Below are 56379 nucleotides of genomic sequence, written 5' to 3'. Positions count from 1 at the left end.
CGGATTGGCGCGGCGGGTATTTTCTTGCCCAGGCTTTGCTGCAGCAGGGCGACCAGGTCGATCACATTGCTGGCATGCTCTTCTTCCCGCGCGGGCGCGGGCGGCGTGATGGTTTTGGTCTGCTTGGCCTTGATTTTCTTTTTGACCAGTGCCAGCACGTCTTCGCGGTAACTGTCGTGGTATTGCGCCGGTTCCCACGTTTCGCTCATGCCTTCTACCAGCGACATGGCCATCTTGAGTTCTTTGTCGGAAATGCCAGCCGCCTTCAGGGTGTTGCCGGGCAAGTCCAGGTCATCCGTGGGGCGGATTTCATCGGCGTAGCGCAGGGTGTTGAGCACGATGGCGTTGCCGACGCACACAAGCGCGCACAAATGCTGCTTGGTGCGCATGACCACGCTGGCGATACCCACTTTCTTGGCTTTGCGTAAGGTCTCGCGCAGCAATGCATAGACTTTCTCGCCGCCCTTGGCGGGCAGCAAATAATACGGGTGCTCGTAACAGGTCAGCGGCACCTCGGCCGCATCCACAAAGGTGAAGATGGCTATGGTTTGCGTGGCCTTCACATTCGCCTGTTTCAAGTCTTCCTCGGACAGCACCACGTACTCATCCGTTTTGTATTCATAGCCTTTGATGATGTCGTCCCACTCGACTTCCTTGCCCGTCTTCTTGTTGTAGCGCTTGTAGCCGATGGGCGCGAAGTCGCGCCGGTCCAGCATGGATAAATCCAGTTCATGGTCGAGACTGGCTGAAATCAGCTCGACGGGGATATGCACGAGGCCAAAGCTGATGGCGCCTTTCCACAATGCACGCGCCATGGCCTAGTTCCCCACGCTGCCGGTGACGGGCAGGATGGTGCCCGTGATGTAGCTGGAACAGGCGGGCGAGGCCAAAAAGACGTAGGCGGGCGACAATTCCTCGGGCTGGGCCGGGCGGCGCATGTCCGTGTCCGCACCGAATTTCTGGATGTCCTCGGGCGATTTGTCGGCCGGGTTGAGGGGCGTCCAGACGGGGCCGGGTGCGATGGCGTTGACGCGGATGCCCTTGTCGAGCAGGTTGCCGGCCAGCGCCATGGTGAAGGCATGGATGGCGCCCTTGGTGGTGGAATAGTCGAGCAAGTGCTTGGAGCCTTGCAAACCCGTCACGGATCCCGTGTTGATGATGCAGGCGCCCCGCTGCAAATGGGGCAGCACGGCCTTGGCCATGTGAAAGTAGCCGTAGACATTGGTTTTCATGGTGAAGTCGAAGCGTTCCTCGCTCAGGTCCAGCAAGGACTCCGCGTGTTCCTGGAAGGCGGCGTTATTCACCAGTATGTCGATATGCGTGAACTTGTCCATCACCTGGCTGACGGCTTGCTGGCAAAAACCCTGCTCGCGCACATCGCCGGGTATCAACAGGCAGCTTTGGCCTTCCGCTTCCACGTAGCGGCGGGTTTCGTTGGCGTCGGCGTGCTCGTTCAAGTAAATGATGGCGACATCCGCCCCTTCGCGCGCGTACAGCACGGCTACGGCGCGGCCAATGCCCGAATCGCCGCCCGTGATGATGGCCACCATGCCGGCCAGCTTGCCGCTGCCGCAGTAGTCGGGCGCCAGGAAGCGGGGTTTCAATTGCATCTGCGCTTCGATGCCGGGTTTGTCCAGGTGCTGGGCCGGCAGGGGAGGGACGGGCTGGCTGCGGTTGCCCGTCTGCACGGGGGAATTGCTGTCCCGTTTGCTTGTTGCTGTGGCATCGCGGCCATCCTGCTCTTGCTGGATACTGCGCTGCAAGTTACCGGCGGACTGGTCCTTGTTCTCGTTCATGCTGGCCTCCGTGGAAACGAAAGTCCAGTATCGGCGCGGCACCCGCATCCAACGGTGCGCTTGCTAACAGAGTGGCGCAAACAGGCGTTATTTACATGATGATTGACATAATTGCGGGAGTGCAGCACGAAAGTGAGCAGGGAACAGGCGGCGCTGAACCGCGAACGCATCGTCGACGTGGCCGCCAGGTTGTTCCGCAAATAAGGCTATGACAAGGCTATGACCGCATCGGCGTGTCTGACCTGATGAAGAATGCAAGCCTCACGCATGGCGGCTTCTATGGTCATTTCGCGTCCAAGGAAGACTTGATGATCGAGGCGTGCCAGCATGCCTTGCATCAGTGGCAGGAAGGCTGGCGGGTGAAGGTTGCCAGCGACCCGCACCCGCGCTGCCCGCCATTATCGACAATTATCTGACCACCAGGCACCGCGTCGATGCGGCGCGCAGAGGCCCTGTCGGCAGAAATCCTCGCTGCCGTGACGGCGTAATTACTGTCAGACTGAGCACTGCAGCCAAGTATCCCCTGTCAGCCGGCCTCGTCGCATGATAGGCTTCGGTTTTCAGATTTTGGGATCATCCATGCTGCTCTGGCTCAGGCAATACCGGCGTCCTCTGTTGGCCGGAGACATCACTGCCGGTATCGTTGTCGCCATGATGATGGTGCCGCAAGGCATGGCCTACGCGCTGGTGGCCGGCTTGCCGCCCGTGGTGGGCATCTATGCCAGCATCTTGCCGCCCGTGCTGTACGCCTTGTTCGGCAGCAGCATGACGCAATCGGTGGGCCCCATGGCCATCGTCTCGCTGATGACGGCCGCCGCCCTGGCGCCGCTGGCCGACCCCGGTTCTTCCTTATACATCGTCCTGGCCGCCCAGCTGGCCTTCATCAGCGGCCTGGTCCTGCTGCTGTGCGGCGTGCTGCGCCTGGGCTTCATGGCCAGTTTCCTGTCGCGCCCAGTGATTAGCGGCTTCAGCAATGGCGCCGCGATCTTGATCATCTGGGGGCAAATTACGCCCTTGCTGGGCGCCACCTGGCCCCACTGGCACGCGCCCAGCCTGGTCCTCGGCCTGTCCGGCTTGCTGTTCCTGTGGCTGGCCAAGCGCTACGCGTCGCGCCTGCTGCAGCGCTGCGGCTTGAACAAGGTGGCGGCCGACGTGGGTGCGCGCCTGGCGCCCATGGCGCTGGTGCTGGCCGGCATCGCGCTCGTCGCTTATGGTGGTCTGGAAGCGATGGGCGTGCAGATGACGGGCCATGTGCCCAGCGGCTTGCCGGGCCTGAACCTGGCCACCTCAAGCGTCCATTGGCGCACCCTGCTGTCGCCGGCGCTGCTGATCGCCTTCATCATTTTCCTGATGAGCATGTCCGCAGCCCAGACCCTGGCGCAAAAACGCGGTGAAAAACTGCAGACCAACCGCGAACTGCTGGGTCTGGGCGCGGCCAACGTGGCCAGCGCGCTGTCGGGCGGCTTTCCCGTCACCGGTTCCATCTCGCGCTCGGCTGTCAATTTCCAGGCGGGCGCCAACACGCCGCTGGCCAGCATCATCACGGCGGGCTTGCTGGCGCTGGCGCTGGTGGCGCCCACGGGCTGGCTGGCCCTGCTGCCGCTGCCCGTGCTGGCGGCCACCATCATCTTTGCCGTCAGCAGCCTGCTGGACTGGGATACCTTGAAACTGTCGTGGCGCTACGACCGCAGCGATGCGCTGGCCCTGCTGGCGACCACGGCCGGCGTGCTGGTGCTGGGCGTGGAGGCGGGCGTGGTGATCGGTGTGCTGCTGTCGATGGGCACCTTGATCTGGCGCGCTAGCCGTCCGCATATCGCCGTGCTGGGGCGTATCCCGAATAGCGAGCACTTCCGCAACGTGGAGCGCTACGAAGCGCAAACTCTGCCCGACGTCTTGCTGTTGCGCATCGATGCGGGCTTGTTCTTTGGCAATGTGGAAGCCGTCACCGAGCGCGTCGAGGACGAATTGCGCGGCCATCCGACGGCGCGCCACCTGGTGTTGGTGCTGTCGGCCGTCAACCAGATCGACAGTACGGGCTTGCTGGGCTTGATCGAACTCAATAGCGCGCTGGCCAAGCGCGGCATCAGTCTGAACCTGGCCGAAGTGAAGGGCCCCGTGATGGACCGCTTGCGCCAGAGTAGCCTGCTGCAAGACCTGAGCGGCAAGCTGTACCTGAGCACGGCGCTGGCGACTGCCGACTTAAGTGGAGTAAACACATGAGCATGGAACTGAATCTGCATGGCGAATCGCGCGTGATCGATAGCCTCCTTGCGCTGGAACAGGCGCTGCAGGAAGCGCGTGCGCTGGCGCAATGCGAATTGTGGCTGACCAATGCCTCGGAAGCGGAACAAGGGCCGGCCCTGTGCATGCTGCGCAATGGCGGCAATGCCTGGCTGATGTATCTTTCGGGGCAGGATGACTCGAGTTTTCATACACTGGGCGACGAGGAGGCAGACGGCGCCTGCAGCTACCTGTTGGCCAATGGCCAGGTGGACGAGTATCCCGAAGCATGGTGCGTGGAGGTGGAACACTGCCAGCGTGCCTTTGTCGCGTTTTTCAGGACGGGCGGCGCACAGCCGGCCGCCATCGCGTGGGAGGCGGATTGAGATGGCGAAAACCACGCAAACCATCATCGCCGATATCGACCGGAATTTGCTGGCCGCGCCGGAGGGCAGTGCAGCTTTGTTCACGCTGCATGCCATCTTGCTGCACGAACTGCGTCCGGCCACGCAGGAAGGCCCGCTGGAAGGCCCGTTGGAAGGCGTGATACTGGACGCCCTCGACATGGTGACGGGCTGGTGTACACCGCAGCTGCGGGTATGGGACGGGGTAGGGGACGACCATGCATCCTGAAAAGTTCAAGCAGGTGGCGGGGCTGCCGTCCTCCGAACGCCATGCCTACTTTGTGCGCAAGGTGGCTGATACGCAGCAAGTGTGGGGTTTGTACCATGCAGGCTGGGCCACGGCGCAAGTCGACGGCAAGGTCGCCATCCCATTCTGGCCGGAAGCGGCCTTTGCGCAGGCGTGCGCCGGTGGCGACTGGATGGATTTCCGGCCGCGCGTCATCGCGCTCGACGATTTCCTGACCAAGTGGCTGCCCGGCATGGCGGGCAATGATCAATTGGCTTCCGTGTTTGCCGTGCCGCAAGGCAGCGCCAGCGTCGTGGCGCCGGCTGACCTGCTTGCCGACCTGCGAGAGGAAGTCAGACACTATGAATAATCAGGAAGAACGCCTCGACGCCTGGTACGACGGCTCGGCCATCTGCCTGATCGCCGTCGGTGCGCACGGCGACCCGCTGGACCTGGGCGGCGACGAAGTGCGCGCCCTGATAGCGAAGCTGCAGCAATGCCTGGCCGAGTCCGAAGCTGCTGCGACGGGCGACTGATGGCTCAGGCGGCCGCCAGCGCCTTTTCCATCGCCACGCAGGCCAGGCTGATGCCGCTGGGATGCGTATACGCTTCCTCGCGCAAGGCCGTAAAACCAGCCGCAGTGTAAAACGGCACCGCGTTCAGCGATGCGGACAGGTGCAGGCGGCCGATGCCGCGCCCGCGCGCCAGTTGCTCCAGCGCCGCCAGCAGGTGCTTGCCGATGCCCAGACCCGCACGCGCGGGATCGACAAACACCGCGTCCACTTCGTGTTTAATGACATCCAGCATGGCGTAGCCGGCGATGGCCTGGTCCTGCATCGCGACAATGCCGCCGCCTGCTGCCAGCATGGTGGCATACGCAGGCGGCACGGGCGAAGCCGTCCACACGGCGATCTGTTCCGGCGCATAGTGCGTGGCACAACTGACGCGCACGGCCACCGTGCGCAGGGCCCACAGGGCGGCGACATCGGTGGGCAGGGCAGGGCGCAGGGTGATGGGCATGGAAGCTCCGGGCAAAAGGACCATGCTAGCGCAATGGCTTGCATGGCGCCAGCATGAGTGCATGCCACGTTGGTCCAGCCATCACTGCGCTGGCTTGTCCGGATCGATGTAGTACGAGCCCGGCGGCGCTCCCGGCACTTTCACCCGGAATTTCAGGCCGGATAGCAGCTTGTCCCATAAGGCGATGGCCTCCTCGTCGGTCAGCGACGCGGCCGCGGCGGCGCCGACCATGTTATGGGCGACTTTGGTGTACATGGATGCTTCCAGCACCGATGGATAGGCGATATCGCGCGGCGTACCCACCAGCGTCCATTCAAAATCATGCACGCCATCGTTACGCCGTATTAACGATTCCTCGCCATGCCAGTGCTGCACGTCACGCTTGCCCTCGCGTAGCAGAGTACGAGGAGGGTAGTTCTTGCCTTGCTGGTCTTTTGCTTCCTGGATACGAGCAAGTAATGATAATTTCTCACGTACTTTTGCATCATATTCAGCAGGAGGATAGTCACCGTATGCATTTTTATTCGCAGTGATGGAAAAAGTCACGTCTGGAAAGCTGGGGAAATACAGGCCTGCATCCGCCATTTCCTGACTATCATATTTGTTGTCGATCATGAAGCCATTCTTGATGCAATATCCAGGTTCCTTAGGAACTTCATTTTCATCACGCAGACGTAAGTTATTAGCGCGGACCATTTGATTTCGTGTGGAATCTGCTATTGTTTCACCTTTTCGTGTTGATCCGTCAAGAATAAATATGTGGTTTCCTTTTATGACGTAGGTCTTGAAGAATAGATCACCATCTTCCTTGGAAAATTTCCCATCATAATATTGAAGTTGCCAGCTATTTTCTATAGGTCCTTTTCCATTGTATGTAATTTCAGATGTTGGGTCACTTTTTTTTATTTTTTCAATTTCTTCTTCTATGCGTTCGTTTTTTTCTGTTATTCCGCCTGGTATAGTTTTAATTTCCGAAAGAATTGTTGTTCCTCCTGATATGAGTTGTGCTTCTTGCGGAACCTCTAGGGCGTAGCGCCCGAAGCATACAATTTTTGTTTTTAAAAATAGCGCATCCAAGCGTTTGCTGAGTTTAAAATTTTCAGGCATTATGATTTCCTTGGCTGAATTTTTTTTCGCGTAGGCGGATAGGAATACCATCGTAATAACTGTGATCGTGAGGAAAATTGTTTTCTCTATCTTATTATTCATGGCTTAATCCCATTTTGCCGTCTTGGCAATTTGTACGATGGAATACAGCATGGATGCCATTACATTTGTATCGGCATAGCTGTTCTGGTGTTCATAACCGTTCGCTTCCGCCATGCCATGTACGAAAAGTGTGCCTGTGATGTGCCGTGCAGAACGGTCTGACGGTACCGTCCCATCACCGCGTGCACTGGCTGACTGTAGCTTTAATTTTAAGTTTTTTCCTCCGGCCTGAACGATGAGTTGCCCCTTGCTATCATCTTCAAGTAATTTCCATTTTTCAGGTAGCGGCTCAAATTTATTCCATGGATCGTTAGAGCCGCTGTGAAGACCGTCAATTAATTTAAATACGACATCGCCATAACTTAAAAAATTCCTCGATGCGCAATAGCTTGCATAAGTGTTTGGGTGAAACGTTTTCTCTATGGATGATAAAAATTCTGTGGCTTTTCTTATGCGCTTCATTGTTTTTTCTATACCGCCACCTTTTTCACGAGGGAGGTCTGCGGGGTTTACCCATTTCGGATTGATTAGCCTCCACCACGCATTGGCTGGTTGAAGGTAAATGCTTTCCAGTGCAGTGGCATTATCGCGAGGCCAACTCCATAAAATTTTATCCTGTGCATCTACAATTTTCAGCCAATTCTGGCCATATGCCGCACCTGGCATCATTTCCAGTGGCGCCGGTGCGTTTGCCAGAATGGCGGTGGCATGTACACCGTTGATGCCTAGAATGCTTGCCTCTATTTCCGCTACAGACCCCTCTCTTTCCTGAAAGCCAAAACGCATGCGTTTATACGCCCCTGCGGCTCCAATGGTGGGCATCACATTGTGATAAATTCCCAGGATTTTTACATCCTTATCGTCAAGCATCTTTCCATAACTTGGGTGTATCAATGCACGGGCCAGCAAGCCCCCCATGCTATGCGTGACGATGATAACTTCGTCACATTTGAATCCGCGTTTCTGGTAGCCTTTGACCAGGCCGCGTAGTCGCTCTGCAATAGTGACGGCAGATACACCATTGCTCTTGATAAAGTTGTAACCCATCGCATGCACTGGATACCAACAAGGAGAAATTTTCTTTAAATCGCTGACGGTAATGGCTTTACCAGATGACGCACCAAAATTTTTTGGATCTTGCAAAAGCAATGCGCCAAGACCACTCGTTTGACGCCAGACAGGATGTGGCTTGCCGTCAGAAATCATGTTATTGAGATGCAATTCGGCAGCCCGCAACATTGTTCCGTACGCACCAGCAAATAACACTTCACTCCATCCTCGCCAACGGGCTATTTGTGCTGGGCTTTGATATGAGCAGGCTTTACCTTGATTCGGACGTATTGTTGTCGCGATCCTGTTAGTTCCCATCAAAGGAGGAATGGGTGTAAAGCTGTCTGGCACATTTTGATGCCGTGCATCTGCAGCCTTGGTTTCCGCACCATCTGGATCGAAGCGACTGTTGCTTTCGGTGTAATGGTAGTACTCGACTTCGGTTTCAGCGGGGTCAAACACCAATTGACGCTGCCGTGGCGACGCACTTGTGAACCAGCCACCCAAGCCGTTGCCTGTGAGGACAGCAGTCTTGCCTCCCGCACCCATCATATCGTCTGGCCGCCAAGCCCGATTGTCTGGACGGCGCAATTCTTCTTGGCGAATCTTGCTCATCCTTAGATTGCTACCCATCACGCCTGGCAGGAAAATGACAGGAATGACTTTGCCTGGCGGTAGGGTGACGTCATGTCGGGCGGTATCTTTTGTTTCCGTCATCGAAACAGCGAGTTCTGCCCAGCCTCCCACGCCTTGACCAAACTTCGCAGGATGATTGCCTCGGTTATTCAAGTCATCACATTTGCTCATGGCAGTTCTCCCTTGTAGCGAATGAGGTAGCTGTCCATGCCGGTGGATTTTTGTAGTTGCGTGGAACCGTCTTCCGCGCTTTTTCCGGCGATGTTGCCGTCATCGCGCAGGATTTCAAAAGCAACACCAACGGCCGGCGTATCGTCGGCATTCACCAGCAAGACTTCCTGATCAAAACTACTGTGTGGCCGTTCATTAAATTCCTGCGACACGCTCTTCGGCGGCAAGGTTTCCAGGTTGCCGTTGAAGAGTACGGGGGATGATGTGAAGAACTGCACCTTGTCGCTGATTTCCAGCATGTGGTTGGCGCCGTGCAGGCGGACGCCTTTCTTGCCCTTGATGTTGACCCAGTCCGCTTCGCTGATGAGCGACAGCACTTTCTGGGCAATGATTTCCACTTCGTCGCTGTGCGCCTGGATGGAGACCTTGCCGCTGGCGGCGATCAGCTTCATGCCGGCCTTGTGCACGAACAGGCTGAAGCTCTTGGCGATGCTGGCGAACATGCTGTCGCCGCTGGCGAGTGAAATATGCTTGCTGCTGGAGAGCGCCACATGCTCGCTCGCGGCCAGGTGGATCGACTGGGCCGTGCTCAGTTCGATGCCGGCCGGGCTGGTCAGCAGCAAATGCGGTTCGGACAGCTCCGGAAAATCGCCGGCGCTCCCCTTGATAGCGGCGTTTTGTTGCTGGATGGACTCGGCGACGGCGCCCTGTTGTGCTGCGCTGTCTTGCGCACCCGCGTCGACGGCCATGCCGGCCAAGCCTTGCTGCAGTTGACGTGCTTGCGCCAGACGGGCCTGTGTTTCGTCGAGTTGCTTGACGGAGCCGCCGCCTGCCGGCGTTTCTGTGGTGATCAGCATGCCTTTGGCAGCGCGCAGTGCACCCCAGGCGTTACTGGCCAATTCAAAGCCGACACCGCGCGCTTCCTTGCGGCCGGCATTGTCGTCGATGCGGGTGATGTTGCCCAATGAAAGCCGGCTGTCCTGGTGCTCGCTGCGCAGCTGTGCCTGGATCGCGCCCTTGGTATCGTCGAGTACAAGGTGGTTGGCGCTGCGGGCGCCCAGTTCGCGGCTGCGCAAGCCGGACAGGGCGCGCTGCTGCGGTAATTGCCACGGCGGCGGATTGGCACTGTTGTAGACCACGCCGATGACGATGGGGTGGTCGATATTGCCATCCTGGAATTGCACGACCACTTCCTGACCCACGCGCGGCAAGGCGATTTGCCCCATTTGCGGCCCCGCCATTGGCATCATGACCCGTATCCAAGGCGAGCTGCGCTCATCGAATTCACCCAGGCGGTCCCAGTGAAATTGCAGGCGGATGCGTCCCAGTGCATCGGTATGGATTTCCTCCCCGACCGGCCCGACCACCAGCGCCGTCTGCACGCCGGCAACGATGCATGGCGTGCTGTTGTAGCCACGGCCCGGCCGCCAACGGATGTCCCGGCGCACGCACACCATAGTGTTGACATAGTGGGAAGGTGCGCTGGGGCCGACCTGATAATTATTGCTGGCGCTATGCACCACTGACAGGATCAGGTATTCGCGTTCGGCGATACTGTCAGGGCGCTCCTGGCCAGGCTGGCAGCATTTTTCTTCGGCGCTGAAATGTCCATCGAGCCGGAAGCAAAGGCCAGGCTGTGCGTCACGATGATTGCCGGCCGCTTCGAAGTACTGGCGCAGATGGTCGCTTTCTTCCATGCGCCGCTGTGCCAGAGCTTCTCCATCATCGACATTCTTATAGCCATAAGCGCCCGTGTTTTCATACAGTTCGTGGGCAAATACATCACCCTGACGATTCAGGGAGTAGCCGCTGGCAAGGCGTGGCTGTGGATTTTTATAGTCGAAACTGGCCAAGGTCAGCTGCCCGGAGCCGAGCCGGCGCACGGCTAGCCACTGTTGCAAGCCATCATCTTCCATGGAACCCGATTCGGAATGGAAACGCATGGCGCCGTCGCCAGATGCTGTGGCGATCATGTCCGCCAAGGTGCTATTGTCTGCAAGCCATAAGGTATGGCCATCGGCGCGGTGCTCGTACCAGTAATGCCAGCCCAGCGCTTCCCAGCGCCGGTGCAGGTGGTTGTAATCGGTTTCATTATGCTGGTTGGCGCAGGTGATCTGCGGATCGTCGCCATGGATGCTGGTTTTCCAGTCGCGCTGCCCGTAGTGCGCAAACGTCGTTACGGTCAGCTGCATCACGCTTTGGCCATGGAAGGACACATTGTCCTGGCGCAGCCGGGCGAAAGCCAGCCATGGTTGCAGCACCACCCGATACCACGCAAAGCCGCCATCGGCGCGCAGCAGGCAAAATTCGCCCACATAGCCGTTAAAGTGGCGCAGCGTGCCATCGTCGCGCACCATTGAAATGGTCACCATGCGGCCCATCATGGCCTTCAGCGCAATATGCGCATCATCGGATAGCAATTCGGCCTCGAAACGGAAGTCGCGCGATACCTCTTCTCTGGCGGTCAGTGAGTTGACCAGCAAGATGGCCCCGGCCGGTCCATCTTCATGGGGGAAATCGATCTTCAGCAGGCGCCGTTCTTGCGCGGCGAGGTCGAAGGCCGAAAGTGCCGCCTGGATGCTTGCATGCATGGCCTGCCTCCGCTATAACGATGTGATCAGGTGTGCGCCGCAGGCGGTGGCATCGCCGTCATAGGCGTACGGCTTGCCCATATGTTTTGCGCCGGCGCCATCGGGCGTGATCGGAAAGCTGCCCTTGCACTTGGGGCAGAAGGTTGTGTCATCGGCCAGCGCCGCGGTTTTCCCCATCACTGTGCTGCCAGACGATGCACTGGTGACCTTGCCGCCATGATCGGTTGCGTCTCCTAGCCGGATGACGCCGCGTCCCGCATGTTTCATGCTTGCCTCGCTTTCCATGTATGCATTGCTTCAAGCCAGTTGCAGCAAATAACGCACTTCGGCGCCGCCTACCTTGCCTTGTGCTGTCTGCAGAAACGTCGTCCAGCCAAGGCGCCGTCTTGCTGACGGATTGGAACTCAGAAGCAGGGGGGTAATGCATGGCGGACTCAATATCAGCCGCACTTCATACTGCAAGTCTGGTACGCCAAACAGCGCCAGCATTTTTGCCAGTGCCGCCGCGCCTGTGCTGCGCGGCAGGAAGCGTTCTAGGCCGGCGGGATCCAGCGGCCCGATATGCAGGCAGACGCGCATGTCGCGGCGCCAAAGCCGCAGGCCAACGGTTGCGCCGCGCGCCAGGGTAAAGTTGACACTGCCTAGCAGGCTGCGCCGATTTTTTTCTAGATAGTCCCAGCCACCGACAAATTGTTGCAGGGAGACGGGTACACCGCAGTACTCCGCCAGCACGGGGCCAATCGCTTGCGCGGAGACGGGACGGCAGCGCAGCTGACCCGCGTACCAGGCCGCCACGTCTTGCGTCACGGCATCAGGTTCGGCGCTCGCCGGCAGTGCAGTGCGCCGCACGCCAGCCAGTGCCAGCAGCAAAGGCAGTTGTGCATCTTTTGCCTGGGTCTGGAGCGTGGATTCCAGTCGATACTTTTCCCACGCCTGGTAATACAGCACGACCATGCGGTGTGAAAAGATATCGAGGAAGGCCGAGACGCCAGCGTCTTTGCTCGACAAACGGTAGGCGGCAATGCGTTCCGTGTGGTGCAGGGGCAAGGTGCCGCCGACGCCCATAAAACGCATGAAAGTCGGAGTCAGGGTCAGTTGTTCATTGTCGTCGAGCGAGAGCTGTTCAATTTCACTGGCGGGAAAACTCAAGGACAGGCTGTTCTTGAAGCGCAACACCTGCTTGAAGGCTTGCGCATGGGACACATTCTGGCTACGTAGCCAGCACAGCAGAATACGCACCGCCTGCACGAACTGGTAGCGGTACGGCTCGGCCAGCAAGTGGTGCATTACACCAGATTCTGCAGTCCGCTTCTTGATTTGCATCGGATCAGCTCCTCTCCGCTTTGCAATGACAGCACCACCAGTTCGATGAAACTGTTGATTTGCACATACAGCCCAAGAAAGTGATCGATCACCTGCACAAACAGGTGCATGCCGCTGCCGACGAATGCTTCCTCGTCCAGCGTGATGCGCACCTCCACGCCATGCGCCAACGAGGTGCCGCGCTTGTGTCGCAGCCATGTCGTGGTCGGCGAGTGCGCCAGCGCGACGATGCCGTTGATCTGGCGTTGCGAGGTGGCCGTTTGGGACAAGTCGTAGAGTGTCAGCATTTCGCGCAGCGCCGGCAGACCTTCCTGCACCAGCGCGTGATGATTCAGCGCCAGGTGCGAAATCAGGCGCCAGTGCAGGCCCGCGCCCGGTGAAAAGCGCCGCGGCTGGCTGGGGCGTCGCAGCATGTGCAGTGCAGGTCCGCCGCCGCACGGTTGCAAGTCTCCTTGCGGCTGGCCGTATTTGAGCGCAAGGGGAAGATCGCGGTTACTGCATGTCAGCGACAGCGATAAGCTGGCCTTTTCATGGATCAAGGGATTGAAGTCGCTATCGACCAGCGTGATTTTCTTTTCGTGGCCAGGACTTTTGATGGCCAAATTCGTATCGTGGCGTACGACCCAGTAATGGCCTTGTTGCGCCGTACCTTCGCCATGGCGCAGGCTGTACAGCGGGCGAAATTCGGTCAGCGTGCTGTCGCCGCCGCGTTGGCGCAGCAAACGCACCGCGTCGACGGAGACGACTTCGTAACCATGCGCGTGGGTAGCATGGGCCAGCACGGAGTAGTCGGTTTTCTGCCGGGTGATGGCGATCGGCACGCCTTCCTGGCGAAAGAGATTGACCGCCGGACTGCAGCCTAGCCTCAAGTTTTCGCTGGAAATGCTGGATAACATGCGCGCCGTAGCGGAATCGGGTCGCAAACCGGCCATGCACAGATGCAGGGTGAAGCGCTGGCACCCGGGCGGCAGGGCAGCACTCAGCGCAGCGATATCGAGGTCAAAGAAATTGAATTTTTCCGGATACGCAAAGTACTCGCTCAGGATGCGGTAGGCCGGCTGCGAACGAGCACCGAAAGGTATCAAGGCATCCGTGTCGGCGAAGCCGACGGGTGTCACAGGCACGGCGGGCAATGCCATCCATTGCACCGCGTCGATAGACACAAAAGCGCAGACTGTCTGCAGGAACAAGGCATCGCGCAATGCGGCGGAAAAAGACGCTTCGGCATCGATGAAAACGCGCAGCGATGCGGGCGCCGCATCGAGATGCCGGATGCCGATGTTCAGCGAGGAACTGGCCGATGCTGGCAGGCGCACGCCGGGCGGCGCCTTGATCATGGCATCGAAAACCGCACTTTCCAGCACCGTTGCTCCTGTCGTCATCGCGTAGATCGTCTTGAAACGGCAGCGCACGCCGCGCACAGGCGTTGCATCCATGTCACTGCCGGCCGGTAGGTGCAATACGCCCGCTCCAGCCGCCGGGGCAGATTGGTGCACGATCGTGCACGATGGAAAGGGGCGCAGATAATGTGGGAACAGGGCTTCGAACAAGGCTTCGGTAAATTGCGGATAGTCGTCATCGAGTCGTTTTGAGATGCGTGCCGCCAGCATGGCCACCGATTCGATCAAGTGTTCGATGTGCGGATCTTCGCAAGACTCGCCGGACATGTGCAATTTGCCGGCGATTCTCGGATAGCGTTCGGCAAACTCACGGCAATGTCGCCGCAGCATCACCAATTCGCGTTCGAAATACGGCAGCAAGTCCTCCATCTCTCTTTTCCTGTGTCATTGTGGCGGAATGGCCAGTATCCGAGCGTTTGCTCAGAGGTAAATTGCGTTTGCGCAAATAATTGAACAAGGTTGCTGCGCAACATCAAAGACTTCCAAGCTGGCCACATCAGACTGGCAAGGCAGCAAGATTCCAACGGTCAACATGGAGAACGCAATGACATTGCCATCCAAATTACTGTGGTCCGAGGGGCTGGCTATCGGTCCCCAGCAATTTCAGCAGCTGGACCGCTACCATGAAGCGCGTTTGCAACGTCTGGCCTCGTTGATTAATCCCCATTTATGGGGTGTGCATGGCGTCAGCTGGAATGCGGATGCATTGGCTAACAATAGCCTGCGGGCGGACAACATGTCGCTCGTCTTTCAGGATGGAGAACTGTTTGAAGCGCCGCTTGGCGATGTATTGCCCAGTGCGGTTGATTTGTCCAAGCTGCCTTCCGGCGAACATAGTTTTACTTTTTATGCCGCACTGCCCATGTTGCAGGCACATGGCGGCAATGTGAGCTCTGCAGGCGCGCGCTATGTCCAGGCGGATATCGAAACCCCGGATTTGTACAGCGAGGCAGTCAGCATAGACGTGGCTTACCTGAAGAAACGCGTGTATCTGCTGTCGCAGCTGGATCCTCTGAATGATTACCTTGCCATCCCGGTGATCCGTCTGTACCGGGCTGGCAATGGCAGCTTTGAAATCGATGCCTCCTTCATTCCGCCTGGCCTGACCATCAGCGCCGAGTCCTCGCTGCAGAAGATGCTCGATTCGCTGATCGACCGCATGGGCGCGAAAATTGAGGCGCTGTACAGCCGCCATCGTCAACCCGGTAATCACACGGTGGAATTTCATGGCGGCGATGTTTCCTCGTTCTGGATGCTCAATACATTAAGCACGGCCAGCGCCACGCTCAGTCATTGCGCCAGTTACCGGCGCCACCATCCCGTGTATTTGTTTGAAAAATTGATGACATTGGCTGGTGGCTTGATGACGTTTTCTAAAAAATACACACTGAGCGACTTGCCGGCTTATTGTCACGCTGATGCGGCTCCCGGTTTCGGCAAGCTCGATGGCATCATTCGCGACCTGATCGACACTGTGCTCCTGTCGCGTTACTTCCCGATTGCGCTGTCCAATGACATGCAACAAAACACCCACTATCACGGTGTGCTCGATGCCACGCGGATTGACCGTCAGACCGAACTCTTTCTTGCGGTAAACGCTGATATGCCGGGGCTGGAACTGGTCGCCACGGTGCCCTTGCAATTCAAAATTTCGTCTTCGGACACTATCGAACTATTACTGAACCGGGCACTTCCGGGTGCCGAGTTGCGCCATATGGCACAGGTTCCTGCTGAAGTGCCGGTACGGCCCAATACGTATTACTTTTCGATCAATAACAAGGGCAGTATTTATGACAGCATGATCAAAGCCCAGGCGATTGCGATTTATGTGCCGTCTGGCATAAAAGGGCTGAAGCTGGAATTGTTCGGTATCAGCGGCACCGCCGCGTAACAATGGTTGGCGTTGCGAGTGGGTGCATTGTGAAAAGATTGCCCTAAGGAATAGACTTGTCCCTGCAGTTGACGTTATCATGTTTTTGTAAGTGTCGGTGGCTGATCCGTCAGTGCATAGTTGAAACATGGTGACAGGCGGGAGTGAGCATGGGCATGGGCATGGCAAATGATGCGTGATGTGCCGGGCGGCTTGCGGGCTGGCGGCGGGATGGGCAGGGCAGCGGTGCGCCGCTGCTGCCGCGCATTGCTGCTGGCGTTCTGTGCCGCCGCAGCCCCTGCGGCTTTGCCCGCATCGTCGCCCGCCGCCGCCGCGCCGCCGCACCAGGGTCAGCGCGTGCTGTTCCTTAACGCCTACGACTATGGCCGCGCCGGCGTGGAATCGTACACGCGCACCTATGTGGCAGCGATGGTGGCTGCGGGCTTGGCCAACGAAGACATTATGGTTGAGCACCTCAACCTGAATACCCAGGGCGACCCGGCGCTGCGCAACGAGATGCGTGATTTGTTGCTTTTAAGATACACTCAGATGATGGGGCGCAAAGCCGACCTGATCATCGCCATGCAGCAGCCGGCGCTCGATTTCCTGTTGTCAGATCTGGCGCCGCTGGCGCGCGGCGTGCCCGTGTTGGCGATTAACACCTCGGGCATGGCCTTGCCGGCCGGCAGCCCGGCTGCCATCTGGCAGCAAAAGGCGAATGTCGATTTTCCCGGTACCCTGGCGCAAGCCATGGCACTGTTTCCGGAGACCAAAACCATCGTCCTGGCCGTCGGCGTCAGCGAGGCCGACCAGGTCTTGAAGCGCAGCATGCAGCAGGCGGCGCTGGCGTGGCAGGGCAAGGTGGCCATGCGCTATCTCGATAACCTGACCCTGGAGCAGATGCGCTCTGCGGTGGCGCACTTGCCCGCTGATAGCGTGCTGGTGGCGGGCAATGTCAACCGCGACGTGGACGGCAACGTCGCCACGCCCGTGCAGTTTTCCGTGCAACTGGCGCGGCTGGCCAATGTGCCCACCTTTGGCATGTACAACGCGACGGTCGGCAAGGGCATCCTGGGCGGCTCCATCCTGCACATCGAACAGGCCGCGCAGCAGGTGGCGCAGATGTCGCTGGCCGTGCTGGCGGGCAAGGTGCCTGCCGCGCCGGGCGCCTTGTTGCCGCCGGCCCGCCCGGTGCCCATGTATGACTGGGAACAGCTGCAGCGCTGGGATGTGGACATCAGCCTGCTGCCGCCGCACACGCTATTCTTTAACCGGCCGCCGCAACTGTGGCATGAACACCGCGTCGCCGTGCTGCTGGTGGGCGGCGTCTTCATCGTGATGGCTGGCTTGCTGAGCGCCTTGCTGCTGCAGCGGCGGCGCCTGCGCCGCGCCGAGAGCGAGGCGCGCGAGAGCGAGCAGCGCTTCCGCATTTTGGTCGAACATGCGCCGGAAGCCATTCTGGTGTACGACCTGGACCTGGACCGCTTCGTCGACGCCAACAGCAGCGCGCAGCGCATGCTGGGCCTGTCGCGCGCGGCGCTGCTGGCATGCGGGCCGTTCGACCTGTATAGCGGCAAGCAGCCCGATGGCCTGCCGCTGGGGCTGATGATGGAAGAGCATCTGCGCCGCGCCATGCAGGGCGAGCCTGTCCTGGTGGAGCGCAATGTGCGACGTGCCGACGGCAGCATTTTCCCCTGCGAAGTACGGCTGGTCAAATTGCCCATGGAAGGGCGGCGCCTGGTGCGCAGCGGCATCGTCGACATTTCCGAGCGCAAGCACAGCGAGCAGGAATTGCTCGGCTACCGCGACCACCTGGAGGAACTGGTGCAGCAGCGCACGGCGGCCCTGTCGGTGGCCGTCACCGAGGCCGAATCGGCGAATCGCGCGAAAAGCGTCTTCCTGGCCAACATGAGCCACGAATTGCGCACGCCGCTCAATTCCGTGATCGGTTTTTCGCAGATGATGGCCGATTCGAGCAGCATGTTCGAGGAAGAAAAGCATAACCTGGCGATCATCAACCGCGCCGGTCATCATTTGCTGACCTTGATCAACGACATCCTCGAATTGTCGAAAATCGAGGCGGGCCGCATGCAGTTGCAAACGGGACCCGTCGACTTGAATGGCTTGCTCGACGAGGTGCTCGAGATGGTGCGCATGCGTTCGAGCGACCAGGGCATCGCGCTGCAGCTTGAACGTTCCGGCGTGCCGCCGCTGGTGCGCCTCGATGGCGCCAAGCTGCGCCAGGTGCTCCTGAATCTGCTGTCGAACGCGCTCAAGTTCATCGAACAGGGCAGCGTGACCTTGTCGCTGGCGTGCCAGGCGACAGACCATGGGCAAATGGCGCTGGCGTTTGCCGTGCGCGATACGGGCAGCGGCATCGCGGAAGCGGACCTGGAACGCATCTTTGAGCCGTTCGTGCAGGCCGACAGCGCGGTGGCGCAGGCTGGCACGGGATTGGGGCTGACTATTTCGCGCGAATTCGTGCGCCTGATGGGCGGCGAGCTGCGCGTCGATTCCACGCTGGGAGCCGGTTCCGTATTCCGTTTCGACCTGCGCGCGCCGGTGCTGCAGCGGCCGGCCATCGCGGCGCTGGCGCCGGGCCGCGTGGCGCGCCTGCCGCCGGGCCAGCGCGGGCGCATGGTGCTGCTGGTCGATGATGACGACAATTGCCGCAAGTTGCTGGCCGGCTTGCTGGCGCCGCTGGGTTTCCAGCTGCAGGAAGCGGCAGGCGGCGCGCAGGCGCAAGCCATGCTGGCGGCGCAGCGCTACGACATGGTGCTGAGCGACTGGCGCATGCCGGACATGGATGGCCTGGCGCTAACGCGCTGGCTGCGCGCGCAGCCGGCGCTGGTGCAGCCGCGCCTGGTGATCATGACAGCCTCCGCCTTCGAGGAAGAAAAGCAGGAGGCGCTGGCGGCTGGCGCCGATGGCTTCCTGCGCAAACCGATCGAGCAGGAACATCTGTTTGCCATGCTGGAGCAGCAACTGGGCGTGCGCTTCCAGCGCGCCGCCGCCGCGCCGCCGCGTGTGCAGGCGGCGGCCTTTGACTTGCAGCAGGCGCTGGGCCAGCTGGGCGCAGCCGAACGTCAGGCGCTGCTCGAATCCGTGCAAGCCCTCGATTTGCGGCGCAGCGCCATCGTGCTGGCCGGCGTTTCCACCAGCCTGCCGCAGCTGTCCGCGCATATCGCCGCCATGCTGGAACAGCACCAGTACCAGCCGCTGTGCGCCTTGCTGGCGCAGCTGGCCAGCGAACCGCAGGGCGAAGACGCATGACTTTTCACTCGCCCAAGGGCGCCCGTCTGGGCAGCGTATCCATCGTGCTGGCCGTCAGCGTGGCGCTGACCTGTGTCGTCACTGCGCTGCTGCTGGTGTTTGCCGTGCTGTTTTACCAGTCCGAACGCGAGCAGCGCTTGCAGCAGTTGCATCGTAGCCTGGCCGTCAGCGCGGACCAGTTGGCCGTGGCCATCGAACTGCCCTTGTGGAACCTGGATGAAAAGCAGATGCAGGCCATCATGCGCAGCATGCTGGGCAAGCGCGATCTGGTGGCCAGTTCCCTCACGCCGGGCATCGGCAAGGAGGCGCTGGTCCTGCGCCGCAATGCCGACGGCGCCATCGACAGCCTCTCCGCGCTGTCGGCCGAACCGGGCTGGCTGGTGCAGCGGCGTCCCGTGACGATGGGTGGACAAGTCATCGGCAGCGTTGCCGTGTATGCGACGCCGGCCCTGCTGCACGCGCAGCTGCGGCAGCGCGCGTTGGGCATCGGCGCCATGATCGTGGCGCTCGACGTGATCCTGGTGGCCAGCATCTGGCTGCTCATGTGGTGTCTGATGCTCAAGCCCCTGAAGGCCATCGGCCAGTACGCTGCGGGCGTCAAGGCGGGGCAGGGCGAAGCGTTCGGCACGCCGCCGCAAGCGTGGTTCCTGGGCGAGTTGCGCACCCTGTACCGTTCCATCCGCGACATGGTGGCGCTGCTCGACAGCCGCTACCGCGCCTTGCAACGCAGCGAGGAGCGCGTGCAGATGGCGACCGGCGCGGCCAGCATCGGCATCTGGGACTGGAATGTCAGCAGCGATGCATTGCAGTGGGACGAGCAGATGTATGCGCAGTTCAAGGCCGATGCGACCAGCAGCATGGCGCCGGCGGCCATCTGGCGCGCGGCGCTGGTGCCGGACGACGTGCCGGCCACCAAGGCGGCCCTGCGCGCCGCGCTGAGCGCCGGCCTGGCGTTCACGCACGAGTACCGCATCCTGTGGCCCGATGGCGCCATCCGCTACATCAAGGCCGATGCCGTGATCTTCCGCGACGGGCGGGGCCAGCCCATGCGCATGGTGGGCTCCAACTACGACATCACGGCGCATCGCGAGGCCGAACTGGAACTGCTGCGCCACCGCCATCATCTGGAAGAACTGGTGGCCGAGCGCACGAGCGCCTTGTCGGTGGCCGTCAGCCAGGCGCAGGCGGCGAACCGCGCCAAGAGCACCTTCCTGGCTAACATGAGCCATGAACTGCGCACGCCCTTGAATTCCGTGATCGGCTTTTCGCGCCTGATGGCCGCCTCGCCCAATATGCAGGACGATGAAAAGCGCAACCTGGCCATCATCCACCGCTCCGGCAACCATTTGCTCACCCTGATCAATGAAATCCTCGAACTGTCGAAGGGCGAGGCGGGACGCTTGCAGGCGCAGACGGCCGTAGTGGCGCTGGCGCCCCTGTTGCAGGAAGTGATGGACATGCTGGGCATGCGCGCCGAGCAGCAGGGACTGGCCCTGCGCCTCGATTGCGCGGACCTGCCGGAGGCCGTGCTGCTCGACGCGACGCGCTTGCGCCAAGTGCTATTGAACCTGATGTCGAACGCCGTCAAGTTTGCCGGCAGCGGCGAGGTCACCTTGCGCGTGCGCGGCGAGCGGCGCGATGACGCCACGTGGCGCCTGTCGTTCGCCGTCAGCGACACGGGCATCGGCATCGCCCCGGAGGACCAGCAGCGCATCTTCGAACCGTTCGTGCAGGCCGACAGCATGGGACCGAAGGATGGCACGGGCCTGGGGCTGGCCATCTCGCGCGAATTCGTGCAGTTGATGAAAGGCGAACTGACGCTGGAATCGGCCCCGGGGCAGGGTGCCATCTTCCGTTTCAGCATACCCGCGCAGGCGGCGCAGGCGCCAGTGCAGGCTCCCGCGCCACCGGTCGTGCCGGCGCAGGCGGCAGTGCCACCGGCACTGCAGGCGCAAGACTTGCTGCTGCTGGCCGGGGATCAGCGCGCCGCCTTGCTGGTGGCGCTGCGCGAATTGAACCTGGCCAGGGTGGCGCAGCTGCTGGCAACCCTGCCGGCGGCGGCAGCGCCTTTGCTGGCGCCGCTGCAGGCCATGCTTGACCAGCACCAGTACCGTCAGCTGTGCGTCTTGCTGGAGAGCGAGGGCGCGCTGGCACCTACCTGAAATTGTGGACTGACAACATCGAATTCAATGAAAAGAGGACTAAGTGCCGCGCATGGATGGTGCTAAATTGCAATAAAGATTATGATGATAATACGTAGTTCATCGCAAAGAAATGTCTTGTCCAGCGTGGCAACGGACCGCCGCGCCTCATCCAAAGCTGAGAGAACTGCTACATGCACCGCGATTTTTCGGAAGTAAATTCGAAGGGCGAAGTACTGATCGTTGAAGATACGCCGGCTTCGCTGAAGTTGTTGAGCGATTTGCTGGGTGGCGCCGGCTATGCGGTGCGCCAGGCGCCGAACGGTGAACTGGCCCTGTGGACGGCCCAGGCGCGCCCGCCCGAGCTGATTTTGCTCGACGTGCGCATGCCGGGCCTCGACGGCTTTGAAGTCTGCCGCCGCCTGAAGGAGATACCGTCCTTGCGCCAGGTGCCGGTGATCTTCCTGTCGGCCCAGTACGATACGGACGACAAGGTGCGCGGCTTTGCGCTGGGCGCCGTCGATTTTATCGCCAAGCCCTTCCAGGCCGAGGAAATCCTGGCCCGCACCGATGCGCACGTGCGCCTGGCGCGGGCGCAGCTGCAACTGGCGCAGGAGCGCGCCAACCTGGAACGGCGCGTGGCCGAACGCACGGCCGAACTGGCGCAGGTGGCCAGCACCCTGGCGCGCGAAGTGCAGATCCGCCGCGCCAATGAAGAATTGCTGCGCCTGTCGGGCCAGGTCTTCGAAGCCACCCAGGACGCCATTTTGATCACGGATCCGGCCGGCGTCATCGTCACGGCCAATCCCGCTTTTACACGCATCACCGGCTATGCGGCGCAGGAAGTGGTGGGCACGGATATCATGCGCCTGCATGCCGAGCACACGGGCGAAGCGGTGCTGCTGGCCATGCGCCAGGGCTTGCGCAGCAGCGGCTGCTGGTCGGGCGAGGTGCAAACGCGGCGCAAGAGCGGCGACACCTATCCCTGTTTGCTCAGCGTGTCCACCGTGCATGGCCCGGATGGCGGCGTCGTCAACTACGTGGGCGTCTTCCTCGATATCAGCGAGCGCAAGGCCGAGCAGCATCTGATCGACTTCCTCTCCTACCATGACGCGCTGACCGGTTTGCCGAACCGCGTGCTGTTGCGCGAGCGCTTCGAACAAGCGCGCGCGAACGCCCTGCGCGACAGCCAGCAAGTGGTGCTGATGTGCCTGGACCTGGACCGCTTCAAGAATATCAACGATTCGCACGGCCAGGCCGTGGGCGACAAGGCGCTGCAAGTGGTGGCGCGTTTCCTCTCCGGCTGCGTGCGCGAGGGCGACACCGTGGTGCGCCAGGGCGGCGACGAATTCCAGATCCTGCTGCAGGACGATGCCCTGCTGGGGCGCACGCTTGCGCTGGCGCAAACCATCCTGGCCGGCTTGCGCGAAGAACTCAGCGTCGATGGCGAGCGCCTGGCGCTGACCACCAGTATCGGCATCGCCATGTGCCCGGCCGACGGCGACAGCCTCGACGACGTGCTGCGCCACGCCGACACGGCACTGGTGCGCGCCAAGGAAATGGGGCGCGACCATTACGCCTTCTTCACGGAGCGCATGGGCAGTGATATCCGCGCCCGCCTGGCCATGCAGCAGCAACTGCGCGGCGCCATCTGCCGCGATGAATTCGCTGTGCATTACCAGCCGCAAATGTGTTTGCGCACGGGCGCCATGCTGGGCGCGGAAGCCCTGCTGCGCTGGGATAACCCGGTGCTGGGCAAGGTGCCGCCCGGCCTGTTCATCGCGCTGGCCGAGGAATACGGCTCGATCACGGCCATCGGCGAATGGGTGCTCGAAAGTGTCTGCGCGCAGATCCGCGTCTGGCACGATGCGGGCCTGGGCAGCATCAAGGTGGCCGTCAACCTGTCGGGTAAACAGTTTGCGCAGGACCGCACGGTGCCGTTTGTCGAGGCGACCTTGCGCAAATACGGCATCGCGCCCGCCTGTCTGGGTATCGAGATCACGGAAAGCACGGTGATGGGCGACCCGGACAAGGCGGTGGCGGCTCTCACGCGCCTGAAGGATATCGGCGTGGGCATTTCTCTCGACGACTTCGGCACCGGCTATTCCAGCCTGGGCTATCTGAAACGCTTTCCCATCGACGTGCTGAAGATCGACAAATCCTTCGTCGACGACGTTACCACCAGCAGCAGCGATGCGGCCATTGCCCGTTCCGTCATCTCGCTGGCGCACAACCTGGACATGCGCGTCATCGCCGAAGGCGTGGAAACGCGCGAACAGGTGGCCTTCCTGACGGAACACGGCTGCGACGAAATGCAGGGCTATTATTTCAGCCGTCCCCTGGCCGCCGAAGCCTTCACTGCCTTGCTGCGCGAACGGCGCATCCTGGCTGTGACCTGAGCCCCGCGGTGCGGCCGATGCACCATGCCGGTGCATCCGCTGCAGCATGGTGCGCAATGCTCACTATTCCTTCCCCTGACGCTGGCACATATCCTGCTTAGGTAGTCGCTTATTTACGCGATTGCTCCGCATGCCAGACAGCACCCGTCCAGCTATATCGAATGACGCCAGCGCGCACAGCGCCTGGCAGGCGCATTTGCGCCTGGGCTTTGCCTGGCACGATGGCGTCAGCCGCCTGGTCGAGCGCACGCATAGCGGCCCTTTGCGCGTGCAAAAGCCCCTATATCCCGAAGGCGATGCCGTCTGCCACGCCATCATCATCCATCCGCCCGGCGGCGTGGTGGGCGGCGACCAGCTGGCCGTCGACGCCACGGTGGGCGAGGGCGCGCATGCGTTTCTCACGTCGCCGGGCGCGGCCAAGTGGTACCGCGCGAATGGCCACGTCTCGGGCCAGCATATCTTGCTGCGCGCCGGCGCCGGCGCCGCCATCGAGTGGCTGCCACAGGAGAGCATTTTCTTCGACCAGGCTTGCGTGCGCCTGCGCCACGAGGTGGAACTGGCGGCGAACGCCAGCTACATCGGTTGCGACATCGTTTGCCTGGGCCGCAGCGCCTCTGGCGAAATTTTTAACACGGGCAGCATCAGCCAGCAGGTGCAAATCCGCCGCGGCGGCAAGCTGCTGTGGTGGGAGCAGGGCGTGCTGGCCGCCGACGGCGCGCTGATGGCCAGTCCACTGGGATTGGGAGGCCACACGGTATGCGCCACCCTGATCGCCGTCGGCACGTCTATTTCTCCCGCCGTGCTGGCGGCCGTGCGCGAGATCGCCGTGCCGGCCGGCGCCGTGTTTGGCGCCACGCAAATCAAGGCGCTGGTGGTGGTGCGCCTGCTGTGCGGCGACAGCGAGGCGGCGCGTCGAATCATGCTGGTCGCCTGGCAGTTGCTGCGCCCCGCCATGCTGGGACGCGACGCCGTCGTACCCCGCAGCTGGAACACTTGATCAGGAAAGAAGCGCAAGGAAAACCATGGACCTGACTCCCCGCGAAAAAGACAAGCTGCTCATTTTTACGGCCGCACTGCTGGCCGAACGGCGCCTGGCGCGTGGCTTGAAATTGAATTATCCGGAAGCGGTGGCTCTGATCAGCGCCGCCATCATGGAAGGCGCGCGCGATGGCAAGTCGGTGGCGCAGCTGATGTCGGACGGTACGAAAATACTCTCGCGCGCCGACGTCATGGATGGTATCGCCGAGATGATCCCCGATATCCAGGTGGAAGCGACCTTCCCCGATGGCAGCAAGCTGGTGACCGTGCACCATCCAATACCGTAGTTTCTTGACTGGCCAGGGCGCCACCCGCGCCATGGCTGTTTTTGCGCCGGCGACCCGCCGGCAAGCGTAACGCGATCTTTGAAGGAGCCCCTCATGACCCCAGGCGAATACAAATTGGAAGAAGGCCAAATCAGCCTCAATGCGGGCCGCGCCACGGCCACCGTGGTGGTGGCCAACCGGGGCGACCGGCCGATCCAGGTCGGCTCGCACTTTCACTTTTTTGAAGTCAATCCGGCGCTGGCTTTCGAGCGCTGGCGCGCCTACGGCATGCGTTTGAACATCACGGCCGGCACCGCCGTGCGTTTCGAACCGGGCCAGCAGCGCACGGTGGAACTGGTGGCGCTGGCGGGCGAACGCAAGGTTTACGGCTTCAATGGCGAAGTGATGGGCGCACTGCAAGACACTCCACCAGGAAAGGATTGAGATGGCCAGCATTCCCCGCAGCGCGTACGCCGAGATGTTCGGCCCCACCAAGGGCGACCGCATCCGCCTGGCCGACACGGAACTGTTCATCGAGATCGAGCATGACTATGCGATCTACGGCGAAGAAGTGAAATTCGGCGGCGGCAAGGTGATCCGCGATGGCATGGGCCAGTCGCAGCGCTGCGCGGCCGAGGTGATGGATACCGTCATCACGAATGCCGTCATTCTCGACCACTGGGGCATCGTGAAAGCCGATATCGGCCTAAAAAATGGTCTGATCTTCGGCATCGGCAAGGCGGGCAACCCGGACATCCAGCCCGGCGTGACGCTTCCCATCGGCGGCGCGACCGAGATCATCGCCGGTGAAGGCATGATCGTCACGGCCGGCGGCGTCGACACGCATATCCACTTCATCTGCCCGCAGCAGATCGAGGAAGCCCTGATGAGCGGCGTGACCACCATGCTGGGCGGGGGCACGGGACCTGCCGTGGGCACGGCCGCCACCACCTGCACGCCGGGGCCATGGCATTTGCATGCCATGCTGGCGGCCGCCGACGCCTTCCCGATGAACCTGGGCTTCATGGGCAAGGGTAATGTGAGTTTGCCGCTGCCGCTGGAAGAGCAGGTGCGCGCGGGCGCCATCGGCCTGAAACTGCATGAGGACTGGGGCAGCACGCCGGCCGCCATTGACAACTGCCTGTCGGTGGCCGACCGCATGGATATCCAGGTGGCGCTGCACAGCGATACCCTCAACGAAGGCGGCTTCCTTGAGCACACCCTGGCCGCCTTCAAGGACCGCACCATCCACACCTTCCATACGGAAGGGGCGGGCGGCGGCCATGCGCCCGACATCATCGCCGCCGTAGGGCAATCCAACGTGCTGCCGTCGTCGACCAACCCGACGCGGCCCTTCACCGTCAACACGCTCGACGAGCACCTGGACATGCTGATGGTGTGCCACCACCTGGACCCGGCCATTGCCGAAGACGTGGCCTTTGCCGAGTCGCGCATCCGCCGCGAAACCATCGCCGCGGAAGATATCCTGCACGATATCGGCGCCATCTCGATGATGTCGTCCGACTCGCAAGCCATGGGGCGTGTCGGCGAAGTGATCATGCGCACCTGGCAGACGGCGCACAAGATGAAGGTGCAGCGGGGACCGCTGGCGCCCGACACCGCGCGCAGCGACAACTTCCGCGCCAAACGCTACATCGCCAAGTACACGATCAACCCGGCCATCACGCATGGAATATCGCACGTGGTGGGCTCCATCGAGGCGGGCAAGATCGCCGACATCGTGCTGTGGAAGCCGGCCTTCTTCGGCGTCAAGCCGTCGATGATTTTAAAGGGCGGCATGATCGCCGCCGCGCAGATGGGCGACCCGAACGCGTCGATCCCCACGCCGCAGCCCGTGCATTACCGCATGATGTTCGGCGCCTTTGGCGGCGGCCTGAAAAAGTCGTTTACCTTTGTCTCGCAGGCGGCCTATGACCTCGATATCGGGCACCAGTTGAAACTGAATAAATCCGTCATCGCCGTGAAAAACATGCGCGGCTTGCGCAAGCACGACATGATCCATAACAGCGCCACGCCGCACATGGAAGTGGACCCGGAAACCTATGCCGTGCGCGCCGACGGCCAGCTGCTGGTGTGCGAGGCGGCCGCCGTGCTGCCCATGGCGCAGCGCTATTTTCTATTCTAGGCAGGAGACAATCATGCTCACTTTGCATACCAAACTGGCGGCGGACGATCATCGCGCCGCCGTTACCCAACTTGTGCTGCCCTACGACCAGCGCGAAAAATGCCGGCTGCGCGCCGTGCTGTCGAATGGCGACGAGGTGGCCGTGTTCACTGTGCGCGGCACGGTGCTGCGCGACGGCGAGCGCATGACGGGGCCGGATGGCCAGGTGGTGCAGATCGTCGCCGCACGCGAACCGACCTACCTGGTGCGCTGCCTAGATGCGCATACCCTGCTGCGCTGTGCTTTTCACCTGGGTAACCGGCACACGCAGGCGCAAGTGGGCGACGGCTTTTTGCGCATCCGCAAGGACGTGGTGTTGAAGGAGATGCTGGAAGGCTTGCAGGCGACTGTGACGGAAGAAAGTGCGCCGTTCGAGCCGGAGGCGGGCGCATATGGCGGCGGCCATGGCCACCACGACGGCCACGGCCGGCATTTGCTGGCGCCCGTGCCGTTGCGGCAGAAAATCCACCGCCCCGGTGATACACCGGGCACCGCATGATGCAGGCCTCGGCCCTGCTGCATTTGCTGCAGTTCGCCAGCCCGGCCCTGCCGATTGGCGCCTACAGCTATTCGCAGGGACTGGAAGCGGCACTGGAGTGCGGCCTGGTGAACGATGCGGTCACCGCGCGCGACTGGATCGCGCAGCATCTGACGCAGGTGGTGGCGCGCTGGGAAGCACCCCTGTGCTGGCGTTTGATGCAGGCGTTCGAGGCGCACGATCTGTGCGCCGTGCAGCGTTGGAGCGAGCGCTTCATCGCTTCGCGCGACACGGCGGAATTTCGCGCCGAGACCATCCAGATGGGATACTCCTTGACCAAGCTGCTGGCCGAGCTGGGCGTGGCCGACGGCGTGCTGATCGACATGTTGCAGGGCCAGCCGGAAGTGGCCCTGCCCACGGCCTATGCCTGCGCCGTGGTGGCGCTGGCCATTCCGCGCGAGGAAGCGTTGCTTGCCATGCTGTTTGCGTGGGCGGAAAACCAGGTGCTCGTCTGTGTGAAATCCGTGCCGCTGGGGCAGGTGGCGGGCCAGCGCCTGCTGCTGTCGCTGCGGCCGGAGCTGGAAGCGGCGGCGCTGACGGCGCAAACCTTGCAGGACGACGAGCTGGGCAACTGGGCGCCCGGCCTGTCGCTGCTGTCGATGCGGCACGAAGTGCAGTACAGCCGCCTGTACCGATCCTGAACACGACAACGAGAGACTACAACATGACATCGATCAACTCCAATCCCCTGCGCGTGGGCATCGGCGGGCCTGTCGGCTCGGGCAAGACGGCTTTGTGCGAAATGCTGTGCAAGGGCATGCGCGAACGCTACGACATGGCCGTCATCACGAATGACATTTACACCAAGGAAGACATGGAAATCCTGCTGCGCGCCGGTGCCTTGCCGGCCGAGCGTTTGATGGGCGTGGAGACGGGCGGCTGCCCGCACACGGCCATCCGCGAAGATGCCTCCATCAACCTGGAAGCCATCGCGCGCATGCAGGCAGACTTTCCCAACCTGGACTTAATCCTGGTCGAATCGGGCGGTGATAATCTGGCCGCCACCTTCAGTCCGGAATTGTCGGACCTGACCATTTACGTGATCGACGTGGCCGGCGGCGAAAAAATCCCGCGCAAGGGCGGGCCCGGCATCACACGCTCCGATTTGCTCATTATCAACAAGACGGACCTGGCTCCATATGTAGGCGCCAACTTGGACGTGATGGCGCAGGACGCCAAACGCATGCGCGGTGAGCGCCCCTTCGTGTTTACCAACCTGCGCAGCGGCGACGGCGTGCAGGTCGTCATCGATTTTATCCGCGAGCAAGGTTTGCTCGACCAACCAGGCAAGGAGCTGCAATGAGCACAAGACTGATGAAGAAAACAGCCGCCGTGGCTGCGCTGTGCCTGCTGGCGCTGCCCGCCATGGCCCACCCCGGTCATGGCGAGAGTGCCGGCTTCCTGGCCGGTTTCGCCCATCCGTTCACGGGCATCGACCATTTGTTGGCCATGCTGGGCGTGGGTCTCTGGGGCGGCCAGCAGCGCCGTGGCTGGGGCCAGCCGGCCACTTTCCTTGGCATGATGCTGCTCGGTGCGCTGGCCGGCATGGCGGGCTTGCGCATTCCCGGTCTGGAAACGGGCATCGCCGCCACGGTGGCGCTGGTGGGACTGGTTATCGCGTTGGCGCTGGCCTTGCCGAACTGGCTGGGCGTGGGTCTCGTGGGCATGTTTGCGCTGGCGCATGGCAATGCGCATGGCCAGGAATTGCCGGCTGCAGCGGCCGCGTGCGGCTTCCTGCTGGCTTCGGCCATGCTGCTGTGTGCGGGACGTTTCGCCGGCCAGGTGATGGCCGAGCGCGTTCTGCGCGTGGCCGGCGTGGCCTTGACGGCCGCCGGCGTGGTGCTGATGGGAATGAATTAAGCGCCGGGGCGCTTCTCGGATAGCACGATGGGCGCCGCCTTTTCCGGATGCAAGCCCTGGTGGCCCGCATACACGGCGGCGATGGCGGCCATGTCGGCTTCCCTGTCGCCCGTCAAATAGATATGGTCGACGATGCCCAGCACCTTGTTCGGGTAGTCGATATACACCAGCAACAGCGGCACCTTGGCGGCCAGGGCCAGGTGATAAAAGCCGCTTTTCCAGTTCGGACGGTAGCTGCGCGTCGCTTCCGGCGTGATGGCCAGCCAGTACCAGTCGGCGGCCAGCATGCGCTCGGCCTGGCGGCCGATGGTGCCGCTGGTGGTGCTGCGGTCGACGGGTTCGCCACCCAGGTAGCGCAGCACCTTGCCCATGGGGCCGCGGAACAGGGTATCCTTGGCCAGCCAGCGGAACGGCAGCGACAGCGCCCATTTGCCGAACAGGCCCACCATGAAATCCCAGTTCGACGTGTGCGGGTAGACGACGACGATGCCGCGCGGCCCAGGCAGGGGACGGAAGCGCATGCGCCAGCCAAACAGCTGCAGCACGCGCAGCGCGCAGCGCTGGTGCCAGGTCGGCAAGTCGCCCGCTTGTACAAATAAATCGTCCATTGATACCCTTCAGTGACACTGTTCTTAATGGGATGGCGCTGCTGGCCATTTTCCTTGAAGCAAAAATTCTGCGCAGGCATTTTATACGGGGCTGGCGGTGGCGACAAGCAGCCGAGGCTGCTATTCATGCGGCACCGGGGCTGTTGTTGCTGCTATTTTAACGATGCTTTGTCACTGTGGCGGGCACTAAATGCGCACAATGTGGTCAAAACTCGGTGCAGCGTTGATCCAGCCGACAGGGAGCCATGGCATGAAAAACAGTATCGATGATGTACCTGGGGAGCATGACCGGACGGACAAAGTGATGGCCGAGCTCGTCGAGCGTGGCGTGGCGTTTCATCACACCCTGGGCCGGACGGTGGCGACAGCCTACTTGCGTGAGCACGCGGTGCCGGCCGAGGTGATACGTCGTGTGTTCAGCAGCGTGCACGCGCGCCGTCCGGCCCGGCCGGCACGGCGCCGATGGCGCTGAAGGTGGGGGAACTGCGGCGAAAGTAAGGCGGCGGCAGCTCAGTGCCGCTGAGGGTTCTGCGCTGAGAATGCTGCGCTGAGAATGCTGTTTAAGCCTGTGCCGCCAGTGCAGGGTAATCCGTGTAGCCGGCAGCGTCGGGTGCGTACAGGGTGTCCGCATTCAGCGGATTCAATGGCGCGTCGCTGTGCAGGCGGATAGGCAGGTCGGGATTGGCGATGAACCACAGGCCGAAGGCCACGGCATCGGCTTCGCCCGTGGCCAGCAAGGCTTCGGCCGCCGCTTTGTCCATTTTCTCGTTGGCAATGTAGACGCCGCCAAATTCCTGTTTCAGGTACGGGCCCAGGCGGTCTTCACCGAGCGCTTCGCGCGCGCAGATGAAGGCGATGCCGCGCTTGCCCAGCTCGCGTGCTACATAGCCGAAGGTGGCGCGCGGGTTGGAATCGCCCATGTCGTGCGCATCGCGGCGCGGTGCCAAATGCATGCCCACCTTGTCGGCGCCCCATACCACGATGCACGCATCCGTCACTTCCAGCATCAGGCGGGCGCGGTTTTCAATCGAGCCGCCGTAGTTGTCGGTGCGCAAGTTAGTGCTGTCTTGCAGGAACTGGTCGAGCAAATAACCATTCGCGCCGTGGATTTCCACGCCGTCGAAACCGGCCTTTTTCGCATTCTCGGCGCCCAGGCGGTAGGCCGCCACGATGCCGGAAATCTCTTCCGTATCGAGCGCGCGCGGCGTGACGAATTCCTGTTTCGGGCGCAGCAGGCTGACATGGCCGGCCGGCTTGACGGCGCTGGGTGCCACGGGCAGGTCGCCATCGAGGAAGACGGGCGCGGAAATGCGGCCCACATGCCACAATTGCAGCACGATCAGGCCGCCAGCGTCATGCACGGCCTTGGTGATGTGTTTCCAGCCTTCCACCTGCTCCTCGGACCAGATGCCCGGCGTGTCGGCATAGCCCACGCCCTGCGGCGTGACGGCCGTCGCTTCCGAGATGATCATGCCGGCCGAAGCGCGCTGCGTGTAGTACTCGGCCATCAGGGCGTTGGGCACGCGGCCCGGATTGCCGGCGCGCGAACGCGTCAACGGCGCCATGATGATGCGGTTTTTCAGTTGCAGACTGCCAATGGTGATGGGGTCGAATAAGGTTGCCATGGTTGCTATCTTTCCTGTCGAGAATGCCGCGAACGGCGATAAGGATGGGGCTACGGTTACAAACCTTGTTGCATATGTTCCAGAAAAGCCTGAATGGTGGCTTCATTGCGCTTGAAGAAACTCCACTGCCCGACTTTTCTGGCGGAAATCAGGCCGGCCTTTTGCAAGGTGGCCAGGTGGGCCGAGACCGTCGATTGCGACAGGCCCAGGCTGCGGTCGATCAGCCCGGCACAGACGCCGAAGTCGAGCGGATGGTCTTGCTGGGCGAAATGCTGCTCCGGCTCCTTCAGCCATTGCAGGATCTGTCGCCGCACGGGGTTGGCCAGCGCCTTGTGGATGGCGTCGATGTCCATGGTGTTTCTCCAGGTCTATGTTCGTCTGTAGACGATATATGGTTCGTCTTTTGTGAATTTCAATATCGCTATACTACGATATAAATAAAAAACTGCTGACAGCGTGGATTTTCAGGGGGGGGCAGGCGTTGGGCGGTCGCATGGCCGCCCGGCAGGAATCAATCGAAGTGGAACAGCAGCAAAACGATGACGGCAGGCGCCGTTTGCAGATAGAGGATGCGTGTCATGACGGTCACTGCGCCCCATACGCCGGCCACGGCGATGCACGCCAGGCCGAAGACGGTAAACGCATGGGCGATGACCGCGTCCGGGTGAAAAAAGCCCAGCGCCAGCGCTGCTACGAGAAAGCCGTTATAGCAACCCTGATTCGACATGGCGGGACGCACGATCTCCGCTTTTTCCTTGGACAGGCCAAACACCTTGCGTCCGCGGGTATCGAACAGCACGGTTTCCAGCAACACGATGTAGATGTGCAGCAGCAGGATGAGGGCAGTAAGAACCTGGGCCAGAGTGTGCATCGTCGCTCCTGAATGGTTGAGATGCAATTATTATGCTGCCACCAGCAGGTTTTTTGGCAACATTTGACTGGAGCGGTCGCACTGGGGAAAGTGTGCTTGCAGCAAGTGTTTTTACCCAGTGGTATACTTTTTCTTTTGCTCCTGTGGGGACGACCCCGCTCGATGACGGGGCTGCATGGCGGGGACGACCCTGCCGCCTCGGGAGTAGTGATGGCGTGGATCATCCTGGTATTGGCAGGTTTACTGGAAATTGGCTGGGCCATCGGCCTCAAATATAGCGTCGGCTTTACCCGCCTCGTGCCATCCGTACTGACGGCCATTTCCATGCTGGGCAGCGTGGTGATGCTGGGCCTGGCGCTGCGCACCTTGCCGCTGGGCACGGCGTATGCCATCTGGACGGGCATTGGCACCGTGGGCACGGCCATTTTCGGCATCATGGTGCTGGGTGAACCGGCCAGCGCCGCGCGCATTGCCTGCATCGCCTTGATCGTATCGGGCATCCTGGGCTTGAAGCTGCTCAGCCCTCAATAATTTCCCTGACGCGCCCTACGCCGTCGTGCCGCCCTGATGTAACAGGCGGCGGGCAGGCAGGGCGATGTTGTTTTGATTTACCTTGAAAGGACTGTCGCATGAGCCTCGCCATGACGTATTTCTACCTGGCCATCGCCATCATCGCCGAAGTCATCGCTACCAGCGCCTTGAAGGCGTCCGACGGTTTCAGCCGCTTGCTGCCCAGTGTCATCACCGTGGTGGGCTACAGCATCGCCTTCTGGTGCTTGTCCCTGACCTTGAAGGTCATTCCTACCGGCATCGTCTACGCGATCTGGTCGGGCGTGGGCATCGTGCTCATTTCCGCCGTGGGCTGGTTCTGGTTCAAGCAGAGCCTGGATACGCCGGCCTTGATCGGCCTGGGGCTGATCATTGCCGGCGTGCTGGTGATCAATTTGTTTTCGAAGTCGGTCGGACACTAATCAAAAGCTGCTGGCCACCCGCGCCAGGTAATACCACTCCGCATTGGCTGCCGCGTTGACGTCCGGGAAGAGGATGTAGGCGTCGAATTCGGCCGTCACGGGCGTGCCGTCGGCGCGCACGCCGATCTGCTCGCCTTGTTTCACCTTGTCAAAGCTGGACCAAGTCTTGATGAAGCGGTCGTCCGCGTGCAGTTTGTCGTGCACGACGACCATGTTCAGCGCTTCCATGTCGACGTCGGCGATTGGCTGCGGTTGCGGCGCGTCGATGAAGCCGAGGAAGGCGAGCGTGTTCATAATGGCGCGGTAGGCGACATCCGGCGCGGCCGGGTCCGCGTGCTGGCCGCATTCCAGGGTCAAGGCGTAGCCGCCCGTCGAGCGCATGTATTCGGTGGTGCCCACGCCATAGCGCAAGACCAGGCCCACCTGGTCGCTATTGCCCATGCGGCGCTGTACGCCCTGGCCGTAAGCGTGCAGCCAGCCATCGACGAAGCGGCGCACGCCCAGGCGGCGCGCCAGCGCGCGTTCCTTGTCTGCATGTTGAAACGGTTGCAGCGGACCATCGTTGTTGCGCGGCCCCACCATGACGAAGGGCTGGCTGTCGGCATTAAACGAGTGCAAGTCCAGCAGCACGTCGTGCTGGCCCAGCAACGGGCACAGCCAGTTGGCGATGCGGTCTTCGAAATCCTGCGGATTGTCGTTCGGAAACAGATTGCGGTTCAGGTTGCGGTCGCCGCTACGTACGCCCTTGGCGTAAGCCAGTGGATTGGTGATGGGCACGAAAGTGACGCTGCCAGCCAGGATGGAGAGGGCGCCGCTGTCGAGTTCAGCCATCACGCGGTGAATGCCCTTGGTGCCGCAGGTTTCATTGCCGTGCACGGCGCCCGTGACGATCATGCGCGGGCCGCTGCCCTGGCCCGTGTAGTTGATGGACTTGAAGTGGAGTGCGCTGCTCATGCTGGACATATCCTATGCTGTTGCGGGAAGGGAAAGCGAGGTCGGCATATTTTAGCGGGATTCGCCGTGGCCGCCTGTAAAAAGTTGGCCATGGCAGTGTGCGGCATGGCATGATCGGCGCCACCGTTGTTTTCCATTGCTGATATCCATGTCGTCTTCTTCGTCTTCCTCGCGCCTGGCTGGTCTCGATACCTTGCGCGCGCTGGCCATCGTGCTGGTGTTCATGAACCATTATTTGCTGTTCGTCAGCGAGGGCGGGGCGTTTGGTTTCTGGGGGGAAATCGGCTGGACGGGCGTGGACCTGTTCTTTGCCCTCAGTGGCTATCTGATTGGCAACCAGATCTTTGCCTCCTTGCGCAGCGAACACGGGTTTTCCTTGCCCCGCTTCTATGCGCGGCGTTTCCTGCGCACCTTGCCCAACTTCTATGTCGTGCTGGCGCTGTATTATTTGTGGCCCACGTTTCGCGGCGATAGCGCGTTGCTGCCTCTGTGGAAATTCCTGACGTTTACGCAGAACATCAATTTGACACCGGGCACGGCGTTTTCCCATGCGTGGTCGCTATGCGTGGAAGAGCAGTTCTATGTGCTGCTGCCGGCCGTGGCCTTGCTTGTCGCCGCTTGTCGCAAGTCGCTGCTGTGGGCGTGGGTGGCCGTGGCCGCCAGCTTTATCGTCGGCATGCTGCTGCGCGCGTATCTATGGGACGAATATGTGCAAGTGCCGCGCGGCGGCCTCGGCTATTACAAGTATATTTATTACGCTTCCTGGTGCCGTTTCGACGAGTTGGTGGCGGGCGTGGCGCTGGCGCTGCTGAAAAACTACCATCCCATCGCCTGGACGCGCCTCACTTCATACGGTAACCGCATCTTGCTGGCGGGAATCGCTGGCACGGCGCTGATGTTTTACGTGTTTCTCACCGATCACTATGGCTATAGCGTGACGGTGTTTGGCTATCCAGCCCTGGCCGTCAGTTTCAGCTTGCTGCTGGTCGCCGCGCTGAGTCCCGCCAGCATCCTGTACAAAGTGCGCGTGCCGGGCGCGGCCAGCCTGGCTCTGTGGTCGTATGCGATTTACCTGCTGCACAAGCAGCTGTGCATTTTGCTGCACCCGATTTTGCAGGATCTCGGTTACGGGCCGGACAGCTTGCCGGCCATGCTGGTGATGATCGCGTTCAGCATTGCCACGGGCTGGATCTTATATAAGGTGGTGGAAACGCCGTTCATGCGCTTGCGGGCGCGCTATGTGCCCGCCAATCACGCCTGATTTACATCTCGTTCACTACATATCGATGACGTCCAGCCCCCGTGGCGTGCCCACCAGCAATTCCAGGATGGCATGCACGCGCAGATTCGTGTCTTCATGTTCCGTGTTGAAGATCAATGTGCGCAGGCCGGGTACGGCTTCCGTGATGTGGGGGCTGGCGTAGGCATTGATCAATAACAAGACCAGGTCCGTGGCGCCCGCGCCGGGCTGGCGCCGCAGCCGGTCGTGGATCACGTTCAGCAGCGCGCGCTGCATGCGCGGCGTGGGATTGCTGATATAGGCAAAGACGCTTGGCGTGTTGGCGATGGCCGCGCACAGGCGCCGCTCCATCTCGTCGGGCTTCACGTCGGAAGCGATATCGAAGTAAGCCGCATTCCAGCGCGTGCGCGCATACGGGTGGCCGGGCGGGAAGGAATCGGCCGTTTCGAAACCGCAGACGCGGCTCAGGGTTTTCAGCCAGCTGAATAGGGTGGAGTTCATGCCGCGATTTTAGCGGCATTCCGCGCGTGCCGGGCCGACTCTGTATAAAGGGGGCTGACGCCCGGGAAGCGGATGAAAAACAGATTAAAGTTTCCTGTAAAACAGCCCTTGTCATTCTGGGAAAGCCTCTCTATAATGCTGGTCTTCGGGGCGGTTAGTTCAGCTGGTTAGAATACTTGGTCGACATCCAAGGGGTCGGGGATTCGAATTCCTCACCGCCCACCAGAATTTGGAAGTAGATGGTTTTTAAGCTGGCGCAAGCCGCAAGCGGTCATGTGAAATAAAATGATCAACAAAAGTTTTACGGGCGGTTAGTTCAGCTGGTTAGAATACTTGGTCGACATCCAAGGGGTCGGGGATTCGAATTCCTCACCGCCCACCAGAATGCAGTGAGAGAGAAAGGTAAAACCGGTTATGACACCGCGAACTACTACCAAGCTTTGGGAGTGACGCTAGTCGAACGGGTTTCCTTTGTCTCAAGAAAGTGAAAAACGCGGCTAGTCCGCGTTTTTTTGCGTCTGCGTTTTCCTTTCAGTTATTTTGCCCATCACACCGCAGTTTTACCTGGCGCCAGCGCCGATATGGAGATCAATATGCTTACAATCCGACTTCCCGATGGTTCCGCCCGTCAATTTGACGGCCCGGTCACCGTGGCCCAGGTTGCGGCCAATATTGGTACCGGTCTGGCCAAGGCTGCCCTGGCCGGCAAGGTCGATGGCAAGCTGGTCGACACCTCCTATCTGATCGAGCAAGACGCCGAACTGGCGATTGTCACGGACAAGGATGCCGATGGCCTGGAAGTGATCCGCCACTCGACGGCCCACTTGCTGGCGTATGCCGTCAAGGAGCTATTCCCGGACGCACAAGTGACCATCGGTCCCGTGATCGACAACGGCTTTTACTATGACTTCGCCTACAAGCGTCCGTTCACGCCCGAAGATTTGACGGCGATCGAAAAGAAAATGGCGGAACTGGCCAAGAAGGATGAGCAAGTCACGCGCAAGGTTGTCGCGCGCGACGAAGCCATAGCCTACTTCAAGAGCATCGGCGAAGCCTACAAGGCAGAGCTGATCGGCTCGATTCCGGCCGACCACGAAGTATCGTTGTATTCCGAAGGCAAGTTCACGGACTTGTGCCGCGGCCCCCACGTGCCATCGACGGGCAAGCTGAAAGTATTCAAGCTGATGAAACTGGCCGGCGCCTACTGGCGCGGCGACTCGAAGAACGAGATGCTGCAGCGTATCTATGGCACGGCCTGGGCCAAGAAGGAAGACCAGGAACTGTACCTGCATAACCTGGAAGAGGCGGAAAAGCGCGATCACCGCAAGTTGGGCAAGCAGCTCGATTTCTTCCATTTCCAGGAAGAGGCGCCGGGCCTGATCTTTTGGCATCCGAAAGGCTGGTCGATCTGGCAGCAAGTCGAGCAATACATGCGCAATGTGTACCAAGTTAACGGCTACCAGGAAGTCAAGGCGCCGCAAATTCTCGATCGTGGCCTGTGGGAAAAAACCGGTCACTGGGACAATTACCGTGAAAACATGTTCATCACGGAATCGGAAAACCGCGCCTATGCGCTGAAGCCGATGAATTGCCCTGGTCATATCCAGATTTTCAACAACGGTATGCGCAGCTACCGCGACTTGCCATTGCGCTACGGCGAATTCGGCCAATGTCACCGTAACGAACCATCGGGCGCCTTGCACGGCATGATGCGCGTGCGCGGCTTTACGCAGGATGATGGTCACATCTTTTGCCTGGAAGAGCAGATCGCCGGCGAAGTGACGGCTTTCCATCAGCAGGCCATGGATGTGTACACGGCTTTCGGTTTTACGAATATCGATGTGAAACTGGCCTTGCGCCCGGATAACCGCATCGGCACGGAAGAGTCGTGGGATTTCGCCGAAGAATCCTTGCGTTCGGCCCTGCGCGCCTGTGGCGTGGAATGGACAGAATTGCCGGGCGAGGGTGCGTTCTACGGTCCGAAGATTGAATACCACCTGAAAGACAGCCTGGGCCGCGCATGGCAAGTGGGCACCGTGCAAATCGACCCGTCGATGCCGGGCCGCCTGGGTGCCGAATACGTGGCGGTAGACAATACGCGCCAGGTGCCGATCATGCTGCACCGCGCGATCGTGGGTTCGCTGGAACGTTTCATCGGCATCCTGATCGAACACTATGCGGGCGCGATGCCGCTGTGGTTGGCGCCAGTGCAAGTGTCGGTGTTGAATATTTCCGACGCTCAAGCCGATTATGTACAGGAAGTTACAACAAAACTGCGCAAAGCGGGGCTGCGCGTACAGGCTGATTTGCGTAACGAGAAGATTACCTATAAAATACGTGAACATTCCGTACAAAAATTGCCTTACATCTTAGTAATTGGCGACAAAGAGCGGGATGCGAATACAGTGGCCGTGCGGGCGCGGGGCAATATCGATCTGGGCGTCATGTCCGTCGATGCCCTGATTGAGCGACTCAAACATGAAGTCGACACCAAGGCCTGACGAGGAAACTCGCTGCACGACCGTCTTACAAGATTTTTAAAGGAAATTACAATAGCTACTGACAAGTCACATCGCATCAATGGCGAAATCACTGCCCCTGAAATGCGTTTAAGCGGGGTCGATAACGAGCCACTCGGTATCGTAAGTTTGGCTGAAGCCTTCCGCCTGGCGGAAGAGGCAAACGTCGACCTGGTGGAAATTGCGCCTACCGCGCAGCCACCGGTGTGCCGTTTGATGGACTACGGCAAATTTAAGTACTCGGAGCAAAAGAAAGCTCACGAAGCCAAATTGAAGCAAAAGATCATCCTCGTGAAGGAAGTCAAATTCCGTCCGGGGACTGATGATGGTGACTACAATATCAAGTTGCGTAACCTCATCAAGTTCCTCGATGAAGGTGATAAAACCAAAATCACGCTGCGTTTCCGCGGTCGTGAGATGGCGCATCAGGATATTGGCTTCCGTATGCTGGAACGTCTGAAAGCCGATCTGGAACCGTACGGTCAGGTCGAGCAGTTCCCGAAGATGGAAGGCCGCCAAATGATCATGGTTCTTTCGCCTAAGAAGAAGAAGTAAGCTACAATAGCGTTTTACTGTGAGTCGACGTGGTTTGTGCCAGCATTGGTGCGACACACGATTCCAGGCAGAATTTGCGCGGCCCGCTCAGCAATGTCCGGGCCGCGCGAACTGTAGCGGACTCGCATCCGCTGCACAGCATGTGAAAGCAGGCATCTAAGCGCAGCGTCGTGTTGCCACCTGCAATCCTGTTATAAATGGAGCTGTCCGTAAGAGGACAGATTGCTATGCCTAAAATGAAGACCAAAAGCTCTGCGAAAAAACGTTTTCGCGTGCGTCCGGGCGGTACTGTTAAATGTGGCCATGCGTTCAAACGCCACATCTTGACCAAGAAAACCACCAAGCTGAAACGCGCTCTGCGCGGTACCACCAATGTCGCTGCGTCTGACGTGAAATCCGTCTACCGCATGATGCCGACTGCTTAATCTCACACTCAATATAAGGAGTTACTATGCCTAGAGTAAAACGTGGGGTTACAGCTCGTGCCCGTCATAAAAAGATTCTTGTTCAAGCTAAAGGCTACCGTGGTCGCCGCAGCCGTGTATACCGTGTTGCCAAGCAAGCAGTTATGCGCGCTGGCCAATACGCTTACCGCGATCGCCGCAACAAGAAACGCGTTTTCCGCCGCCTGTGGATCGCCCGTATCAACGCCGCTTCCCGTGAGCATGGCGTAACGTACAGCGTATTCATGAACGGCTTGAAAAAAGCAAATATCGAACTGGACCGTAAAGTCCTGGCCGATATGGCTGTGATGGACAAGCCAGCATTCGCTGCGATTGTCAACGCAGTTAAAGCAAAAATCGCTGCGTAAGCATCGGTCATTGCACAACGTCATCCGTAGGGTGACGTCATAAAGAGCGGGGCAGGGGTGTGAACCTTATGCCCCGTTTCCGTTTTTGATTGTTGGACTTTTGATAATCGAGTCCAGAATTGATGTCCAAAACAGGAAATGCCGCATGAACTCCCTAGAAGAACTCGTCGTCTCGGCCCAGGCTGACTTTATCGCCGCCGCAGACGCTGCCGCACTTGAAAACGCCAAAGCCCGCTACCTGGGCAAGACTGGCCAGATTACTGAAATGATGAAGGGCCTGGGCAAACTGGATCCGGACGCGCGCAAGGCGCAAGGCGCCCTGATCAACGCCGTCAAAGTGCAGATCGAGGATGCGCTGACGGCGCGCCGTGATGCGCTGGCCGATGCCCAGATGCAAGGCCGCCTGAACGCCGAAGCGATCGACGTGACCTTGCCAGGCCGTGGCCGCATGCCTGGCGGCATCCATCCCGTGATGCGCACGTGGGAGCGGGTCGAGGAAATCTTCCGCTCGATCGGTTTCGACGTGGCCGACGGCCCCGAAATCGAGAATGACTGGACCAACTTCACGGCGCTCAATAGCCCGGAAAACCATCCAGCGCGTTCCATGCAAGACACTTTCTACATCGATGGCAACGACACCGATGGCAAGTCATTGCTGCTGCGCACGCATACGAGCCCCATGCAGGTGCGCTATGCGCGCACGCATACGCCGCCGATCAAGGTCATCGCGCCGGGCCGCACCTACCGCGTCGACAGCGACGCCACCCATTCGCCGATGTTCCACCAGGTCGAAGGCCTGTGGATCGCCGAAGACATCAGCTTTGCCGACCTGAAGGGCGTGTACCTGAACTTCGTCAAGGCTTTCTTTGAGACGGACGACTTGCAAGTGCGCTTCCGCCCATCGTACTTCCCGTTCACGGAACCGTCGGCCGAGATCGACATCGCTTTCGGTTCCGGTCCATTGAAAGGCCGCTGGCTGGAAGTGTCGGGCGCCGGCCAGGTGCATCCGACCGTGGTGAAGAACTTCGGCCTCGATCCCGAGAAATTCATCGGTTTTGCTTTCGGCTCCGGCCTGGAACGCTTGACGATGCTGCGCTATGGCATCAACGACCTGCGTCTGTTTTATGAGGGCGATTTGCGCTTCCTCAAGCAGTTTAACTAAGGCGTTTCATTATTCCATGTCACTCGATGCGCTGGAGCGTGCCCTCGCATGCTCGCGTATTGAACATTTGAAAGCTTGATTATGCAATTTTCCGAAAACTGGCTCCGTACCATGGTCGACCCGAAGATGACTTCGGACGAACTGGCCCATCTGCTGACCATGTCCGGTCTCGAAGTCGAGGACGTCGATCCTGTCGCCCCGCCGTTCTCGAACGTGGTGGTGGGCCTGGTCCTGGAGATGGAAAAACATCCGAACGCGGACCGCTTGAATGTGTGCCAGGTCGATGTCGGCACGGGCACCATGCTCAACATCGTCTGCGGCGCACCGAACGTGCGCCCGGGCTTGAAAGTCGTCTGCGCGATGGCGGGCGCCGTGCTGCCGCCCGGCGCCGATGGCAAGCCGTTTGAAATCAAGGTGGGCCAGCTGCGCGGCGTCGAGTCGCAAGGCATGCTGTGCTCCGCGCGCGAACTGAAATTGTCGGAAGAAAACGCCGGCTTGATGGAATTGCCGGACGACGCACCGATCGGCCAGAATTTCCGCGACTATTTTGCCTTGAATGACTTGAAATTCACCATCAAGTTGACGCCGAACAAGGCGGACTGTCTGTCCGTGCTGGGCGTGGCGCGTGAAGTGTCGGCGCTCACGGGCGTGCCCCTGAATGTGCCGCAGTTCCGCACCGTGCCTGTTTCCAGCGACGAAGTCTTGCCGGTGAAAGTCAGCGCGCCGGACCTGTGCGGCCGTTTCACGGGCCGCGTCATCCGCGGCTTGAACGCCCGTGCCGCCACGCCGGACTGGATGAAGCAGCGCCTCGAGCGCAGCGGCCAGCGTCCGCTGTCGGCTCTGGTCGACATTTCCAACTATGTCATGCTGGAACTGGGCCGTCCTAGCCACGTGTTTGACCTGGCGAAGATACACGGCAGTCTCGATGTGCGTTGGGGCAAGGCGGGCGAATCCGTCAAGCTGTTGAACGGCAACACCATTGCCGTCGATGAGTGGATCGGCGTCATCGCCGATGAGCAGGAAATCGAATCGCTGGCCGGCATCATGGGCGGCGACGCCAGTTCGGTCTCGGACGATACGCATAGCATCTACCTGGAAGCGGCGTTCTGGTGGCCAAACGCGATTCAAGGCCGCGCGCGCCGCCTGAATTTCTCCACCGATGCGGCGCACCGCTTCGAGCGCGGCGTCGATTTCGCCACCACCGTCGAGCATATCGAGCGCATCACGGCCCTGATCGTGGAAATCTGCGGCACGCCAGCGACCAGCGTCGGCCCTGTCGACGACCACGTGGTGAACTTGCCGCAACGCCAGCCCGTGACGATGCGCACGGCGCGCGCGCAAAAGGTCATCGGCGTGCCGCTCAATGATGCGTTGATCGCCGATATCTTCACGCGCCTGGCCTTGCCATTCACCCTGGCGGACGGCGTATTTTCCGTGACCTCGCCCAGCTACCGTTTCGACATCGAGATTGAAGAAGACTTGATCGAGGAAGTGGCGCGCGTGTACGGTTTTGAAAACATCCCGACCTTGCCGCCCGTGGCTGAGAACGTGATGCAGATTGCGCCAGAAAATACACGTTCGCTGTTTGCGGTGCGTCATGAGCTGGCCGACCTGGGCTTCCAGGAAGTGGTTAACATGAGCTTTGTCGATACGGCATGGGAGCGCGATTTCTCGGGCAACACCCAGCCGATCAAATTGCAGAACCCGATCGCCAGCCAGATGAGCGTGATGCGTTCCTCGCTGATCGGCAGCCTGATTGCCAACGTGCGCTATAACCTGAACCGCAAGACGAACCGCGTGCGCATCTTCGAAGTGGGTGCCATTTACCAGCGCGACGACAGCGTGGAAAACGGTCCCTTGTCGGTGGCTGGCTACGCCCAGCCAAAGCGCGTGGCAGCCATGGCCTACGGCCCGGTAGCCGACGAGCAGTGGGGCCAGGCTACACGCACGGTCGACTTCTTTGACGTCAAGGCGGACCTGGAAGCGCTGTTCGCGCCGTTGGCCTTGCGCTTCACGAAGGCGGAGCATCCGGCCCTGCATCCAGGCCGTTCGGCCAACGTGGAATTCGATGGCAAGGTCATCGGTTTCATCGGCGAATTGCACCCGCGCTGGATGCAAAAGTATGACTTGCCGCTGGCACCCGTGCTGTTCGAAGTCGACGCCGCCGCCTTGACGCAAAGAGTCGTGCCCGTGTACCAGGAAATTTCGAAATTCCCTGGCGCCAGCCGCGATCTGGCCGTGGTCGTCAAGCAATCGGTGGCGGTGCAGGATCTGCTCGACAGCTTCCATGCTGCCGCCAAGGCAAGCCCGGCAGCGCGTATCGTGCAAGCCATTGTTTTATTTGATGAATATCGTGGAAAAGGGCTGGAAGCGGATGAAAAAAGCCTTGCTTTCCGGATTAGCTTGCAAGATACTCAAAACACTCTGCAAGACGATGTCGTCGATGGCCTGATGGCTGTCCTGATCGATGCAGCCAAGCAGGGCCACGACGCGAAACTGCGTTCGTAATTACCGGACTGGCCGTCGCCTTGCGTGACGGCCTTTCCGTCGTCAACCGTAGACGAGCTTGCCATGTGGCAGGCTCGGGCGCACAGAAAAGGCAGGGCAGGAAAATTAATAACAGCGACGTTGATTCCGCCGTACTGCAATCCGCACTGGCCGCCGATCTGCATCGGGCCATGCTGGTTGCCAAAGTGCGCCAGGAAGCGGAAAAAGATTTACCCACCTTGACCAAGGCTGAACTGGCTGAACTGTTGTTCGAGCAAGTGGGCCTGAACAAGCGCGAAGCGAAGGATATGGTCGAGACCTTTTTCGACGAGATCCGCAATGCGCTCGAGCGGGGAGAGGCCGTCAAGTTGTCCGGTTTCGGCAATTTCCAGTTGCGCGACAAGCCGCAACGGCCGGGCCGCAATCCGAAGACGGGAGAAGAGATCCCCATCACGGCGCGTCGTGTCGTGACCTTTCATGCGAGCCAGAAGCTGAAAAGCATGGTCGAAGAGACCAGTCCGCTGGCACGTGCTGCCTGAGTGAGTGGCGATGAACGAGCGCATCAGTAAAACCGAGTTGATCGCCTTGCCGCCCATTCCGGCGAAACGCTATTTCACGATCGGCGAAGTGAGCGAATTGTGCGGCGTCAAACCGCACGTATTGCGCTACTGGGAGCAGGAGTTTTCCCAGCTCAAGCCGGTCAAACGACGTGGTAACCGCCGTTATTATCAACACCATGAAGTGCTGTTGATACGCCGTATCCGTGAATTGCTGTATGAACAAGGCTTCACTATCAGTGGCGCGCGCAACAAGCTCGATAGCCGTGGCGCATCGCATGCCATCCTTGATGAGCTGCCTGTGCTGCCGACCGTGCCTGTCGTGCCGCAGGAAGCACCGCTGGACCGCGTGTGGATACGCAATGAATTAATTGCGATTTTAAACTTGCTAAAATAAGATTTGTACCAATATAGGTGGGGTTGTCCGATACCGCTTGACTATACTGCATGGCACAAGCCTAGACGCTGCGGGTATCGTACGACACGCCATATTTTGAATATAATGTTAATGTTGCGTTTTTGTTAGTGACGCTAAGCCGGAGCAGCGTTCAGGTTCCGGTAGTCTTTCCCAGGCCAGGAAAATTTAAGGGGAAACAATGATACGCGTTGCCATTTGTGATGATCACCAAATAGTACGAGCTGGATTCAAACAGATTTTTTCGTCGTCAAGCGATTTCAGTGTGGTGGCGGAAGCCGGTACCGGGCGTGAAGCGCTCGATATCGCCCGCCGCGAAATTTGCGATGTGCTGTTGCTCGATATCGCCATGCCCGATCAGAGCGGCATCGATACCTTGCGCACGATCCGCCAGGGCCAGCCGGAATTGCCCGTGCTGATCCTCAGCGGCTATCCCGCGCAGCAATACGCATTGAACCTGTTCAAGATGGGCGCGAATGGCTATCTGAACAAGGAATGCGAAGCCGATGAGCTGATGACGGCCGTGCGCACCGTGTTTCAGGGGCGCCGCTACGTCAGTTCCACCGTCGGCGAATTGCTGGCGCAGTCGTTCGACCGCGATACGAATGCCGCCCTGCATACGGAATTGTCGGACCGCGAATTCCAGGTCTTCCTGCGCCTGGCGCGCGGCGCCACCGTGTCCGATATCGGCGTGGCCTTGTCGCTGAGCATCAAGACGGTGAGTACCTACCGTACGCGCATCATGGAAAAAATGGGCTTGCAATCGAACAGCGACTTGACCTATTACGCAATGAAAAACAATTTGCTTGACTAGCGCAGCGGTGCGATCATGGAAACATGATCGCTCAGCCAGCTAAGCAGCACGACTTGTGCAGTGCAGCAGTCTGTGGCGAGGATTATAATTGGCCGGCGCCGGCGCTTTCTCCCGCGCCGAACCTTGCTAAGGATGCACATCAGGATGTATTTCACCGTTGAACCGGCCCCGAATCACCGCCTGCCCCTCTACAAGACAATCCTTTGCGTGGCTTGCGCCTTGTTGCTTGTACTTAATGGTTTCAGTCTCTTTCATAATCTGCAATCGCTGAAGGGCACGAACGCCTTGCTCAGCCAGAGCGCCCGCGTAGCGGACCGCCTGCAGTATTTGAACGTGCTCGTGTTGGACGCGGAAAGCAGCTTGCGCGGCTATTTCATTTCCGGCTCGGAAACCTATCTGGGGCCGTCGAAGACCGCCACCACCGAAATCGACAACGAATTCAACGAGCTGCAAACCTTGCTCGCGGGCAGTCCCACCCAGCTGAAAAATCTGGCCCAGCTGAAAAGCTTGATCCGTCGCAAGATGTCGATGTTGCAAGAGTCGATCGAGGTCTACAAGCAGGGCGGGCTGGCCGAAATCGTCAATATCTCGCGCGTGACCGACGACCGCGCCACCATGGACGAAATCCGCCTGCAGGTGGTGATCATGACGCGCGAGCAGAATGAAGCGCTGTCGTCCGGCAGCGCCGCCTTTTATCATGAGTACCAGAAAGCCGTGCTGCTCGGCATTGGCATCAATGCGCTGGCCATCCTCGTGCTGATCATGTTTTACCAGCTGGTGCGGCGCAGCTTCCAGAACCGCGCGGCCGTCGAGTATGCATTGCAAAATGCCAACGACACCCTGGAATCGACGGTCAGCAAGCGCACGGAGCAATTATCTGTGCTGTCGCGCCATTTGATCAGTGTCAATGAAGTGGAGAAGGCGCGCCTGGCGCGTGAGCTGCACGATGAGCTGGGCGCCAATTTGACCTCGATCAGCATGGACCTGGGCGCCGTCACGCAGCAACTGGCGCACACGCAGCCGGCACTGGCGGCACAATTGCGACGTGCCAAGGCCACCCTGCTGGAAACGGTGGAACTGAAGCGCCGCATCGTCGAGGATTTGCGCCCCAGCCTGCTGGACAACCTGGGCCTTTGCGCCGCCATCGAAAGCTATTGCGAAGATTTTACGCGCATGAGTTCGGTACGCTGCGAAACGGACGTGGCCATCAATATCGACAACCGCGAAGCCACCCTGACGATCGCCCTGTTCCGTATCGTGCAGGAATCGCTGACGAATATCCTCAAATATGCGCGCGCCGGCATGGTCAGCGTGACATTGAAACGCAATGAACACGGCTTGGTGCTGCGTGTGATCGATGACGGCATCGGTATTACCGAAGATGCCCTGCAAAAACCCATGTCGCACGGCTTGCTGGGCATGCGCGAGCGGGCCTTGCTGTTGGGTGGCAGCCTGACCGTGCGCCAGGGCCCGGAAGGCAAGGGCACGTGCGTGGAAGCCGTGATTCCGTTGCCGCTGACGCCTGAGCCGGAAGAGATCGACGAAGACGCCAGCGTTTGACTGGGTAGGGATAGAAAAATGGCCGGGCATGCAGCCCGGCCATTTTTTTGAGCATGCTGCACCGTCGATCAGCAGCGCGACACGTCGCGCAGCAAACGGTCGTATTCCGTCTTGGCCACCTTGTAGCACTCACCCGCATAGCCTTCCAGGCCAGCGCGGTCCAGCACCGTGATATTGCCGCGGCGATAGTGTATCAAGCCTTCATCCTGTAGCTTGCCGGCAGCGGCCGTGATGCTTTCGCGGCGCACGCCCAGCATGATGGAAATGAGCTCTTGCGTCACTTTCAATTCGTTCGATGGCGAACGGTCCAGGCGGTCCAGCAGCCAGCGGCACAGCTTTTGCTCGATCGAGCTGTGGCGGCCGCCGACGGCGTTTTGCGCCATTTGCGCAAACAGGGCGTTGGTATAGCGCATCAGCAACTGCGGCAGGGCGCCGCCCTGGTTGAAGGCATCGCGCAAGCTTTGCGTCTTCAGGCGGTAACCGTAGCCGGCGCTTTGCACGACGGCCGTGCACATGGCGCGCTCGCCCGCCAGCAGCGAAGCACCAGCCACGCCTTCATGGCCGACGACAGCGATTTCCGTCGTGGCGCCATCTTCCATCACATACAACAAGGAAATGATGGCGGTGGTGGGGAAATAGCTGTATTCCATGTTGTTGCCGTAGGCATATAATTCCTTGCCGAACGGCAGTTCCACCAATTCCAGGTCTTCGAACAGCGATTCGAGCGCGGCGCGCGGCAGGGCTGCCAGCAATTCATTCTGTTGGGCACTGCTGAGGCTAACCCGCGACGCAAGCTTGATTTCCCGTCCGGCTGCCGGCATGACGCGCGGCAGCAACTGGTTCTTCTGGACCGGGGTGATAAGTTGAGTATGGTTCATAGTATTCCTCACAGGCTTTTTACATCGGAGTGCGACTGCCGCGTTGCTGGTCAAAAAAGTTGCCGAACACATGTGGTAATACTTATGTGGTAATACGCATGTGGTAACAGCATTTTTGTCGACCGCGCGGTGCAGATCGCGATGTAGTTACTTTAAAAGCTTATGTAAGTGGCGAACATAAGATTAGCAGTCGCCACTTTGTAGTCTCTTTTGAGGTGGAATTGTAGTCCTTGTCCTACGTGCGCACTTTTGACTAGCTGGCCTTGCGCCGTTCTGCGCGATTTTGTGATATGACACGCGGCTTATTGGCGCTCCACAGGCCGGCCGGACGCACGCTGGGCAAGCCATCACGCACGCTCGCGGCGCTCACCTGGCGCGCGCCAGGTATCTCGTGTTCGCCCAGGCGGAAGCGGCTGACGGCCTGCGTCAGTGCCTCACCTTCCTGGAGCAGGCGCTGCGAACCGGCGCGCGCTTCGTCGACCAGGCCGGCGTTCTGGCGCGTCATATCATCGATTTGCGCCAGTGCCTGGTTGATGCGGGCGATCTCGCCATTCTGCTCGGCGCCGGCGCTGCTGATGCGTCCGATCACCAACGCCACTTGCTGCACCGCATCGACAACTTGCCGCATGGTGTTGCCGGCGGCATTGACGAGGTCGCCGCCCGCATCCACGGTGGCCACGGAATCGCCGATCAGGCGCTTGATTTCCAGCGCCGCCTCGTTCGAGCGCTGCGCCAGGCTGCGCACTTCGGACGCGACGACGGCAAAGCCGCGCCCTTGCTCGCCCGCGCGTGCTGCTTCCACAGCCGCGTTCAAGGCCAGGATATTTGTCTGGAAGGCGATGCCGTTGATGACCCCGATGATGTCGACGATCTTGTGCGAGCTGGCCTTGATCGAGGCCATGGTCTCGACCACGGCGCCCACTGTCTGGCCGCCGCGCAGGGCGACGTCGGCCGCTGTCGCCACCAGGGTGCGCCCCTGTCCCACATGGGCTTCATTGCGGCCCACGGTGGCCGTCAGTTCGCGCATCGAGTCGACGGTGGCGCCCAGCGCGTCCGCTTGTGTGGCCGTGTGGCCGGACAGGGCGGCGTTGCCCTGGGCGATATCGGCGCCGGCGGCGGCGATGACGGCCGCGCCGCCGCGGATTTCCTGCACCAGGGTGGCCAGGCCGTGCGTCATGGCGCCGAAGTCGCGTACCAGGTCGCCGATTTCGTCGTGCGCCTGCGAGGTGATGCGTTGCGACAGGTCGCCCGCCGCCGCCGCGCCGACGGCCACGCGCAATTGCGTCACGTCGCGCGCGAACGCGGCATAGAAGCCGGCGCACAGGTAGGCGGCGGCCAGCAGCACCAGCAGCATGGCAGCCAGGATCAGGGCGCGGCGCGCCTCGTCGCGGGCGATGCGCTGCGCCAGCAGGCTGTCCAGGGCGGTGGCCGCGGCGATCGAGAGCGTGTGCAAGGTGTCGATGGCTTGCATGCCGGCCGCGTGGAATTGCGCGCCCGAAGTCTGGTCGTAGGAATTCGTCACTTCATTTTTGCTGCGTTCGAGGAAGGCCAGCGCGGCCGGCACGGCTTTCAGGGCTGCTTGCAGGCTGGCGCGCAGTTCCGGCTTGGCGGCGATGATTTCGTCGAAGCGGGCCGGCAGGCGCTCCAGTTCGTGGCGCGCGATCAGGGCGTTGGCGTTGACAAGTTGATCTTCATTCGCTTCGAACAGGCCCGTGTCGATGTAGGCGGCGCCGCGCCCGGCGATGTCGGACAGGCTCTCGGCCAAGTCGGGCAGGGTGGCCGTGAAGACGGCGCTCAGGTGGTTGGCGCCCGCGTCCGGGTCCAGGCTCAGATGCGAGCGGTCGGCCACCAGTTGGCCCAGTTTGGCCGCCTGGCGCAGCAGTGCCGTGTGCGCCGCGTAGCTGTCGCGCGCCGCGAGGCCCGCCTGGCGGCCCAGCAGGGCTTGCCACTGCTTCGTCAGCTCGGTCGCCTGGGGCAGGCCCGCGCCTGCCGGCAAGCGCGCCAGGGCTGCCAGCGCGGCCGTGATGCGCGTATTCAGGGCCGTGTTGTCCATGCCCGCCTTGCCGCTCAGGCGCAAGTGCTCCAGGCCGCGCCGCTGCTGCAGCAGCCGCGTGCCTTCGTGCAGTTGGCGCACATAGGCCACGCCCTGCTGCGCATCCTGCGCCTGGGCCAGCGACTTGCCCAGCTCCGAGATCAGCAGGGTGGTCGCCAGCGCCAGCGGCAGCAGGAAAACCAGGCAGACAAGCATGAATTTGGGTAGCAGGCGCAATCGCTGCATGAGTCGGATGGCGGGGGTGAGGAGGATTTTCATCGGGTTTCCAGGGTAGGGTGACAACATTTCTGCAGTGCAATGTTGCCTGCGGATTGTGACCTCTTGATGAAGTACGCGACAGCCTGGCTAATTCGTCCTGTCAATTTTGCCGTTCGCCAGAGTGAAGCAGTTCACACGGAAGGGCGATCCTTCTGTAAAATCGAGGGTTTTTTGCGAGGGCCATATTATGGTCACCAATATGGCCAACGAGAACGACATCACTACCCCCGATTCCAGCGACAATGCGGACAACGCCGCAGCGTCAGCCAGCAGCAAGGCGCCTGCCGTGATCGCGCGCGAAGTGCAGCGCCGCCGCACCTTCGGCATCATTTCCCACCCGGATGCGGGTAAAACCACCCTGACGGAAAAACTGCTGCTGTTCTCGGGCGCGATCCAGATGGCCGGTACCGTCAAGGCGCGTAAATCGGGGCGCCACGCGACGTCGGACTGGATGGAGATCGAGAAGCAGCGCGGTATTTCCGTCGCGTCCTCGGTGATGCAGTTCGAATTCCGCGGCCACGTCGTCAACCTGCTCGACACCCCGGGCCACCAGGACTTCTCGGAAGATACCTACCGCGTGCTGACGGCCGTCGATTCGGCCCTGATGGTAATCGATGCGGCCAAGGGCGTGGAAGCGCAGACGATCAAGCTGCTGGCTGTCTGCCGCATGCGCAATACGCCCATCGTCACGTTCATGAACAAGATGGACCGCGAGACGCGCGATCCGCTGGACCTGCTCGACGAACTCGAATCGGTGCTGAAGATCCAGTGCGCGCCTGTCACCTGGCCTATCGGCATGGGCAAGAACTTCCGCGGCGTGTATCACCTGCTGAAAGACGAGATCATGCTGTTCAAGGCCGGCGAAGAAAAAGCTGACGGCGCCTTCGAAATCATCAAGGGCATCGACAACCCGCGCCTGCAAGAGATGTTCCCGCTGGAGATGGACCAGTTGCGCATGGAAGTGGAACTGGTGCACGGCGCATCGAACCCGTTCAACCTGGAGGAATTCCTCTCCGGCGTGCAGACGCCCGTGTTCTTCGGTTCGGCCATCAACAACTTCGGCGTGCGCGAGATTCTTTCCGCGCTGGTCGACTGGGCGCCGGCGCCGCGCGAGCGCGACGCGACCGTGCGGTCGGTGGCGCCGACCGAGCAGCCGTTCACGGGGTTTGTGTTCAAGATCCAGGCGAATATGGACCCGGCGCACCGCGACCGCATCGCCTTTTTGCGCGTCTGCTCGGGACGTTTCGAGCGCGGCATGAAGGTCAAGCACTTGCGCCTGGGCCGCGAGATCAAGGTGTCGAACGTGGTGACCTTCATGGCATCGTCGCGCGAACAGGTGGAAGAGGCGTACGCGGGCGACATCATCGGCTTGCCGAACCATGGCAACATGCAGATCGGCGACAGTTTTTCCGAAGGCGAGATGCTGACCTTTACGGGTATTCCGTACTTTGCGCCAGACTTCTTCCGCTCCGTGCGCATCCGTAATCCCTTGAAAATCAAGCAGTTGCACAAGGGCCTGCAACAGCTGGGCGAAGAGGGCGCGGTACAGGTCTTCAAGCCGGTGCAGGGCGGCGAACTGGTACTGGGCGCCGTCGGCGTGCTGCAGTTCGAAGTGGTGGCCAGCCGTTTGCTCAACGAGTATGGCGTCGACGCTGTGTTCGAGGGCACCAGCATCAGCAGCGCGCGCTGGGTCAGCTGCGACGACAAGCGCGTCCTGCAGGATTTCGAGAACGCGCTGGGTCACAACGTGGCCTACGATGCGGCCGGCAACATGGCTTACCTGGCGACGTCGGGCGTGAACCTGCGGCTGACAGAAGAGCGCTGGCCGAAGCTGAAGTTCCACGCGACGCGCGAACATTCGGCCAAGCTGGCTTGATGTAGTAGTGGTGTCGGATTACGCGCTTTGCGCTAATCCGACACTATCATCGACAGCCATTCAGGCCGGCATGATGCTGCGCGTGCTCCAGTCACGCCGCTCCAGCAGCAATGCCGTCAACTGCGCCGCCGTCATCGGGCGGGCGAAGAAAAAGCCCTGCACGTTGTCGCAGCCGGCTTTTCTTAAAAACTCCACCTGCTGCACTGTTTCCACGCCTTCGGCCACCACTTTCAAATGCAGGCTGTGCGCCATGGCGATGATGGCCGTGACGATGGCTTCGCCCTCGCCAGGCAAATCGTGCACGAAGCTGCGGTCGATTTTCAGCTGGTCGATGGGCAGGCGCTTCAGGTAGGACATCGAGGAGTAGCCGGTGCCGAAATCGTCGATCGACAGGTGGATGCCCGTTTCCTGCAGGCGTCGCATCAGTTCCACGTTGGCGTGGACATTGTCCATCAATACCCCTTCCGTGATTTCCAGCTCCAGCAAGCCATGCGGCAGCTGCGTCTCGTGCAGGATGGCGCGGATATCGTCCATCAGTCCCGGGTCGCGCGCCTGGCAGGCCGACAGGTTGACGGCCACGTGTTCGAGCGAATCGAGCAGGCCCGCCTTGCACCAGAGGGCCGCTTGGCGGCAGGCGCTTTGCAGCACCCAGCGTCCCAGGTCGACGATGATGCCGCTTTCCTCGGCCACGGGAATGAATTCGCTGGGGCTGAGCTGCCCCATCTCGCGGCAATGCCAGCGTATCAGCGCTTCCACGCCCACGATACGCCCGCTGCGCAAGTCGATTTGCGGCTGGTAGTGCAGATACAGTTCCTCGTTTTGCAGGGCCTTGCGCAGGTTCGCTTCCATGCGCAGGCGGCGCTGGGCGCGCAATTCCATTTCTGACTGGAATACGGCGTAGCGGTTCTTGCCCTGGTGCTTGGCGTGGTACATGGCCGTGTCGGCATTGCGCGTCAGGGTCGCCACGTCCTGCGCATCGAACGGATACAGGCTCACGCCGATGCTGGCGCTGACATACAGCTGGTGCCCTTCCAGCGCGAACGGCGTGGCCAGCACGGCGAGGATCTTGCTCGCCACGCTGGCCATTTCCGAGGCGTCGTCGGCCGGTTCGACGATGACGACGAATTCGTCTCCGCCGATGCGGCAGATGATGTCGGTGCCGCGCAGGATCGCCACCAGGCGCTCGGCAACCAGTTTCAGCAACTGGTCGCCGCAGTGGTGGCCCAGCGTATCGTTGACCACCTTGAAGTTGTCCAGGTCCAGCAACAGCAGTCCTACGCTGCTGTCCTGGCGGTCGGCGCGCGCCAGCGCGTAGGCCAGTGCGTCGTTGAATTCATGGCGGTTCGGCAGTTGCGTGACCGGGTCGACGTGGGCCAGGTAATGCAAATGGTGTTCCGCATGCTGTGCGGCGCTGCGCGTGCGGCGCACCATCAGCGCCGTCAGGCCGAATGCACACAGGCAGACCAGCAGGGTGAAGGCGGAAAATTGCGCCAGGCTGCCCAGCAGTGGCGCCAGGCTGGCGCGCAGATACAGTGCGCCGCCGCCGGGCAAGGTCCGGAGGATGGCGGCGCTGCCGTCCAGGTAATCGATTTGCTGACCGGTACGCGGCGCCTGGGGCGCGGCATCGCTGGCGCTGCGCGCGTAGCGGGCGAATGGCGTGCCATACGGGCTGTAGAGCAGCGCTTGCCGGATATGCGGCGCGGCGGCGAGGGAGGCGAGCAGCTGTTGCGCCGCAAGACGATCGTCCTGGCGCATGGCTTGGGCGGCGGCAGGCGCCAGCATGTCGGCCTGGATGCGCAGATTGCGCTGGAAAGATGTCTGGAGGGAAAATAACTGGAAGAGGATCAGCAGCAGGCTGGCCGCGGCCAGCATGGCCGCTGCGGCCAGCAGGTTCAGCCTGGCTATCCGGTCACCGCGCAACTGCACCGAGGGCAGCATCAATGGCGCCATCATGACGCATTCTCCTGCCGGCCTCGCTTGTCGCCACCCCGTGTGATCCCGCCTCGCCCTGCCATACTTTACGTTCCAGTCTGATGAAAACCGAAGTGAGCCGGAACTCTCAACGTGTTGTTAAGGCCGACATATTGTCATTTTGCGGCGTGAAAGTACAGGGCGCGCGGCAATTTAGTGGCGATGCCGCAGGCTGTTGGCCGCATGCAAGGCGACAAGTCAGGCGTAAAAGGCGGGACGTGTCTTTCTAATAATAATACAATCTGAATTTTAATCCTTTTTTTGCCGGCGGGTTTTTTTTCCTAAAAACATGCTGACGGCAAACAAAATGTCATGAAGAATAACTTGATTGCTTCCATTCATCCGGGCACGGATTAACTTTTTGTTTGTATGTGCCATTGCAAGTCATTGATTTTAATAAATTTTAATGAGGAATGCGAGAACGCTATGGCCTTGCTCCGCGAGTTCGTCCATAATCCGCAGATGATGGACGTTCTGATGCTGTTTGTTTTGTCTGCCGCGGCCAAGTAAACAGCCGCCAGCAAAGCCGGACGTCGCCCTAATGATCAATAGTGAGGATATCTTGGAAAAAAAGCCAAAAATTATTTTGTCGTCACAAGACCTGGAACGACTGGAAGCGTTGTTGTATGCCTTGGGAAATAACTTGTCGCCAGACAAGGCCGCCTTGCTCGATGAGCTGGGCCGTGCCGAGGTGCTTGAGCCGCAAGAAATACCGCCCACTGTCGTGACGATGAATTCCACCGTGCGCTTCACAGTGGAAAACAAGGAGGAATTCTGCCTGACGCTCGTGTATCCAAAAGATGTGGAGGGCAAGGCCGAGCGCATTTCCGTGCTGGCGCCGGTCGGCAGTGCACTGCTGGGCCTGTCTGTCGGCGACAGCATCGCCTGGCCCATGCCCGGCGGCGTGGTGAAGGTGAAGATCGAGGAAATCGTTTATCAGCCTGAACGGGCCGGCGAATACCACCGTTAAGCTGTGACGGCGGACGGCGCCTGCCGTTCGCCTGCCAAACCGTGTGTCCAATCATCAACTATTGCGCTGCACACGCACCACCAGCCATCCCGCCACGACGGTAAACGTGACGATGATGGAAACGATGATCCAGAAGCCCTGTGGGTGCTCGGCCAGCGGAATTCCGCCCACATTCATGCCCAGCATGCCGGCGATGATATTGATCGGCAAGGCCAGCACGGTGACGATGGTCAGCACGAACAGGCTGCGGCTGTTTTCCTCGTTGACCCTGGCGGCAATTTCTTCCTGCAGCAGCTTGATGCGTTCCTGCAAGGACGACATATCGCTGAGCACCACAGAAAATTCCTCCGTCGACTGGCGCAATTCCAGGCTGTCCAGCTCCGACACCCATGAAGGCGGGCGTTGCAGCAGGCGGAACAGGGCTGCCGGCTCCGGCGCCAGCAGGCGCTGCAGCCGCACCAGCACGCGCCGCATGGCACCCAGGTCTTCGCGCTTGGGCACCAGGCGCCCGGCCAGCAAGTGGTCTTCGATATCGTCGACCCGCGCCACGGCATCGCGCACGATGTTGACCAGCACGTCGGCCTGGTCGCGCAGCAAATGGATCAGCAGTTCCACCGACGAGCGGATCGGCTCGTGGTTCTTGATGACGGCCTGGCGCAATCGCTCGATCGACTGCAGCGGCGCGCGGCGCGCCGTAATGACGAGATTTTGTGCCACGCTGGCCCACATTGTGGAAATGTCGGACGCTTCGAACGAGAAATTGTGCACCACATCGTTGACCACGGCGATCAGGGTGTTTTCCGCCTGTTCGATGCGCGTGGAACGCGAACCCTGGTGCAGGGTTTCATAGAATTCATCGGCCAGCTGCGTATGCGTCATCAGCCATTTTTCGCTGGCGGCATGTGATAAATTGAAATGCAGCCAGACAAATTCCTGCGCCGGACGGGCTGCGCCATCGTCCAGCCAGGCCAGTGCGGCCATCGAGTCAAGCGCCAGCGGCTGCGTCTCGCGGCCAAACAGGAAGCCCCAGACCAGGCCCGAGGTATCCGAGCCGTAGGTAAAGCCGGCAGTTTCCATCGCCATCGTGAATCTTTCTCGCGCAGTGTA

At 60.6% G+C, this 56379-nt stretch carries 53 protein-coding genes and 2 tRNA genes (1 of these 55 running past the window's edge); 36 read left to right on the top strand and 19 right to left on the bottom strand.

Annotated elements, in window-relative coordinates; translation table 11 throughout:
• A protein-coding gene (gene ku, locus ACQ4W7_RS18765) for a non-homologous end joining protein Ku (RefSeq protein ID WP_436532420.1) crosses the window boundary here: on the bottom strand, positions 1-815 show its 5' portion. 61 nt of this gene lie to the left of the window's left edge; 815 of the gene's 876 nt are visible here — the first part of the coding sequence; it begins with the start codon at positions 813-815; the stop codon falls past the left edge of the window.
• Between the two features lie 3 nt (positions 816-818).
• A complete protein-coding gene (locus tag ACQ4W7_RS18760; protein ID WP_436532418.1) occupies positions 819-1796 on the bottom strand; it encodes an SDR family oxidoreductase in 978 nt (325 codons plus the stop codon).
• A gap of 245 nt (positions 1797-2041) precedes the next feature.
• Here ACQ4W7_RS18760 and ACQ4W7_RS18755 point away from each other — a divergent pair, with 245 nt between their 5' ends.
• The 6 genes from ACQ4W7_RS18755 (at position 2042) to ACQ4W7_RS18730 (ending at position 5182) form a co-directional block, all read left to right on the top strand.
• Entirely contained in the window at positions 2042-2212 is a 171-nt protein-coding gene (locus ACQ4W7_RS18755; protein WP_436532416.1) for a TetR/AcrR family transcriptional regulator, read from the top strand.
• A 163-nt stretch (positions 2213-2375) separates the two neighbouring features.
• Entirely contained in the window at positions 2376-4016 is a 1641-nt protein-coding gene (locus ACQ4W7_RS18750; protein ID WP_436532414.1) for a SulP family inorganic anion transporter, read from the top strand.
• On the top strand, positions 4013-4402 hold the full coding sequence (locus ACQ4W7_RS18745) for an Imm1 family immunity protein (RefSeq protein WP_436532412.1): 390 nt from the start codon (positions 4013-4015) through the stop codon (positions 4400-4402). Before ACQ4W7_RS18750 ends, ACQ4W7_RS18745 begins: the two co-directional genes overlap by 4 nt.
• Position 4403: 1 nt before the next feature.
• Complete coding sequence (locus ACQ4W7_RS18740; RefSeq protein ID WP_436532410.1) at positions 4404-4649, top strand: hypothetical protein; 246 nt, start codon at positions 4404-4406, stop codon at positions 4647-4649.
• Positions 4639-5016: a DUF2750 domain-containing protein gene (locus ACQ4W7_RS18735; RefSeq protein ID WP_436532408.1), complete on the top strand. Its 378-nt coding sequence runs from the start codon at positions 4639-4641 to the stop codon at positions 5014-5016. The genes ACQ4W7_RS18740 and ACQ4W7_RS18735 overlap by 11 nt, the downstream gene beginning before the upstream one ends.
• A complete protein-coding gene (locus tag ACQ4W7_RS18730) occupies positions 5009-5182 on the top strand; it encodes a hypothetical protein (protein WP_426070315.1) in 174 nt (57 codons plus the stop codon). The genes ACQ4W7_RS18735 and ACQ4W7_RS18730 overlap by 8 nt, the downstream gene beginning before the upstream one ends.
• 4 nt (positions 5183-5186) lie before the next feature.
• Here the strand turns inward: ACQ4W7_RS18730 and ACQ4W7_RS18725 are convergent, their stop codons facing one another.
• The 7 genes from ACQ4W7_RS18725 to tssF all read right to left on the bottom strand — a co-directional run bounded on the left by ACQ4W7_RS18725 (position 5187) and on the right by tssF (position 14415).
• Positions 5187-5666: a GNAT family N-acetyltransferase gene (locus ACQ4W7_RS18725; protein ID WP_436532406.1), complete on the bottom strand. Its 480-nt coding sequence runs from the start codon at positions 5664-5666 to the stop codon at positions 5187-5189.
• Positions 5667-5747: 81 nt separating this feature from the next.
• Positions 5748-6875 carry a T6SS immunity protein Tli4 family protein gene (locus ACQ4W7_RS18720; protein WP_436532404.1) on the bottom strand — a complete coding sequence of 376 codons (1128 nt, stop codon included), beginning with the start codon at positions 6873-6875 and terminating at the stop codon, positions 5748-5750.
• A gap of 3 nt (positions 6876-6878) precedes the next feature.
• Complete coding sequence (locus ACQ4W7_RS18715; RefSeq protein ID WP_436532402.1) at positions 6879-8732, bottom strand: esterase/lipase family protein; 1854 nt, start codon at positions 8730-8732, stop codon at positions 6879-6881.
• A complete protein-coding gene (locus tag ACQ4W7_RS18710) occupies positions 8729-11323 on the bottom strand; it encodes a type VI secretion system Vgr family protein (RefSeq protein WP_436532400.1) in 2595 nt (864 codons plus the stop codon). Before ACQ4W7_RS18710 ends, ACQ4W7_RS18715 begins: the two co-directional genes overlap by 4 nt.
• Positions 11324-11335: 12 nt before the next feature.
• Complete coding sequence (locus ACQ4W7_RS18705) at positions 11336-11608, bottom strand: PAAR domain-containing protein (RefSeq protein ID WP_404811498.1); 273 nt, start codon at positions 11606-11608, stop codon at positions 11336-11338.
• 12 nt (positions 11609-11620) lie between these two features.
• Positions 11621-12610, bottom strand: a complete 990-nt coding sequence (gene tssG / locus ACQ4W7_RS18700; RefSeq protein ID WP_436532397.1) for a type VI secretion system baseplate subunit TssG — start codon at positions 12608-12610, stop codon at positions 11621-11623.
• Positions 12610-14415 (bottom strand): type VI secretion system baseplate subunit TssF, encoded by a 1806-nt coding sequence (tssF, locus tag ACQ4W7_RS18695; RefSeq protein ID WP_436532395.1) that lies wholly within the window; start codon positions 14413-14415, stop codon positions 12610-12612. Before tssF ends, tssG begins: the two co-directional genes overlap by 1 nt.
• 175 nt (positions 14416-14590) lie before the next feature.
• Between tssF and tssK the strand changes: the two genes are divergently transcribed.
• The 12 genes from tssK to ACQ4W7_RS18635 all read left to right on the top strand — a co-directional run bounded on the left by tssK (position 14591) and on the right by ACQ4W7_RS18635 (position 29616).
• A complete protein-coding gene (gene tssK / locus ACQ4W7_RS18690; protein ID WP_436532393.1) occupies positions 14591-15937 on the top strand; it encodes a type VI secretion system baseplate subunit TssK in 1347 nt (448 codons plus the stop codon).
• A gap of 168 nt (positions 15938-16105) precedes the next feature.
• Complete coding sequence (locus tag ACQ4W7_RS18685; RefSeq protein ID WP_436532391.1) at positions 16106-19189, top strand: response regulator; 3084 nt, start codon at positions 16106-16108, stop codon at positions 19187-19189.
• On the top strand, positions 19186-21351 hold the full coding sequence (locus tag ACQ4W7_RS18680; protein WP_436532389.1) for a sensor histidine kinase: 2166 nt from the start codon (positions 19186-19188) through the stop codon (positions 21349-21351). The genes ACQ4W7_RS18685 and ACQ4W7_RS18680 overlap by 4 nt, the downstream gene beginning before the upstream one ends.
• A gap of 173 nt (positions 21352-21524) precedes the next feature.
• The gene (locus ACQ4W7_RS18675; RefSeq protein WP_436532387.1) at positions 21525-23729 is read left to right on the top strand and encodes an EAL domain-containing response regulator; all 2205 of its coding nucleotides are present in this window, start codon (positions 21525-21527) and stop codon (positions 23727-23729) included.
• 130 nt (positions 23730-23859) lie between these two features.
• Positions 23860-24726, top strand: a complete 867-nt coding sequence (locus tag ACQ4W7_RS18670; protein WP_436532385.1) for an urease accessory protein UreD — start codon at positions 23860-23862, stop codon at positions 24724-24726.
• Between the two features lie 25 nt (positions 24727-24751).
• Positions 24752-25054 carry an urease subunit gamma gene (locus ACQ4W7_RS18665; RefSeq protein WP_034751936.1) on the top strand — a complete coding sequence of 101 codons (303 nt, stop codon included), beginning with the start codon at positions 24752-24754 and terminating at the stop codon, positions 25052-25054.
• A 93-nt stretch (positions 25055-25147) separates the two neighbouring features.
• The gene (locus ACQ4W7_RS18660) at positions 25148-25477 is read left to right on the top strand and encodes an urease subunit beta (protein WP_436532383.1); all 330 of its coding nucleotides are present in this window, start codon (positions 25148-25150) and stop codon (positions 25475-25477) included.
• Position 25478: 1 nt separating this feature from the next.
• Positions 25479-27179 carry an urease subunit alpha gene (gene ureC / locus ACQ4W7_RS18655; protein WP_426070301.1) on the top strand — a complete coding sequence of 567 codons (1701 nt, stop codon included), beginning with the start codon at positions 25479-25481 and terminating at the stop codon, positions 27177-27179.
• A 13-nt stretch (positions 27180-27192) separates the two neighbouring features.
• Positions 27193-27717, top strand: coding sequence for an urease accessory protein UreE (ureE, locus tag ACQ4W7_RS18650; protein WP_436532381.1), 525 nt, complete (start codon positions 27193-27195; stop codon positions 27715-27717).
• Positions 27717-28397: an urease accessory protein UreF gene (locus ACQ4W7_RS18645; RefSeq protein WP_436532481.1), complete on the top strand. Its 681-nt coding sequence runs from the start codon at positions 27717-27719 to the stop codon at positions 28395-28397. Before ureE ends, ACQ4W7_RS18645 begins: the two co-directional genes overlap by 1 nt.
• 23 nt (positions 28398-28420) lie before the next feature.
• The gene (gene ureG / locus ACQ4W7_RS18640) at positions 28421-29059 is read left to right on the top strand and encodes an urease accessory protein UreG (RefSeq protein ID WP_426070299.1); all 639 of its coding nucleotides are present in this window, start codon (positions 28421-28423) and stop codon (positions 29057-29059) included.
• Positions 29056-29616, top strand: coding sequence for a HupE/UreJ family protein (locus ACQ4W7_RS18635; RefSeq protein WP_436532379.1), 561 nt, complete (start codon positions 29056-29058; stop codon positions 29614-29616). Before ureG ends, ACQ4W7_RS18635 begins: the two co-directional genes overlap by 4 nt.
• Here ACQ4W7_RS18635 and ACQ4W7_RS18630 read toward each other — a convergent pair.
• A complete protein-coding gene (locus tag ACQ4W7_RS18630; protein ID WP_436532377.1) occupies positions 29613-30224 on the bottom strand; it encodes a 1-acyl-sn-glycerol-3-phosphate acyltransferase in 612 nt (203 codons plus the stop codon). The genes ACQ4W7_RS18635 and ACQ4W7_RS18630 overlap by 4 nt on opposite strands.
• Before the next feature lie 250 nt (positions 30225-30474).
• Here ACQ4W7_RS18630 and ACQ4W7_RS18625 point away from each other — a divergent pair, with 250 nt between their 5' ends.
• Complete coding sequence (locus tag ACQ4W7_RS18625) at positions 30475-30696, top strand: hypothetical protein (RefSeq protein ID WP_426070296.1); 222 nt, start codon at positions 30475-30477, stop codon at positions 30694-30696.
• An 88-nt stretch (positions 30697-30784) separates the two neighbouring features.
• On the opposite strand, the gene ACQ4W7_RS18620 is transcribed toward ACQ4W7_RS18625, so the two are convergent.
• The 3 genes from ACQ4W7_RS18620 to ACQ4W7_RS18610 form a co-directional block, all read right to left on the bottom strand.
• Complete coding sequence (locus ACQ4W7_RS18620) at positions 30785-31849, bottom strand: alkene reductase (protein ID WP_436532374.1); 1065 nt, start codon at positions 31847-31849, stop codon at positions 30785-30787.
• A gap of 56 nt (positions 31850-31905) precedes the next feature.
• Positions 31906-32202: an ArsR/SmtB family transcription factor gene (locus ACQ4W7_RS18615; RefSeq protein ID WP_101481826.1), complete on the bottom strand. Its 297-nt coding sequence runs from the start codon at positions 32200-32202 to the stop codon at positions 31906-31908.
• 158 nt (positions 32203-32360) lie between these two features.
• The gene (locus ACQ4W7_RS18610) at positions 32361-32720 is read right to left on the bottom strand and encodes a DUF1304 domain-containing protein (protein ID WP_436532372.1); all 360 of its coding nucleotides are present in this window, start codon (positions 32718-32720) and stop codon (positions 32361-32363) included.
• A 210-nt stretch (positions 32721-32930) separates the two neighbouring features.
• On the opposite strand from ACQ4W7_RS18610, the gene sugE reads away from it, so the two are divergent.
• Together sugE and ACQ4W7_RS18600 are read left to right on the top strand one after the other, a co-directional pair.
• Complete coding sequence (gene sugE / locus ACQ4W7_RS18605) at positions 32931-33251, top strand: quaternary ammonium compound efflux SMR transporter SugE (protein ID WP_436532479.1); 321 nt, start codon at positions 32931-32933, stop codon at positions 33249-33251.
• 110 nt (positions 33252-33361) lie between these two features.
• Positions 33362-33691, top strand: coding sequence for an SMR family transporter (locus ACQ4W7_RS18600; RefSeq protein WP_426070861.1), 330 nt, complete (start codon positions 33362-33364; stop codon positions 33689-33691).
• Here the strand turns inward: ACQ4W7_RS18600 and ACQ4W7_RS18595 are convergent, their stop codons facing one another.
• The gene (locus tag ACQ4W7_RS18595) at positions 33692-34654 is read right to left on the bottom strand and encodes a M14 family metallopeptidase (protein ID WP_436532370.1); all 963 of its coding nucleotides are present in this window, start codon (positions 34652-34654) and stop codon (positions 33692-33694) included.
• A gap of 139 nt (positions 34655-34793) precedes the next feature.
• Between ACQ4W7_RS18595 and ACQ4W7_RS18590 the strand changes: the two genes are divergently transcribed.
• A complete protein-coding gene (locus ACQ4W7_RS18590) occupies positions 34794-35906 on the top strand; it encodes an acyltransferase family protein (protein WP_436532368.1) in 1113 nt (370 codons plus the stop codon).
• A 15-nt stretch (positions 35907-35921) separates the two neighbouring features.
• Here ACQ4W7_RS18590 and ACQ4W7_RS18585 read toward each other — a convergent pair whose 3' ends face one another.
• Positions 35922-36386 (bottom strand): hypothetical protein, encoded by a 465-nt coding sequence (locus ACQ4W7_RS18585; protein WP_426070291.1) that lies wholly within the window; start codon positions 36384-36386, stop codon positions 35922-35924.
• A gap of 148 nt (positions 36387-36534) precedes the next feature.
• Here ACQ4W7_RS18585 and ACQ4W7_RS18580 point away from each other — a divergent pair.
• The 12 genes from ACQ4W7_RS18580 to ACQ4W7_RS18525 all read left to right on the top strand — a co-directional run bounded on the left by ACQ4W7_RS18580 (position 36535) and on the right by ACQ4W7_RS18525 (position 47266).
• Positions 36535-36611, top strand: a tRNA-Val gene (locus ACQ4W7_RS18580).
• 80 nt (positions 36612-36691) lie between these two features.
• A tRNA-Val gene (locus ACQ4W7_RS18575) sits at positions 36692-36768 on the top strand.
• 211 nt (positions 36769-36979) lie between these two features.
• Positions 36980-38887, top strand: coding sequence for a threonine--tRNA ligase (gene thrS / locus ACQ4W7_RS18570; protein ID WP_436532366.1), 1908 nt, complete (start codon positions 36980-36982; stop codon positions 38885-38887).
• A gap of 12 nt (positions 38888-38899) precedes the next feature.
• Complete coding sequence (gene infC / locus ACQ4W7_RS18565; RefSeq protein ID WP_373629882.1) at positions 38900-39460, top strand: translation initiation factor IF-3; 561 nt, start codon at positions 38900-38902, stop codon at positions 39458-39460.
• Between the two features lie 227 nt (positions 39461-39687).
• Positions 39688-39885 (top strand): 50S ribosomal protein L35, encoded by a 198-nt coding sequence (gene rpmI, locus ACQ4W7_RS18560; protein WP_010399216.1) that lies wholly within the window; start codon positions 39688-39690, stop codon positions 39883-39885.
• A 26-nt stretch (positions 39886-39911) separates the two neighbouring features.
• On the top strand, positions 39912-40271 hold the full coding sequence (gene rplT, locus ACQ4W7_RS18555; protein ID WP_010399214.1) for a 50S ribosomal protein L20: 360 nt from the start codon (positions 39912-39914) through the stop codon (positions 40269-40271).
• Between the two features lie 145 nt (positions 40272-40416).
• The gene (gene pheS, locus ACQ4W7_RS18550; protein ID WP_426070289.1) at positions 40417-41433 is read left to right on the top strand and encodes a phenylalanine--tRNA ligase subunit alpha; all 1017 of its coding nucleotides are present in this window, start codon (positions 40417-40419) and stop codon (positions 41431-41433) included.
• A gap of 81 nt (positions 41434-41514) precedes the next feature.
• Complete coding sequence (gene pheT / locus ACQ4W7_RS18545) at positions 41515-43941, top strand: phenylalanine--tRNA ligase subunit beta (protein ID WP_436532363.1); 2427 nt, start codon at positions 41515-41517, stop codon at positions 43939-43941.
• A 170-nt stretch (positions 43942-44111) separates the two neighbouring features.
• Positions 44112-44459, top strand: a complete 348-nt coding sequence (locus tag ACQ4W7_RS18540) for an integration host factor subunit alpha (RefSeq protein ID WP_010399205.1) — start codon at positions 44112-44114, stop codon at positions 44457-44459.
• Between the two features lie 10 nt (positions 44460-44469).
• Complete coding sequence (locus ACQ4W7_RS18535) at positions 44470-44874, top strand: MerR family transcriptional regulator (protein WP_436532361.1); 405 nt, start codon at positions 44470-44472, stop codon at positions 44872-44874.
• Between the two features lie 199 nt (positions 44875-45073).
• Positions 45074-45706, top strand: a complete 633-nt coding sequence (locus tag ACQ4W7_RS18530; protein ID WP_034783185.1) for a response regulator — start codon at positions 45074-45076, stop codon at positions 45704-45706.
• A gap of 219 nt (positions 45707-45925) precedes the next feature.
• Positions 45926-47266 carry a sensor histidine kinase gene (locus ACQ4W7_RS18525; protein ID WP_426070286.1) on the top strand — a complete coding sequence of 447 codons (1341 nt, stop codon included), beginning with the start codon at positions 45926-45928 and terminating at the stop codon, positions 47264-47266.
• A 68-nt stretch (positions 47267-47334) separates the two neighbouring features.
• Here ACQ4W7_RS18525 and ACQ4W7_RS18520 read toward each other — a convergent pair whose 3' ends face one another.
• Together ACQ4W7_RS18520 and ACQ4W7_RS18515 are read right to left on the bottom strand one after the other, a co-directional pair.
• On the bottom strand, positions 47335-48144 hold the full coding sequence (locus ACQ4W7_RS18520; protein WP_426070285.1) for a Crp/Fnr family transcriptional regulator: 810 nt from the start codon (positions 48142-48144) through the stop codon (positions 47335-47337).
• A 253-nt stretch (positions 48145-48397) separates the two neighbouring features.
• Positions 48398-50455, bottom strand: coding sequence for a methyl-accepting chemotaxis protein (locus ACQ4W7_RS18515; RefSeq protein ID WP_436532359.1), 2058 nt, complete (start codon positions 50453-50455; stop codon positions 48398-48400).
• A 187-nt stretch (positions 50456-50642) separates the two neighbouring features.
• Here ACQ4W7_RS18515 and ACQ4W7_RS18510 point away from each other — a divergent pair, with 187 nt between their 5' ends.
• Positions 50643-52331, top strand: coding sequence for a peptide chain release factor 3 (locus tag ACQ4W7_RS18510; RefSeq protein WP_426070283.1), 1689 nt, complete (start codon positions 50643-50645; stop codon positions 52329-52331).
• A gap of 60 nt (positions 52332-52391) precedes the next feature.
• Here ACQ4W7_RS18510 and ACQ4W7_RS18505 read toward each other — a convergent pair whose 3' ends face one another.
• Positions 52392-54284, bottom strand: coding sequence for a putative bifunctional diguanylate cyclase/phosphodiesterase (locus ACQ4W7_RS18505; protein ID WP_436532356.1), 1893 nt, complete (start codon positions 54282-54284; stop codon positions 52392-52394).
• 580 nt (positions 54285-54864) lie between these two features.
• On the opposite strand from ACQ4W7_RS18505, the gene rnk reads away from it, so the two are divergent.
• Complete coding sequence (gene rnk, locus ACQ4W7_RS18500; RefSeq protein ID WP_426070281.1) at positions 54865-55272, top strand: nucleoside diphosphate kinase regulator; 408 nt, start codon at positions 54865-54867, stop codon at positions 55270-55272.
• Between the two features lie 54 nt (positions 55273-55326).
• Here the strand turns inward: rnk and ACQ4W7_RS18495 are convergent, their stop codons facing one another.
• The gene (locus ACQ4W7_RS18495) at positions 55327-56355 is read right to left on the bottom strand and encodes a transporter (RefSeq protein WP_426070280.1); all 1029 of its coding nucleotides are present in this window, start codon (positions 56353-56355) and stop codon (positions 55327-55329) included.
• Between the last annotated feature and the right edge of the window lie 24 nt (positions 56356-56379).

It is taken from the genome of Janthinobacterium algoris (assembly GCF_051380935.1).
Taxonomy (GTDB): domain Bacteria; phylum Pseudomonadota; class Gammaproteobacteria; order Burkholderiales; family Burkholderiaceae_D; genus Janthinobacterium.
This window is presented reverse-complemented; position numbering and strand designations above follow the sequence as displayed.

Excerpts from the sequence above, each read along its gene's own strand:
- rpmI (WP_010399216.1), top strand. The coding sequence starts at position 39,688 with ATGCCTAAAATGAAGACCAAAAGCTCTGCGAAAAAACGTTTTCGCGTG.
- ACQ4W7_RS18755 (WP_436532416.1), top strand. The coding sequence starts at position 2,042 with ATGAAGAATGCAAGCCTCACGCATGGCGGCTTCTATGGTCATTTCGCG.
- ACQ4W7_RS18740 (WP_436532410.1), top strand. The coding sequence starts at position 4,404 with ATGGCGAAAACCACGCAAACCATCATCGCCGATATCGACCGGAATTTG.
- ACQ4W7_RS18595 (WP_436532370.1), bottom strand. The coding sequence starts at position 34,654 with ATGTCCAGCATGAGCAGCGCACTCCACTTCAAGTCCATCAACTACACG.
- ACQ4W7_RS18670 (WP_436532385.1), top strand. The coding sequence starts at position 23,860 with ATGCCAGACAGCACCCGTCCAGCTATATCGAATGACGCCAGCGCGCAC.
- pheS (WP_426070289.1), top strand. The coding sequence starts at position 40,417 with ATGAACTCCCTAGAAGAACTCGTCGTCTCGGCCCAGGCTGACTTTATC.
- ACQ4W7_RS18725 (WP_436532406.1), bottom strand. The coding sequence starts at position 5,666 with ATGCCCATCACCCTGCGCCCTGCCCTGCCCACCGATGTCGCCGCCCTG.
- tssK (WP_436532393.1), top strand. The coding sequence starts at position 14,591 with ATGACATTGCCATCCAAATTACTGTGGTCCGAGGGGCTGGCTATCGGT.
- ACQ4W7_RS18540 (WP_010399205.1), top strand. The coding sequence starts at position 44,112 with ATGCTGGTTGCCAAAGTGCGCCAGGAAGCGGAAAAAGATTTACCCACC.
- ACQ4W7_RS18645 (WP_436532481.1), top strand. The coding sequence starts at position 27,717 with ATGCAGGCCTCGGCCCTGCTGCATTTGCTGCAGTTCGCCAGCCCGGCC.
- ACQ4W7_RS18760 (WP_436532418.1), bottom strand. The coding sequence starts at position 1,796 with ATGAACGAGAACAAGGACCAGTCCGCCGGTAACTTGCAGCGCAGTATC.
- ACQ4W7_RS18710 (WP_436532400.1), bottom strand. The coding sequence starts at position 11,323 with ATGCATGCAAGCATCCAGGCGGCACTTTCGGCCTTCGACCTCGCCGCG.
- ACQ4W7_RS18635 (WP_436532379.1), top strand. The coding sequence starts at position 29,056 with ATGAGCACAAGACTGATGAAGAAAACAGCCGCCGTGGCTGCGCTGTGC.
- ACQ4W7_RS18610 (WP_436532372.1), bottom strand. The coding sequence starts at position 32,720 with ATGCACACTCTGGCCCAGGTTCTTACTGCCCTCATCCTGCTGCTGCAC.
- sugE (WP_436532479.1), top strand. The coding sequence starts at position 32,931 with ATGGCGTGGATCATCCTGGTATTGGCAGGTTTACTGGAAATTGGCTGG.
- ACQ4W7_RS18625 (WP_426070296.1), top strand. The coding sequence starts at position 30,475 with ATGAAAAACAGTATCGATGATGTACCTGGGGAGCATGACCGGACGGAC.
- ACQ4W7_RS18720 (WP_436532404.1), bottom strand. The coding sequence starts at position 6,875 with ATGAATAATAAGATAGAGAAAACAATTTTCCTCACGATCACAGTTATT.
- ACQ4W7_RS18685 (WP_436532391.1), top strand. The coding sequence starts at position 16,106 with ATGATGCGTGATGTGCCGGGCGGCTTGCGGGCTGGCGGCGGGATGGGC.
- ACQ4W7_RS18745 (WP_436532412.1), top strand. The coding sequence starts at position 4,013 with ATGAGCATGGAACTGAATCTGCATGGCGAATCGCGCGTGATCGATAGC.
- ACQ4W7_RS18530 (WP_034783185.1), top strand. The coding sequence starts at position 45,074 with ATGATACGCGTTGCCATTTGTGATGATCACCAAATAGTACGAGCTGGA.
- ACQ4W7_RS18750 (WP_436532414.1), top strand. The coding sequence starts at position 2,376 with ATGCTGCTCTGGCTCAGGCAATACCGGCGTCCTCTGTTGGCCGGAGAC.
- ACQ4W7_RS18735 (WP_436532408.1), top strand. The coding sequence starts at position 4,639 with ATGCATCCTGAAAAGTTCAAGCAGGTGGCGGGGCTGCCGTCCTCCGAA.
- ACQ4W7_RS18585 (WP_426070291.1), bottom strand. The coding sequence starts at position 36,386 with ATGAACTCCACCCTATTCAGCTGGCTGAAAACCCTGAGCCGCGTCTGC.
- ACQ4W7_RS18515 (WP_436532359.1), bottom strand. The coding sequence starts at position 50,455 with ATGAAAATCCTCCTCACCCCCGCCATCCGACTCATGCAGCGATTGCGC.
- ACQ4W7_RS18615 (WP_101481826.1), bottom strand. The coding sequence starts at position 32,202 with ATGGACATCGACGCCATCCACAAGGCGCTGGCCAACCCCGTGCGGCGA.
- ureC (WP_426070301.1), top strand. The coding sequence starts at position 25,479 with ATGGCCAGCATTCCCCGCAGCGCGTACGCCGAGATGTTCGGCCCCACC.
- ACQ4W7_RS18660 (WP_436532383.1), top strand. The coding sequence starts at position 25,148 with ATGACCCCAGGCGAATACAAATTGGAAGAAGGCCAAATCAGCCTCAAT.
- ACQ4W7_RS18505 (WP_436532356.1), bottom strand. The coding sequence starts at position 54,284 with ATGATGGCGCCATTGATGCTGCCCTCGGTGCAGTTGCGCGGTGACCGG.
- ACQ4W7_RS18730 (WP_426070315.1), top strand. The coding sequence starts at position 5,009 with ATGAATAATCAGGAAGAACGCCTCGACGCCTGGTACGACGGCTCGGCC.
- pheT (WP_436532363.1), top strand. The coding sequence starts at position 41,515 with ATGCAATTTTCCGAAAACTGGCTCCGTACCATGGTCGACCCGAAGATG.
- tssG (WP_436532397.1), bottom strand. The coding sequence starts at position 12,610 with ATGCACCACTTGCTGGCCGAGCCGTACCGCTACCAGTTCGTGCAGGCG.
- ACQ4W7_RS18665 (WP_034751936.1), top strand. The coding sequence starts at position 24,752 with ATGGACCTGACTCCCCGCGAAAAAGACAAGCTGCTCATTTTTACGGCC.
- ACQ4W7_RS18715 (WP_436532402.1), bottom strand. The coding sequence starts at position 8,732 with ATGAGCAAATGTGATGACTTGAATAACCGAGGCAATCATCCTGCGAAG.
- ureG (WP_426070299.1), top strand. The coding sequence starts at position 28,421 with ATGACATCGATCAACTCCAATCCCCTGCGCGTGGGCATCGGCGGGCCT.
- ACQ4W7_RS18520 (WP_426070285.1), bottom strand. The coding sequence starts at position 48,144 with ATGAACCATACTCAACTTATCACCCCGGTCCAGAAGAACCAGTTGCTG.
- ACQ4W7_RS18590 (WP_436532368.1), top strand. The coding sequence starts at position 34,794 with ATGTCGTCTTCTTCGTCTTCCTCGCGCCTGGCTGGTCTCGATACCTTG.
- ACQ4W7_RS18495 (WP_426070280.1), bottom strand. The coding sequence starts at position 56,355 with ATGGCGATGGAAACTGCCGGCTTTACCTACGGCTCGGATACCTCGGGC.
- ACQ4W7_RS18510 (WP_426070283.1), top strand. The coding sequence starts at position 50,643 with ATGGTCACCAATATGGCCAACGAGAACGACATCACTACCCCCGATTCC.
- ACQ4W7_RS18675 (WP_436532387.1), top strand. The coding sequence starts at position 21,525 with ATGCACCGCGATTTTTCGGAAGTAAATTCGAAGGGCGAAGTACTGATC.
- ACQ4W7_RS18600 (WP_426070861.1), top strand. The coding sequence starts at position 33,362 with ATGACGTATTTCTACCTGGCCATCGCCATCATCGCCGAAGTCATCGCT.
- thrS (WP_436532366.1), top strand. The coding sequence starts at position 36,980 with ATGCTTACAATCCGACTTCCCGATGGTTCCGCCCGTCAATTTGACGGC.
- tssF (WP_436532395.1), bottom strand. The coding sequence starts at position 14,415 with ATGGAGGACTTGCTGCCGTATTTCGAACGCGAATTGGTGATGCTGCGG.
- rplT (WP_010399214.1), top strand. The coding sequence starts at position 39,912 with ATGCCTAGAGTAAAACGTGGGGTTACAGCTCGTGCCCGTCATAAAAAG.
- ACQ4W7_RS18680 (WP_436532389.1), top strand. The coding sequence starts at position 19,186 with ATGACTTTTCACTCGCCCAAGGGCGCCCGTCTGGGCAGCGTATCCATC.
- ureE (WP_436532381.1), top strand. The coding sequence starts at position 27,193 with ATGCTCACTTTGCATACCAAACTGGCGGCGGACGATCATCGCGCCGCC.
- ACQ4W7_RS18705 (WP_404811498.1), bottom strand. The coding sequence starts at position 11,608 with ATGGAAAGCGAGGCAAGCATGAAACATGCGGGACGCGGCGTCATCCGG.
- ACQ4W7_RS18620 (WP_436532374.1), bottom strand. The coding sequence starts at position 31,849 with ATGGCAACCTTATTCGACCCCATCACCATTGGCAGTCTGCAACTGAAA.
- ACQ4W7_RS18535 (WP_436532361.1), top strand. The coding sequence starts at position 44,470 with ATGAACGAGCGCATCAGTAAAACCGAGTTGATCGCCTTGCCGCCCATT.
- ACQ4W7_RS18630 (WP_436532377.1), bottom strand. The coding sequence starts at position 30,224 with ATGGACGATTTATTTGTACAAGCGGGCGACTTGCCGACCTGGCACCAG.